The organism is uncultured Nostoc sp., assembly GCF_964245575.1.
Taxonomy (GTDB): Bacteria; Cyanobacteriota; Cyanobacteriia; order Cyanobacteriales; family Nostocaceae; genus Nostoc.
In genome coordinates, this window is record NZ_CAXTNP010000010.1 from 1 (window position 1) to 57671 (window position 57671).

The following is a 57671-nucleotide window of genomic DNA, read 5'->3' on the forward strand; positions in this document are numbered from 1 at the left end:
GGCTTAGTTATGTACGGGCTGATTACCGTGATTTACTAAGCAACGAATCGCACCTAAGTGCCAGCCTTGAGAGTGGCGAACTTCTACAAGTTTTTCCCATGCTGCAAAATTCTCCTCTTCCAAACCAACACTGAGAATTCCCTGGCGATTAAAAGGGATTTTGCGACCTGTTAAAGCTTCTAGTTCAGGAATCAAAGTCTCATAGCGTTGGATGCTAGTTTGTCGCATCTGCCAAGCTTTGCCCTTGATTTTTTGGCTGATTACGCCCATCAAAACGCCAAGTGCAGCGCCCGTAGAAGCTTGTGCTGGTGGTTGCCGATCGCAAACTGTGATTTTCAGCCCTTTTACTTGACTGAGTTCATAGGCGATCGCAGCCCCAACTACACCGCAACCGATAATAACTACATTCATAACTTGTGCTTTAAATGAGAAGTTAGAAGTGAGGAGTTAAAAATTTAAAATTCTTAACTCCTGTACAAACGCGATTAATCGCGTCTCTAACTCCTAACTCTTGTACAGACGCGATTAATCGCGTCTCTAACTTTTAACTCTCTTCTTTCTTAGGAAGCAGATCGAGGAATTTGTCAATGTCTGCGAAAGCAGCTTGGGAGTTACTTAGGGCAACTTGAGGATTGCCAGCACTAGTAGCTTTATCAAGTTTAACTAGGTCGTTAAACAAATCTCGCGTTATTTGACGTGCTGGGGGTTGGTCTTTGGGCAGAAGATTGGGAGTGACATAAGTCAGATTCAGCCTTGCTTCTGTTATGGGGCCATGTATAAAGTTACGCACATTAATCCAATCACCTCTTTGGATCAGGGTTTTCAACTCTTGTGAGCGATCGCGCACAGCCTGAATTTCAGGAACATAAGCCTGAATTCTTTCAAGTTGTGTTGCTGTATAAGTCGGAGGTGCTACCGCAACACCAGGGCCACCACAACTAATTAGGAATGTGGCCAATAATACTAGGAAAAATGAAAAAATCGAGCGTTGACGCACCATACATTGAACTTGATTACTGTTTTTTTGCTGATTAACAGTGTCATTTTAGATCGCCAGCGTAATTTATCGTTCTTATCAGCCAAGGATTTTGCAGAAAATCTCGATATTTTTTACAAACGGCAGAGTTTCATCTGCTTTTTAAGAATTTTTAAGTACAATTACTTAATAGGTGTTAGGCAGTCCCAACAAGAAGGAATTTTTGGCTTCTGTTAGTAACTAAAATTATTAGGGAAGTATGATTTAGAGTTGCTAAATCTCAAAGGTCTTGATAAGCTGAAACACCAATAATATAAGCCTTCTGGCGGTTTTTCTGTCTTCACATCCCGGAAGATGCCGACGCAATATAGGAGTTTTTTTTAGTGAACGCAGCTGAACAGGCAACGAACCTTGAACTCGCCAGCAACATTGCTACGGTGGTTAATTTGTTCAAATTCGAGTTTCCTGATGCCAAATCTGATCTCAAACCCTGGAAGAATGATCCGGAAACTAGGGAGTTAGTCGATCCAGACTCTATAGATATTGGCTTTCACTTTCCTGGTATCAGCAAATCTTGGCGAAGTCGCAGTATTTTAATTCAAATCCGATTTTATCAAGATCCCATCAATAATTCCCGCCGTGCGATCGGCGTGGAGGTAGCTGGATTTGATCATCGCGGCGAAGCGTGGCGACTTTCTACGGTAGAAAACTGGAGTATTGTCGGCGCGTCTTCGCCTTCTGGTGAAATCGAGGATAAGCTCAAACAGATTTGCCGACAGATTTTAGAAGTTTTTAATAAATCAACCGTACAGTGACTTTTTATTTGTCGCTGTGTCTTGCTTTGTGTGATCAAAAGTGTGAATTCTGGACTTTCCAGCGTTCAGCCTAGAATTAGCACGGGAAATTTACAGGTAGCATCAACACAAATTGTTGCAAGCCTAAAGTGAGTAAGGTTCAGCTTGATGACACGAATTTGTCTCAACGCCATTTAATTTGTCACTGTACAGAGATAGAGACGCGATATATCACGTCTCTACTACCAATTTTGATTTCAGGTATTTAAATGTTTGAGAATCAACGAGCAAATATCTGTCGCCTCAATTTGATTTTTATCAACTAGGTGAGTTTGATGAGTGATAAATAGAGGCCCTTCGGCAAAAGAAGTGGTAATGTGACCGTGAGAGCCACTTATAAGGGAAGCATCCAGAGGAATCACGTCCATTAAATAGCGAAAACCCAGTTGTTTTTTAAGTAGCTTCAAAGCAATTTTTCCTTGAGGAAATTTTATCTGCGGATCAAGGAAAAGCTCTACAGGATCGTAACCAGGTTTACGGTGGATATCTACAGTTCTAGCAAAATCAGGCGCTTTTGCATCATCGAGCCAATAATAATAGGTAAACCAAGCGTCAGACCCGGCGATCGCCACCAACTCTCCCGATCTAGGATGAGCAATATGGTAGGTTTGCTTACCCTCTTCATCCAATACCTGGGCTACGCCTTCAGTCGCTTCTAAAAGCGATCGCACTTTCGGGATATATGCTGGATCATTCACATAAACATGAGCAATTTGATGATCGGCAACAGCAAAGGCAATGCTAGCACCAAAATCGAGCAGTTCTCGCCCCAATTCTTCCCGCACAGCTATTAAACCATTTTCCCGTAGTACCCGGTTGATATCCACAGCTTTAGAGACTGGGGTAATACCATACTCAGAAAGAATAATTACTTGAGTATTACGTGCTTGATAATATTTAATTAAATCGCCACAAACAGCATCAATTTCTCGCAAATCAGCTTGGATGTGTGTTTCATCATGACCAAATCGTTGCAGACAGTAATCTAAATGTGGTAGATAAACCAGTGATAATGTAGGGCTGTAACGTTCCTCAATCCATTTTGCCGAATTGGCAATCCATTGACTAGAACTAATAGAAGTTTTTGGCCCCCAGAAATCGAACAAAGGGAAGTTTCCTAAATCAGATTGAATTTGCGATCGCACATCATTAGGATGGGTATAAATATCAGGTAATTTTCTCCCATCTGCGGGATACATCGGGCGCGGCGTAATGGCATAATCTACTGAAGAATACATATTGTACCACCAAAAAAGGTTGGCACAAGTGAAATTCGGGTCAATTGATTTAGCTATTTCCCAAACTTTGGGAGCCTGTACTAGTTTATTAGATTGTCGCCAAAACTTCACTTCGCATTCATCGCGGAAGTACCAACCATTAGCGACAATTCCATGTTCATCTGGCAATTTTCCTGTCAAATAAGTAGCCTGAACAGAACAAGTTACAGCAGGTAAAACTGTTGCGATCGGGACTACTTGCCCTTTTGCAGCCCAAGAAGATAAAAACGGCGTGTTTTCTCCTAGTAAGCTAGGCGTTAATCCGACAACATTTAGAACAACCGTTTTCTGCATAAACTTAATCCTCTCTTAATACAAAATTGAAAAATTAAGTAGAAACGCACCATAAGGCATCTCTACAGATTTAAACTATAAAATTCAGTTTAAATCTTAATTTATTAATTACGAATTACGAACTTTTACTGAGCGTATCCGAAGGATTAGAAATTACAAACTATTTTTTAATACCCACTCATATTCCCGTTGAATAGAAGTTAGCAAATCTATTTTCATTTCTGCTGGTAATACATCCCAAGTGTAAGTCTCAATTTCTAAATGTGAGCAAGCATTGTTTGTTTTAAGCAGATGTAAAACAGTAGCAATGTCATCTTGGGTAGACTGCAAAATTTGATAATCATGAATAAAAATTGGCACATGAAAGTGGATACGCCATTCTTCAGCTATAGATTGTTCTAAATGCGGTAATGCAGTTATTAAGTCAGGATAGTGATGGAGTCTACCATCACTGCGACGTTCTATTACCTGATGAAGATAAGTAGATTCAGCAAAAGGACGTAAGCGTTCAACTATCAAACTACGCTTCTCAACATCAGCAGGTATTTTTACTTTAATTGCGGCGCTGATTTGAATTTTGCCAATTTTAATTCCTGCCGATTGAAAACGCGCAAATACAGATTTTGGTTCCTCATATTCAACTGAAAAATGGCACGTGTCATAGCAAATACGAACGTGTTCTAGCAATTTACTTTCTGCTATATTCTGTTCAATATTTAATTTCTCTGATAAGTAATTCCCGCCAATTGGTAATAACCAATTTTGATAGAAATCAATTACTTCTGAGGTATTTTCAATTAACCCATCAGGCTCAGGTTCTAAATCAATATGGAGTATCTTTCCTGTTTCTTCGCAGATGCGAATCATTTCTAAAACTACTGATGCTATATTCAAACAACTCTTTTTCAGAACTGTCTCGAAAGTTCCTTGGTCTTTTTCCCACCAAGGTTTATAGGATAATGGCAGCGTAGAAATTCCGCCATCCAGTCCTTCTGGCAACAGAGTAGCTAAAATTTGTGCCAAGTTTAATGTATAATTTACCCGTTCTTGTGTAGACCAATCGGGTGCATAAACTTGGTCTTTCACTACCTGTCGATGGAATCCGCCATAAGGAAATCCATTTAAGGTGAAAACGTATAAATCTTCTTGACTAAGCCACGCTTGGAATTGAGCCAAGTTATTATTTTGTAACAGTTCTTTGGCCGCTGCATCTGCTAATCTTAAACCAATACCAAAAGGTGCTGTTGGTGATAAACGTGACTTGAGATTGAGAACATATTTATCTAAATTTGTGAAAACCTCTAGCCAACTTTCACCAGGGTGAATATTGCTGCAATAAGTTAAGTGATTATTGTTTTTTGTAATTTTCATTTTCTAGTTTAATCCCTTGTATATGTAATCTATTTTTTGGGCTTATACTATTTCACAAAATACCTGTCACATATTCATTGTTATGGGCGCACATCTATACGCCCATACAGCTGATTCATGATATTACTGGGTGTATACATTCAAATTTAAGTAACGGCAAATACTTTTGCTAACTTTATCGAAAATGGTAGCAAAATTAGAACGAATAAACCGTAATATAAACCAGCAAAACCAGATGCAACAGTTGCATCTAAAACTATTAGAGATAAGACGCCTATTTTCACGGCATTTCGGATATTTTCGGCTACTGGTTCACGGGCAGCTTTGATAAAATTAGGCAAGACTCTGATAGCTAATAAAACAGCAAATGGTAGTGCTGCGATCGCTGTATACTCTCCTAATAATCCTAAAGCTAAAACTGCCGTCAAAACTATTGTAATCAGCAGTAATGCTAGTACTCCTGTAATCTTCTTACCTCCGTGAACTTCACCCTGACTAATTGCGGTAATAGCAGCAATGTAAAAAACAGGAATCAGCGCTAAATACCAACGTTCTCCTATCATTGCGGGTACAGCACTTACACCTAATAATAAATTACTGCCACGACACAAACCCATATTTAAAGGGCCAAAAAAAGGATGATGTTTGGCGAGTGAGTTATACAGTAGGCATGAAAGAGTGATAAATATAGCGATCGCAGCACTCAACAACGATACTTGGAAAGCAGCTATAATCCCGATCGCAAACAGTATACTCCCCAATAAAGTAGCATTTTGACGAGATACACGACCACTGGGAATTGCTCTATTTGGTCGCTCTTTTGCATCTAATTCAGCATCAAAAACATCATTAAAAACTATACCACCGCCGTATAAACCAGTTGTAGCTAACAACAACCAAGCTAATGGAATTAGTATGGCAAAACTTGCTTCTCCATTGATTAATTGAGCAAAAATAATCCCAGCGCCAGAAGCAGCAAAGCCAACAAGAATATCCGCCCAAGCAGTAACAATATTAGCAGGACGCATCAATTCCAGATAACCCCGCCAGCCTTGAAAATTTAAGCTTGCAACATTCACTTATCTACCTCCTCGCCTAGTAATTTCTCAAAAAAACGCATATTAAAATTGAATCAGATATTTATGTAATAAACACCCATTAACTATCATTCACAACTCATACCGATTACATCTGAGGTTGCTCCCTAACAATTTGCTCAAGCCCAAAGTCTCACCAAGCTTGATTTTGTGCAGTTTCATAAAGAATTGGTATCAGGATGAAAATTTATCTTCCCCAGTCCCCACTCCCCACTCCCAACTCTCAATTTTCTACTCAATCAACACATAATCTGAAACTGATTTGATTCCTGGTTCTTGTCCCCGCAACACAGAATTACCATTGAACATCTGACGTTGATCAACAGATTGAGGATTAAGCCAGTCTGATGCTTTCATCTGCCCAGTTTGACTGTAAGCAGTTAGGGCGTTTTCATAACAAACTGCTCGCACATGTTCTTCAGGAATACCCCTATCTAACATTAACTGAGCCGTTTTTGGGACTGCCAAAGGATCGCTGATACCCCAATCAGCGCTACTATCTACAATGATGCGATCGCGTCCATACTTACGGACAACTTCTACCATCCTGGCGTTACCCATCTTCGTCTGTGGATAAATTGTAAAAGCTGCCCAAAAACCCCGTCCTAATACTTCCTCAACGGTTTCCTCGTTGTTATGGTCAATAATTACTTGTGAGGGATCTAAGCCATATTCAATACAGCGATCCATACTCCTACTAGCACCCGTCTTTTTATTGCGATGAGGCGTATGAATTAGCACCAACATATCGAGTTCTTTGGCTAATGCTAACTGTTGACAAAAGTACTTATCTTCAGCTTCTGTCATATCGTCGTAGCCAATTTCACCAATGGCAACAACTCCCTCTTTACAGGCATAAAGTGGTATCAGTTCTATAACTTCTGCTGCTAGTGCCTCGTTGTTAGCTTCTTTCGGATTTAGGCCAATTGTGCAGTAATGTTGGATGCCAAATTGACTAGCACGAAACCGTTCCCAGCCCACAAGACTGCTGAAGTAGTCTTTGAATGTGCCAGCGTTCGTTCGCGGTTGTCCTAACCAAAAGGCTGGTTCAATAACGGCGACAATGCCATATTCCCGCATTACTAAGTAATCGTAAGTAGTACGCGAACACATGTGAATGTGAGGATCGATAAACATCATAGTGTGGTTTAATGAGCAATAAATTTTATTAGGGATTAGGTACTTGGAAAACTTAGTCCCTTTTATTTGTAAACAAAGAGGCGTTAGCGCAGCTCGCCGCAGGCATCGCGGCTAAAACTGCTCCAAGTCAGATTACCTTGTTGAATGGATGACTGTAAATCTGGGTAACGGCAAAGTAATGCTTGTGCTTGGGGTAAAGGAGACTCAGCACAAGCTAACGCTGCTGCTTCTTGCTCGTGTATATCCCCATTAGCCAGTACTTTTTCCAAATCTGTGATGATTGCACTATCTGCAAACCGCCCTAGCGGTCGCCAAAGTTCTGGCGTAACTGAGCGTTTAGCTGCCCAACGTTCATGGGCATAGTCTGCTAACATTCTCGCCAATTCTGGGTTAGCACGCCGATCGAGTCCCCAAATTAGATGTAACGGACTGCCGACAAACACAGCCTTCAGCACCATCTGATTCCAAGCAGCATTATCTAAATAATCTGCTGGATAAGGGTTTCGTAGTGCTATGGCTTGGAATACATTACTCATATTGCTGCGAATTCCCTCAGCAGCGCGATGGCGATGTAACTCTGGATGTGGTAATAACGGCAAACTTTGATAAAGGACAACTAACTCCCCCATATCAGCAGTGGAGAAGAATTTATCAAGCGATCGCACATAGCCCTCAGCATCATCATCGGACAAAGCTAAAAGCAAGAGTGTACGACCTGCCTGATCTACACTCCAATGACCAGGATACCAACCGGGAATCACATCCTCTGCTGCTTCCAAGTCCTGGAATGTTAGCTGCAAATCCTGTTTACCTAGATAACGCGGCACAGCACTAAAAGCCGTAAAAAACACTCTTTCAGCAGCGCCGCTAGCAATCTGTGCCTGTTTGTGTTCTAGCCAAGCAAAAGCTTTCTCTGAAACAGACTTTAACAGCCAGTGATGCAGTAACTTGTTTACTTTACTCATGATGAATTTCAGGAGAAATTGCCCAACTTTTTTGTGACAACTAAGTATAAAATCTAGCACTAAACTTGATACTTTTGGATTCAAGTAGCTAGATAATATACTACTGAAATCAGAACTTCACTGAATCTATAAAAATATCCTGACTTTCAATAAGATACTGTAAAGATACCATTTCGATTAGGTAAAGGCTCAAATTTTCTTACGGAATAAAATTAGAATTTAATGTAAGAATGAGATTCATAGGCAATCTTAAATCATCAACTCTAGGCATCAATAAAGTTTTTAATAAATGTAATTTTAAAATTTCTATATTGAAAGTAAAAATTTTCAAAATTACGATAAACTTATTAGCTCACTTTTGATAGATAATCAATCATTTTAAATTTGAGCTTTTCAAGAAGTTTATTTTCTAATGTACTATCAATTTTAATTGTAGCACTGCATATATTGACACTTACTTAATAAGTAATAATATTCCGATGGCTATTCAACAAAAAACCGTTTTTAATCTTCAACCAATTAACCAATGTGTTCGCGTGACCTTTAATTATGATGTTCACTTTACTAGAGGTCTGTTTGAGTTAGATAATCCTTTACTCGCACAAGCGATCGCCGCAGATGGGGAGACAGCCCCAAAACAAGTGCTAGTAGTGGTAGATGCAGGATTTTTACAGTATCAGGATGGGTTGCTAAAAAAATTATCAGTTTACGCTCAGTATTATGAAGATGTACTAACACTGACTGGTGAGCCGATAGTAGTTCCGGGTGGAGAAGCAGTCAAAAACGATTCTAGATTTATAGAGCGAATTCATCAGCAGATCAATGCAGCTGGATTGTGCCGTCACTCCTACGTCTTAGCAATTGGAGGTGGAGCTGTCCTAGACATGGCAGGATACGCAGCAACAACGGCTCACCGAGGAATTCGGCTGCTCCGAGTACCGACAACAGTATTAGGGCAAAACGATTCGGGGGTAGGGGTAAAGAACGGAATCAATGCCTTCGGCAAGAAAAACTTTTTGGGTACATTCATGCCACCTTATGCTGTCTTGAATGACTTTGATTTTCTTACTAGCCTTAACGATCGAGATTGGCGATCGGGTATTGCAGAAGCGGTGAAAGTAGCGCTGATTAAAGATGGAGATTTCTTCAATTTCATTATGACTAATGCCGATAAATTGGCTAATCGAGACATGGACATAATGGAAAGGCTGATCTATCGCTGTTCTCAGTTGCACTTAGAGCATATTGCTGGTAGCGGCGACCCCTTTGAAATGGGTTCATCGCGTCCTTTGGATTTTGGACACTGGGCTGCTCACAAACTAGAGCATTTAACTAATTACAGCCTACGTCATGGTGAATCTGTAGCGATCGGAATTGCTTTAGATACGACCTATTCATATTTAACAGGTCAACTCTTACAATCTGAGTGGCAAAGGGTTCTAAGTACACTCAAGAAACTAGGCTTTACCTTGTACGTATCGGCACTGACAGAACAATTAGATCAACTTGATCATCCGCATTGTCTATTTAGGGGGCTTACCGAGTTCCGTGAACACTTAGGAGGAAATTTAACAATCACCCTTCTACAAGGAATCGGGCAGGGAATAGAAGTTCATCAGGTGGATTTGTCTTTATATAAAGATGCTATTTTGATGCTGCAAGATTGGGAATTTTTGCATTAATTTTCTCTTGGATAGGATCAGCAGAACGCCTGGAAATCGACGAAACTAGTCGCATGAGACATACATTAAAAAATTAGTAAGGTGCTTGTAAAGTTAAAGGCGATAGGTATTACGGGTATTACGGCAATCGCGTCATCTACAAGCACCATTTTTTTTGCACAATGTTCTCTAATAAGAAGAAAGAAGCTTAATAACTAATCAATAAAATAATTTATAACGAATAAAAAATTTCTAGCGTTTTCTATATCTGAATCTATATCATTATAAAGGTTACGATATTCAAAATAACTGTATTCATTTATTGCTCTATATTCATCAATACCCAGTACGAGTGCTAGTTCATAAGCAGCTTCTTGTCCCATAAACTCAATATCTCCATTTTTATTAGATATTAAGATATGAGAGATTGATTGTAAGGTAGTACTTGGTAGACAGTATTCTAATAATTTATCTGGATCGCCTTTAATATCGACCACGTTGCAGAGCAGGGTAAACCTGTAATCATTCGAGGCGATCGCAGTAATGCGATTCTGCTTGCCCAAAAAGATTGGTCTGCAATTCAGGAGACTCTTTACTTATTATCTATCCCTGGAATGCGAGAATCTATAAAAGAAGGACTAGCAACCCCGATCTAAGAATGTGATGGGGAGTTGGATTGGTGAGTCAGCGAGCATCTGAGGAGCCACTTCTAAACCCCGAAGGAGCGAGTTAGAGGTTGATATGAGGTCATCGAATCTGAGCAAATAGTCAAGATGATTCGCATGTGGACGCATTACGAGTAAGTTATCTCTTCAACCCCCCTTGGTGTTCACAATGAAAACCTTGATTCTCCCAAGCTTGCATATCTACTTCGGCAAGCCTTGTTACATTTGAGCATTGCGGTTGAATAATTTGACTTAAAATTGCCCAAAATAAGCTGCGTGTTACATCTAATCCAGTTTTGACCCAAGATTCACGATTACCAGGAACACCCAACTCCTCAACAATCTCTGTCTCTACCCAAATACCATGAGCGCCTAAGAGAATCTGTGCCATCCATTTGGCTCTGGGTAAGTGGCTTGGTGAGGAAATCAACATGACTTTATGCACTCCCCAACGTCGCAAAATTGGAATACCATAATAAAAATTTTCAAAGGTAGAATTGGCGCAGTTTTCTAACCAAACGTTTTGTAAACTTGCTAATTCCGCTTGAAAAATTAACCATATACAGGGATCTGGGGAACCATGAGAAATTAAAATTGGGGTTTGCGGGTATTGTTTTGCTTGTTGGGCAACATAAGTTTCTCGACGAATACTGCCACCAAGCACCAAGAAGGCATCTACTGGCTGCGAAGAAGCAAAAACTAAGGTTATAGTGGTAAAAATCAGCCAAGTGCCCAAAACAAAGTACAATCCACCAGTTAGTTTTTGTAACGATTGCCACAGATTAGCAAAAAGCTTTTTAATAGAAATTAACGATTTGATGGTAAATTTACGTTTCATGACTTAGGTAAGAAAAGCTGATTTAATGGCAGTATAACAGTACTGCAATTGGGCGCTCAAAGTGCTATCTTATAAAAGTAATGAATAAGTACAAAAATGACGCTGATTAAAGTGTCACATGTTCAGTAGAGCCTTCCGGAGAAGGCTAACAAACTGAGAAATGGTTGTTAATAATGCAATATTTTCAGCATCATTCAACGATAAAAATGATGAAGGGAGCAGAGCTTAATTTGGGGTATAAAAACTTAAAAATTTCTCGAAAGCCTGATTGCTAAACTGTCAATAACACAATTATTCCAGCTAATATACATGAACCAATCTGCGAAAAGTTACTCGCCGCTCCAAGTAGCCTTGATTGGTGGAGCGATCGCCACTACTGCTACTATGTCTTTATTCGGCACCGCTTGGACTCGTGGTGTCCGTGCCGCTCTAGCCCTACAAGACAGCCCGAAAGTGATAGTTGACCAAGTATGGCAACTGGTGAATCATGAATATGTTGATGGCAAATTTAATCAACAAGATTGGCAAGCAACCAGGCAAAGCCTGTTGAGCAAAGACTATTCTTCTCGGGAAGAAGCTTATGCTGCCATCCGCGAAGCTTTACAAAAGTTGGGAGATCCTTACACTCGATTCATGGATCCCAAACAGTTTGAAGCCCTGACTAGCCAAACATCTGGGGAAGTCTCTGGTATTGGCATTCGGATGGAAGTGAACGAAAAAACTCAGCGCCTCACTGTTGTCGAAGCCATAGAAAATTCTCCGGCGCTGAAAGCTGGGATTAAAGCAGGCGATGAAATTTTGGCCATTGACGGCAAACCCACTCTCAAAATGAAGGTGGATGATGCTTCTAAGCTAATTCGTGGCAAAGCGGGTACTCCCATCAAGTTAAAGCTGGGACGGGCGGGGCAAAATGCTTTTGATTTGAAGCTGACAAGAGCAAGTATTGAAGTGCCAACGGTACGTTATACCCTCAAGCAAGAAGGGAATCGCCGCGTTGGCTATATCCGTTTGCGGGAATTTAGCGCTCACGCCGCAGACCAAATGCAACGAGCCATCCGCGATTTGAACACTAAGAAAGTTGATTCTTATGTCTTGGATTTGCGGGGAAATCCTGGCGGGTTGTTACAGGCGAGCATTGAAATTGCCCGGATGTGGTATAATGACGGCGGAATTGTCAAGACAGTAGACCGTGTGGGCGGCACTGAGGAAACTAAAGCCAATCGCACTGCTCTAACAAATCGTCCTTTGGCGGTCTTAGTGGATGGTAATTCAGCTAGTGCTAGCGAAATCCTCACAGGGGCACTCAAGGATAATAAGCGGGCGGTAGTCGTAGGTGGTCAAACCTTTGGTAAAGCCTTAGTGCAGTCAGTTCATGAACTCGCAGATGGTTCCGGCTTGGCAGTTACCATTGCCCATTACTACACCCCGGCGGGAACAGATATTAACCATAAAGGGATTGCCCCAGATATCAAGCTAGACTTGACAGAGGCACAAGAGCGGCAGTTGGCTTCTAATCCAGATTTAATCGGAACTAAGAGCGATCCACAATATGCCCGTGCGATCGCAATTTTATCAAATCACAACTTTGCCCAACCGCCAGCAAATCAGCCCACTCGACCCATGAGCCGCGCCGATAACCTAAAATTTTAGGTGAGTGATTTGTTTCCAGGTGTTTATATAGTAGTATTCCCAAATCCAGATTTTTGGAGTTATGAAAACTGCTTGATATACCGTTCCAGGATTTTGGATTGGGAATACTAGTTAGTAATCCCATCTCTAAAATCTCAGATTTATGAATCATCAGCCAGTTGATGCAACCACCGCCACCAGTTTTTTACCAATGGTGTCGGTGGTTGTTCCTATTTATAACGGTGAGGCCGATTTACCAGAGTTAATCAATTGTCTGTTGTCTCAAACTTACCCGAAAGACCGGGTAGAGTACTTGTTGGTGGACAATAATAGTAGCGATCGCACTCTCACCATCCTTAAAACATCTGCCGAAAATTGCCCAATTACAATCCGCCCATTGAGCGAAAACCAAATTCAAAGCTCTTATGCTGCTCGTAATACTGCGATTCGCGCCGCTACGGGTGAAATTATCGTTTTTACCGATGCTGATTGCCGTCCACAACCGCAATGGTTAAATACATTAATTCAGCCTTTTGTCAACAAAGAAGTGGTAATTGTCGCTGGTGAAATTTTGGCACTACCAGGCACAACTCTGCTAGAACAGCACGCAGATCGTCAAGAAACTTTGTCGCAAAAGCATACCCTTAACCATTCCTTTCGTCCCTATGGTCAAACCGCTAATTTAGCGATTCGACGCATTGCCTTAGAAAAAGCGGGTTTATTTCGTCCCTATCTTACCAGTGGTGGCGATGCCGATATTTGCTGGCGGATTTTGGCCCAAAACATCGGGCGTTTGAAATTTGCCCCGAATGCGATCGTTCAGCACCGCCACCGCACCACACTTAAAGAACTGCAAAGTCAATGGCGGCGCTATGGACGCTCAAATCGCTATCTGCACGAACTGCACGGTGTAGATTTGATGCGAGAAATTACACTTAAAGAATGCGGTTATCGTTTGGCACGTTGGTTAGTGAAGGAAATACCAAGAGATATGAAAAAGGCGTTAGCGCAGCCCGCCGCAGGCATCGCGGGTCAAGCCACCCTTGTAGATTTATTAAGTACTCCCATTGGTTTGTTCACAGCCAGGGCGCGTACTGCTGGGCAAAGAGACGCCAAGTTGCCAGAAAATGCCAAGATAATTGATCGGTTCTAGACAATACTAGGGGGCTGGAATATGAGCAGTCAGTTCTGTAGAGAGTGCAAAATGCCCCTCATTCTATAAGTCGCTGGCTCACAAACTCACCTTTACCTAACCTTCTAGTCCTTCGCATTTATTTTTTTGCATTGGAATGCTCCAGTTCTGTATGGCATTCTATAGTATCTCATGCCACTAGGCAGCTAAATAATAAAAAAGGCTCTTGTCCGCCTAAAAGCATCACCTGAAAGCCATATTCTTTTGTTAACATCACAAAATTGAATATATCTTAAGAACTATTTAAAAAACAGAGGCATAGCAAATACACTATTATTTGTATAATTTTAATTTTAATAAGTTGTATTTAATAAAATAAAAATTTCAGAAGGTGGGACTTTTTCCAACTTAGTACTTTAGTCATTAATAGACAAGTTTGTGGCACTGAATAGTGCGAAGAATTGATTTGAGCGTGGACAAATTTTATTGCTCTGCGATCATTGATAGACAAGTTAGTAAATCAAGAAAACAAGTTATGCGATATTTATTTATAACGTATCCGCTCTTTCAAGTAATCCGATCCTCCCGTGCTTAATAAAGTCTAAAGTTTTCAGGAAGACATGGGGTTAGTTACTTTACAACTACGCTTGATAGTTTTGTGAGTTGAGCAATATGAATGTGGATGGATTTAGCCAACAGATAGAAAAATTGCGCTTACAGATACAGAAACTATTACAATGCAATGGAACTAAGGCAAACTCACAAGAAGAGATAATAACAGAGGCTTTCGAGGAACTCCACACCGCAATGGAAGAACTATTGACAGCCTCCCAGGAGTTAGAGGTAACACGAGCAGCAGTAGAAAAAGAGCGTCAGCATTACCAAGATTTGTTTGAGTTCGCTCCAGATGGTTATTTGGTAACTAATGCCGTAGGGACAATCCAAGAGGCTAACCATGCAGCAGCAACCTTGCTCAGTGTCCATCAAAAGTATCTAGTAGGTAAACCATTAATTCTTTTTATTGCTCAACAAGACCGCCAGTCCTTTAGCCTTCAGATGAACAATTTCCAGGAGCTACTGAACTGGGAAATTAACCTACAACCACGGCGAGGAGAGCCTTTCCCTGCTATGATTAAGGCGTCTGCGGTGTACGACTTACAGAGGAAGCAGGTTGGCTGGCGTTGGCTGCTGTGCAAAATCAGTGAACGCAAACAAGCTGAAGAAATGTTGCACCAAGATTACGATGACTTAGAAATACGAGTAGCAGAACGGACAGCGGAACTTGTAAAAGTAAATCAGAAATTGCTAACTGAAATTACAGAGCGTAAACGAGTCGAATCACAATTGCTGCACCTTGCGTTTCACGATGCACTGACGGGTTTGCCGAACCGCGTTGCATTTATGAACCGCCTAAGACGTGCAATCGATTATTCAAAACGGCATTCAGATTATCTATTTGCTGTACTATTTATCGATCTAGATCGATTTAAGCTGATCAATGACAGTCTGGGACACATAAAAGCAGACCAATTTCTGCTTGCTATTGCAAGTAAGCTAGAACTATGTGTACGCTCCATAGATACAGCTGCACGGCTTGGGGGAGACGAATTTACAATCCTGCTTGAAGGAATCCAAGATGTGTCAGACGCCATCAAAGCGGTTGAGCGGATTCAACAGGAACTAGCGTTACCCTTTGAGCTTGACGGACAAGAAATGTTCACAACGGCAAGTATTGGTATTGCGTTGAGTTCGACAGTAGACTATGAACAGCCAGAAGACCTGTTGAGGGATGCTGATACAGCAATGTACCGAGCCAAGATGTTGGGCAGAGCGCGTTATGAGCTATTCAACTCAGATATGTATGCTAATGTTCTGGCGAAATTGCAGTTAGAGGCCCAGTTGCGCCGAGGAATTGAACGCCTTGAGTTTCGAGTTTATTACCAACCGATTGTTTCGCTCACCAAAGGCTCTATTTTAGGTTTTGAGGCTCTGTTGCGCTGGCAGCATCCAGAGCGTGGTTTGCTTAATCCAGCAGATTTTATTCCCCTGGCAGAAGAAACTGGAATAATTTTCTCTATTGGCAACTGGGCGTTGCATGAAGCCTGCCGCCAAATGCAAGCTTGGCGGATGTGTCATCATTCCAACTTACTAGAGAAAATCAGTGTCAATCTCTCCCTAAAGCAATTTTCCCAGCCGGATTTGATTGATCAGATTGGGCAAATTTTGCGTTCAACTGGTCTTGATGCTGGCACTCTAGTGCTAGAGATTACTGAAAGCGTAATTGTGGAAAATGGCGATAAGGCAACTGCGGTACTTTTACAACTTCGAGAAATGAGCATTGAGTTATCAATTGATGACTTTGGTACGGGCTACTCCTCATTAGGTCGTCTTTATAACTTTCCGATTAGTGTATTGAAGATTGACCGTTCTTTCATCAGCCCGATGTCCACTAACAGTAAAAATTTAGAAATTATTGAGATAATTATCACATTGGCACACAAACTAGGTGTGGATGTGCTAGCCGAAGGAGTAGAGACAAAAGAGCAATTAGCACTTCTAAGAAAGTTGAACTGTGAATATGCCCAGGGAAATTTTTTCTCTGTTCCATTAAATAGTTCAGCAGCAGAAGCATTAATTATGGAAAATCCTCAGTGGTAAGGGGTATTTAACTAATTTGTAATTGATAATGATGCTTATTGTATTATCAGAGCAATCCTGAATCATTGCTGAGAAACAAGATCCCCGACAACTTTTACAAAGTCGGGGATCTGCGGGTTGCAATTTTCACGTTACAGCATCAATTGCCGCTACAGCAACATCCCAACTAGCTCCCTCATCTCGCAATAGTTTAGCTAATTTTCCTGTATTAAACCCGTGTCCACTATTCCAAATACCGTCGGCGACATCTCTGTAGCTGAAGGTTGCACCATCATCCAACGCATCTGCTATTACCTCCAATGAAGAACCAAGCTGATAGTGAAGTACCTGAGCTGTGTCAACTGCATTGGCTCCAAGATTTTGGAGTTCTCTGGTGATATCTTGTGTATTAGCTAAACCACTATCCCATAGACCATTAGCGATATCATAGTAGTTGAAATTCCCATTGCTCAGAGTAACCCCATACTTCATGTCACTTGCAATCTGTATTTACCCAAGTTGCGGTTTATGAAATTTTAGATTTTTTTGCTTCCGTCGATTCATGCGATCGCCATCACAAGTTGACGGTTGCGCTACACGCAACCATCAATTTTGAGTTAATCAAAAATCCAAGTACTGGATTTTTTAAGGTAATATCTTTAACTTATTCAATGAAGGCTTGTTGTAGGGGAAATGAAAAAGCGATCGCGGGACTTGTGAGAAATGCGGGTTAGGCGATGAGAATTTTATGAGTTCTGTAGAGGTCACTTTGTCAGCTCAAATGGAAAAATTGTACGTCTTTACCTTTAAGCATTTATGTATAAGAATTCTAGGGTGCTATGGGGTGTAGTCAAAAGTAGTTGGTAGATGAGCGATCGCTATAATACTGAAGTGTTAGCAAATTAAGTATTCAGCGAATGGGAGTTAATTCTTTTTGTTCGCTTGGGACACAGATGCCAGTACGAATCTGACAACCATCTAATTCTACTAAAATTCGGTTCCAACCATCTCTTTTAGACGGTGGAATCAAGTTTTTGAAATTATCACTAGATAGCTTTCCTCACCATAGCAATTGCTCATCTACCAACTACTTTTGACCACACCCATTGTAGCTCGGCTAACTTTGACACCTATTCGCTCCTCTAATCGTTCGCACAACTCAACTAAAATTGCATCATTATCTTCTTCCACCAAAGTCACTATCAATCCTATCTGTTCGCTGTTGAGTTTAGCCGTATTACCGCCACCATGTGCCTTCGGCTCAACTGTCTTACTAACTCGATATCGCTTTATTAGCTTCTGGATAAACGTTAAACTTACACTAAATCTTTTTGCCAGGTGTCTTTGAGAACCTTCTTGATTTTTATACGCATCAATCACTTTTGGCGAAGATCAGTGGAGTATGCTTTCATCCCAGATACACATTGCGTATGTACATCCTGAGAGGATGTTTTAAAAGTGGGGGGCAATTGTAAGAAAGCTCACAAGGCTTAAGCTGAGATTGTAAGCATCAGCACCTTGGTGCGATTCGTTGAGTATAAATACTTAGAAAGAGGTAGGGATTATCCGCAAGGGAAACCAACCTCCTGTATTGGTTGGAACCGAACCTTGACAACTGAATGACCATGAGGGTGTGAATCCCTCCCCTGTAGAGGTCAGGTGAAAGCACTTCCCCCAGGTTTGAGACTAGCCATCAAAGCCTGAAGCGGGGATGAAAGCCCCTCCACACTCCTAATCCAAGGTAGTGCGGGGCAAGCAAAGAACCCATGAATAAGGTATTACACCTAAACCACGACTGAACCATCGTGAGATGCAACCAGCGAAAAGGATTGAAAACGCTGGAGCCAAAAGGCAAAGGATAAAAGGTAGGCAATTCGAGGTTTTGACCTACAACCTCTCTAAAACAAACCCGGTGGAAAGTGGAATTCTAAAGGTTCATAGCATGGTCATTCGGAACGAAGTAACCCGCCGTCTGCTCTTTTGGGGGTCGATACCAGAAGTAGGTGCTAACCGGATGCTACGGCTGGGCGGGATTGAGTCAGAAGCGAAGGACGTGGTTGTAATGACCCGTATATGCTGACGGACTCACGGTAGTAAGGAAGGAATAGTCTCAAGTAGCAGTAAATATGTCTAAAACGAGTGTCAAAACTACGGTGGAATGGAACAAGGTGAACTGGCGTAAGCTGGAACGCCGAGTTTATAAGCTGCAAAAACGAATATTCCAAGCCTCTAGTCGTGGTGATACTAAAGCAGTTCGCAGACTCCAGAAAATGTTGATGAGGTCTTGGTCTGGAAGAATGCTGGCTGTACGTCGCGTGACTCAAGATAACCAGGGTAAAAAGACAGCCGGGATAGACGGGGTAAAAGCGTTAACGCCCATACAAAGGCTAGCCCTGGTAGGAAATCTTGAACTAAAAAAGAAGTCCAAACCCACAAGACGGGTATGGATACCAAAGCCAGGAACGGAAGAAAAACGTCCACTAGGCATTCCCACGATGTACGACAGAGCTACTCAGGCGTTAGTCAAATTAGCGCTTGAGCCGGAATGGGAAGCACGATTTGAACCCAACTCCTATGGCTTCCGACCAGGACGTTCCTGCCATGATGCTATCGATGCAATATTCAAGGCAATCAAGTGTAAAGACAAATATGTGCTAGATGCTGACATTGCTAAATGCTTCGACAAAATCAACCACAAGGAACTTCTTAGAAAGCTAAACACATTCCCTACCCTAAAACGCCAGATAAAAGCTTGGCTCAAATCAGGAGTGATGGATGGCAAAGAGTTGTTCCCCACATCTGAGGGTACTCCACAGGGGGGTGTTATTTCACCACTCCTAGCAAATATTGCCCTTCACGGGATGGAGGAACGGATAAAACAGGTAGCAGAAACGTTACCAGGCAAAAAACGAGAAAATCGCAATGCCTTAAGTTTGATCCGTTACGCCGATGACTTCGTGATACTGCACGAAAACATAACCGTTGTCCAAAGATGTAAAGCAATCATCGCCGAGTGGTTAAATGGCATGGGACTTGAACTTAAACCAAGTAAAACGCGCCTAGTCCATACTCTGAATAAATACGAAGGGCAAGAAGCGGGGTTTAATTTCCTGGGGTTTAACGTCAGGCAGTACCCAGTAAGCAAATACAACACAGGTTGTAATACAAATGGGAAATCCCTTGGTTTTAAGACGCTGATCACCCCCAGCAAAGAAAAGGTCAAGGTGCATTACGAACAAATTGCCGGAATAATAGAACAGCATAAATCCGCCCCTCAAGCGGCACTGATAGCCCACTTGAATCCAGTCATCACTGGATGGGCTAATTATTTCAGCACAGTAGTCAGCAAGGAAACGTATTCCGAGCTAGACATGAAAGTGTACCGGAAGATAAAAAGCTGGGGCAAAAGAAGACATCCGAATAAGTCAGGTAAATGGGTAGCCAATAAATACTGGCAAACCATTGACGGGGATAACTGGGTATTTGCAACTCCGCAGGAGGGTAAAAACCCAATGCAACTTCTAAAACATAGCGCCACAGAAATCAGGCGATATGTGAAGGTTAAAGGCGAAGCCAGTCCTTTTTCGCTAAATTGGAAAAAGGTAAACTTAAGGGAATTTTAAATGTCAGCACAATTGTTACTGGTAGATGATGAACCAGGGATACGGGAAGCCGTGAAAGACTATTTGCAAGAGAGCGGTTTCAGCGTTCAAGTCGCCAGTAACGCCCTTGAAGGTTGGGAATGGATGCAGATGAATACACCTGACTTAGTGATTTCTGATGTCATGATGCCTCAGGTGGATGGCTATCAGTTCCTGAAGCAACTGCGAGAAGACCCCCGCTTCCAAGCGCTACCGGTAGTATTTTTAACTGCTAAAGGCATGACAGGCGATCGCATCCAAGGGTATCATGCTGGTGTCGATGCCTATCTACCCAAACCCTTCGATCCAGATGAGTTAGTGGCTATAGTCGAAAATTTGCTAGCCCGCCGTGCTGCTAAGGCTGCAACTACAGGAGATGACGTTGAAACCCCTGATCTTGCTGAACTAGCCAATCAGATTGCCCAAATTAAGGCATTGTTAACTCAAAGAAATGCCATTTCCCAATCGCCAGCCCCTTTCAAAATTGATTTGACTCCTAGAGAACAAAGTGTTTTGAACTTGGTCGCTGAAGGGTTAATGAACAAAGAAATCGCCCGTCGCTTAGAAACCAGCGTCCGCAATGTAGAAAAATACGTCAGCCGTTTGTTTAGTAAAACTGGCACCAATAGCCGTACAGAGTTAGTTCGTTTCGCCCTAGAACACGGTCTTGCAAAATAGACAGTTTTTGAATTGGGAATTGGGAAAGAGGAGGCAGTTCTTGCAGTTCTTGCAGAAGGCAGAAGTTCTAAAATGTTTGAATTTTGAATTTTGAATTGATTTCTCCCCCTGCCCTCTTCTTGTGGGTAATTGGCAATAGGTAACTGGCTGCTAAACCATGACCTATTACCAGTAATAGATAAAACAAAAGTATTTCAGCAAATCAGGCACTTAGTTAAAGTAAAAAGCTAAAAGGAAGGTTATTTATTTTAACTTTGGCCTTTTAGGTTTTCATTGAATTCGCGCCTTTTGTCCAATTCCCCATCTGTAAAGACACAGAATTTTCTTGTTCCTGCAATGTTTTTATAAAAACTCGGTAAAATGCACCCGGCTGAATTTACTATTATATTCTACCAGTATCCTTTGCTACAAAGTTTTTAATAGAGGAAACTGTTCCTGGGACTCTGTGCTGCTAAATAAGACTTTCACAAAGGAGAAATCACAATATTTTATGAATTCTACTTGCGACTTAGTTTTTATTGCAACGGGGCCATGCGATCAACATTTGATTTGATGCCCAATTCATGTTTTTTGGCTACTTAAATTACACCTTTAAGGCTGGGGATTTTCAGCAGCATTACGCAAGCGCATCAGTTGGCGTCGCATTTGAGGTGAGGCTTTGAACTCGGACACTTCCTGCGCTTTAACGGACGCTTGCAGCGTCTCTAGAAAGTCATCAGAACCCTCGGTCAAGGCATCAAGTAATACCTGTAACAGTTGTTCGCGATCGCCCAATAGACTCTTTTCCTCAATCAACCGGAATTTGAGATGGATTTCGCACTCATAAACACCTACTTCGAGATTATTTATCTGGCGTGGTAATGCTTTGGAGTTCATAGCTATTGAGATTCCTTTACTTGGTGGTCATGAGGGTAAGGAGGTAGATGCCCAGCAAAATTCTTTATATCTTCTTTGAATCTAAAGTGCTTGAATTAAGAATTTTTCTTCATCAATCACCTTTGTATTCCATTTCAGTCTCCTGTGTTTTATTTTCAAGCTAGATTTTGATGTGACTGTGCCAGATGTAGCTTATGGTAAGCCATAACTATTATTCAGTTTTTAAGATTCTACACAATAAAGTTTCTGTAAGAAGTTGTCCGGTCTTTTTAAAGCTTTTTACATCAACTTTATGTTAACGTCAATAACAGTTTGACTTGTTACTTGAATTTTGGTGTTTATACGTAAGTAAAATCGCTTAATTTTTTGGAACTTATTAAAGCCAGAGGTCGATGTAGCGCTATTCAGTAAAATTACTTGATGTACGTTTTTTGCAATAGAAAATTCCGAAGAAATTGATCGGCATAATTATTAAGGTAAAAACTTTTGTTCTCCAGAAAAAAATGTACACAGATCAAATTATTCCTGGTGAGTGCTTCACCCTACTGGCTTTTAGGCTTCATGAGTACGAAAATATTAGCAGTAGGTAAGATTAGCACACCGCTTTGACTTGTTTGCATACGTCAAAAAAAACATTCTCCACAGTAATTTTTACAGGAAAATAATTGGACTACTGTCAGTACTAGCTACTAATTGTGTCTTCAACTCCTAACAGAAGTAGTAAGTTAATCAGTACAGGTGATATTTTTACTTATGCCCATTCAATATACCCTTTTGAAACTGCGTTCAAAGCTTGTAAATTGAGAGCATTTAAGCTTGAATATAGCGTTTACAATAATTTCAGTGTAATCCACCCAAATCTTACACCCTTTTATGGATAACCCGATGCTGCTCAAGTCCACAACCCGGCATGTCCGCATTTTTGCAGGCGAAATTGACCGGGATGGCGATCTGGTTCCCAGTGAACAGGTCTTAACGTTAGATATTGACCCAGATAACGAATTTAACTGGAATGAAGATGTGCTGCAAAAAGTTTATCGAAAATTTGATGAACTAGTAGAAGCATCTAGCGGCGCAGACCTCACAGACTATAACTTGCGCCGTGTTGGGTCAGACTTAGAGCATTATCTGCGATCGCTCCTGCAACTTGGCGAAATCAGCTACAATCTCTCTGCCCGCGTTACCAACTACAGCATGGGAGTCCCCCAAGTTGCAATTGACGACAAAAAATAAGCGAATGAGTTGGTAGCGATCTGGCTGAACCTTTCTGACTTTTCAGATCCATCTGGAAAAGTTCACGAAAAACCTAACCCCCTTCCCGACGCGGGAAGGGGGAAAATTAAAAGTCTATCTCCTTGTAGGAGAGAGTTAGAGAGAGGTTTTCCAGATACCGTGAAAAGTCAGCTTAACCTTTCTGTGCCAACTTACAGCTATTTTGCCCTCTGTCAGGCTTTGCCGTCTCCCCAAAGAGCATTTCCTTCTGAGAAACTGGAAACGAGATTACGAGATTTTTAAAGCCACTTCATTCGCCAGGTAAGTAGAGCGGCGTAAATAATTAAAGGTTTGTAGTGAGCGGCTCCAGCCCTCTCTACAAGACGCTACGCGAACATTTGAGGACTTTAGTCCTCTCTCCCAGACACTACGCCCAGCAAGATCCCCAAAGGGATACAATACAAACTAATTTAAAGATTTTTTAGATTACTTAACCCAGTTTGATTGATTCTTACTGACTGACTTTCGCCAAAAGTATATTAAGTTATCTTAATTCTTAATTAAAGTTAATTGTTGCTATCCTACTTATAAACTAAATAAATACCAAGATTATCTGCCTCTTGATGATGGGGTAATTCAGCAAAAGCAAATAGCGCAGTTATGCTTGGGTTATGCTTTGCTAACAGGGTTGGAGTTCGTTGCTTTGGCGATGGAGAGTCACTGAGCAATAGAAGCTATGATGAGGCTGTAGGGTTGACTTAGGAGCATATTCTTTGGATAAGTAAGTATTAGCACCTGCCTATATCCCTCAGCTAAAATCATCATCTAAAGTCTGGCTATGTCAAGTTTAAGAAAGATGAGCGGTCTAGATTGTCCCTAATAATGCTGTTAAAGAAATTGCCAATCGCTTCCCGGTGCGAAAACTATGGAAAATGACGCGGCAACGCTCTACTGTACAAATGAAAATTGTCAGGCTGCCAACCCCCTGACCCACAAGTTTTGCCTACGATGTTCCACGCCCCTAACCAAAAATTATCTCTGGGCTGTGGTAGATGGCCCGAGTGTGGGTAGCCCTGGAGAAATATTAGCCGATCGCTATTTAGTCCTTGATAAATTTGTTCTTTTAGATACGAAGCCTGGTTTATTAACGCTAACGCCTGAGTTAGATCACTTACAGCCTCTCAAAGCTTACCTGAGATTAATTCCCTACCGGTTACACGTACCGCAGGTATATGGAGTGCTTTTTCTCGGTGACGGTCCCTCCCATCGAGAAATATTACTTTTAGAAAAACCTCCATTATTATTAGATGACAAAATCCAACAAGTGCAGTTGGGCAGCGAGTTAACCATCGCTTGGCGTGATGCAACATCAATGCGCCAACTCAATTGGTTATGGCAAATAGCTCATCTGTGGCAACCTCTTGCAAGTGAAGGTGTCGTCTCTAGCTTGCTTGACTCATCTGTATTACGGGTAGAAGGATCATTAGTCCGTTTGTTAGAATTGCGTTTCGATGCCGCAACATCACCAGAATTGCCCCAATTAGGTGAATTTTGGCAGCAGTTGGTTAGTGAGGCTAAACCAGTCATAACTGAATTTGTTAATGAGGTTAGCCTTTCCTTAATTCAGGGAAAAATTAATTCAACCGATCAATTAATCGGAGTTTTAGATGGGGGACTGGCTGGGTTAGGGCGATCGCAAACACCCACAATCAAAATTATCACCAAAACCGACACTGGCCCGAGTCGCCAACGTAACGAAGATGCCTGTAGCCCACCCAGTGGAACTTTGGTGAGTAAGCCACCCCAGTCAACCGCTTTGGCAATTGTCTGTGATGGCATCGGTGGGCACGAGGGTGGCAATGTCGCCTCAAATTTAGCCATTGAAACGATCCAGCAGCAGGTACACCAACTAACAAAAGTTCCCTACGACCACATAGACCCCTCACTGCTACTTAATGACCTAGAAAAGGCAGTGGCAATTGCTAATGACAAAATTAGTCAGCGCAATGACAGTGAAAATCGCCAAGGGCGTCAGAGGATGGGCACGACTTTAGTCATGGCATTGCCTGTTGCTCATGAAATGTACATTACCCACGTCGGTGATAGTCGTGCTTACTGGATTACCCGCCACGGCTGTTATCAAGTTACCGTGGACGATGATGTTGCCTCCCGCGAGGTGCGGCTAGGCTATGCCATTTACCGCGAGGCTGTACAACAAAGTTCTGCTGGCTCTCTCGTCCAGGCTTTAGGCATGGGGCCTAGCACTTCATTGCATCCCACCTCTGGGCGGTTTATGCTCGACGAAGATGCTGTTTTTCTGCTCACATCCGATGGTTTGAGTGATTTTGATCGGGTGGAGGAGTACTGGGAAACAGAACTCTTGCCGATTCTAGTTGGGGAAGTCCCTATAACAAATGTTGCGGATAGATTAGTTGAAATCGCTAACACTAAGAATGGACACGATAATGTCACCATCGCTTTAGTCCATTATCAAGTCCAATACTGGGAACCAGAAATTACGATCAAAGCCTTCATTCCAGAGAGTTATTCTGCCAAAACTATTGATTTTGCATCTAGGGCGACAGATGCGACACTTTTAGGTAGCCCAAACCACAAAACTCAGGTGATTCCAGACACTGAGCCTGCTAAAAGTTCCGGTTTACTGCTACAGTGGATTGTTCCATTAATATTTGTGGTAGCAGCAGGTGCTTTAGGATTGTTCGTGAAGCAACTGCGATCGCCATCAGTCCCCCTTGTTTCACCCAATCCGGTATCAACTTCAAATCCTGCCATCGAAGCGACACCCACAGCGCGATCGCTAGCCAACCTTTCTCCTGGCTGGGTAATTAAAACTAACAATCAAATCGCCTTGGGAAACAACCAATCACTTCCCCCTGGAGCTTTTTTAGAAGTTATCAACACAAAACCAAATCCCAAACCTGCTTCTCTTAATTTTTCAGTGTCTATGCGCGTTTGTGCTAATAAAAGCACACAAACCCCAGCTAATACTAATAATCCAGCAGTAACTTCCTCAGTGCCATCAAATTCAAAACCTTTGCCAGCAACAGTATTGCTGGACTTCTCCCAACTCAAACGCTTTGGTGTCTCTGTTTTACCAGAAGATGCACCAAGTCCATGTACACCTGTCACCCAACCACCAGTTACTCAACCACCTGACGACAGCAGTCCAACTTAGTCAAATAATCGATAAAGTGGTAGAAACCTGGAATAATAACAGGTAATATCAGAGTAAAAACTTACAAGGTAAAAAAGTAGAAAGTTTTCACCTTGGAGAATTCTGATTTGAAATTATTTATTTTAGTTTTTATTTTAATGAATCCATGCCATCCCTGAATTTGGCGATCGCCCGTCTCCTAAACACTGGCACTGACAACTTCGCCATTTGGGTGGTCAAAGCTCCCTATCCCAGTGGCTACGTTTTACGTGACTGTGTATGGCCTGATGAACTCAATCAAGTCTGGCAAGAATGGCAGCAAATGTTTGCTGGTCATAGTCACTTAGATATTTCCCCAAACTCAACATCTCAAAAGGCTAACCCATTCCCCATAGATTGGATTTCTCCCCCTTCAGGTCAAACCACTGGCCCCTACAGCAGTCGTCTGATGCAAAACTTGGGAATGAATTTATGGCGCTGGATATTTGACGGGCAAATTCTTGGTAGTCTAGAACGCAGTCGCGGTATTGCTATGGGTCAGCATACACGTTTGCGCTTCCGCCTGGAAATCCGCGACCCGGATCTGATCGCTCTCCCTTGGGAAATTATGCAGCGTGAACCTGGTCAATCAGCTATGTCTCTCTCCCAAGATTTGCTATTTAGTCGCACCAGCAGTGAAGTTGATCCCTTACCGCATTTGCGAACTGACCAGGCTTTAAGTATCCTGCTGGTTTTAGGTCATGATGACAAGCTGCAACTAGAACAAGAAGCTGCTATTTTACAGCAAACTCTTGTAGATACGTCTGTGGGTGGTAATTCCCAAAGATATGCACCTTGCATAGTGAATCAGCTCCTACAACCAACTCCACAGGAGTTGATTCAAGAATTAGAAACCAGAGCATACAATGTTTTCTTTTATGCTGGACATGGTTTGCCAGGCCCAGACGGGGGGTTACTGTTTTTGCGATCAGATATGCCCCTAAATGGGATAGAATTAGCGCAAGTATTGACCCATACAGGTGTGAAATTAGCAGTTTTTAACGCCTGTTGGGGCGCACAACCAGCTGCTATCAATCATCAAGCTATCCCTGCCAGCAGTTTAGCAGAAGTGCTGATTCGTCATGGTGTGCCTGCGGTTTTAGGGATGCGCGATGAAATCGCAGATCAAGAAAGCCACAGCTTTATTCAAGCCTTTACCGAAGCTTTGCGATCGCACAAGTCAATTGATGAAGCCGTAGCCCAGGCTAGGCAAGAGTTGTTAACACTGTATAAATTTAATCAACCTGCTTGGACTTTGCCTGTTCTCTACTTACATCCAGATTTTAATGGCGAACTGATTAAGAATCTAGATGAAGGTATTACCGAACTACCAGACACAGCCATTCCTGATATAGGTTCCCCGCTTCCGGCTGCTTCGTTGCGATCGCTCGCCCCAAAAGGTAAAACCTGGTTACTGCGTTATGGAGTCACCCGCATCGGCCGCACGAGAGACAATGATATTGTCATCCCCGAACCATCTGTATCCAAACGCCACGCCGAAATCTTTTGCCGCAATACTCTTACTGATGCTACATTGGTGCGAAGTTATTACTTGCAAGATTTTTCCACCTACGGGACAACCTGGTTTTTAGGCCCTAATGGTTGGCAACAAATCCTCCGAGAGGAAGTCCCATTGAAATCGGGAATGCAGTTAAAGTTTGGAAGTGCTAGAGCTGAAACCTGGGAGTTTATTATTGAAGACTCCTAGCATAACTGTTGCAGAAATAAATTTGAGTCTTTTGCATCAACCTTTAAAATCTGTTTTTACTATAGAAAAATTCAACTGTTTTTACGGAAATCTCTTCTTAGGAATTGTAGTTGTCAATACCACCAAATAATTGTGAGGCAATGAAAAATGGCTAATAAAATTAACGGCTCAGACACTTCCTCTTCTTTGCCATATAAAGCAGATTTAGAATTATTAGAAGCGTTACTAGAACCAGACGATGCTACCTATCCCTGGAATCTGGCTGATGAAGAATCACAAGCTTATTTTGACGAATTAGAACAACACTTCGGAATGCAAGATTTGCTTGAGGAAGAACTGACAACGCGATCAGAAGATTTTTATAACCATCTAGACACACTTTGGTCTGGCATCTCCCCGTCGTCAGACTCTAATCCCAATCCCCAACAAGCACTAGTGCTGAATCTTCAAGAGACATTATCTAGTACTTTTGCCGCCTGTGTTCCCCAAGTATTGCTCAATACCATCGCCACCAAAGCTGCTGAAATTCTTGCTGCCCAACAATCAATCGGGGAACAACTGGTTGAGTGTGTTCAGACAGTACTACCAAATTGGGGAACAGAGGATCTTTTAGTTTTGGCTCGTCCTTTTGCTTACGCTATGCGAAGTAGCGAATCGGAAAAAGCGGCATCTGCACTCAGTAATCTTCAAAATAGCGAGTGGACAGTTTTATCAGAAGTAGAAAAAGCAAAGGTTAGTTTAGCGATCGCTTCTTATGCTTTCAATGAACTCAATAAGTCTGAGTATGAAGCATAATTTAAATGAATTTTCTCTGTTTTCTAGATTAATTTCCGGTGCAGGCAGATTTCTTTGCTGATAAAGCTTGTGTTGCGATTTTAAGCATCCACTAATTCTTAGTATTTTTGCATAGTGGCTCTAAAGTAACCTTACAATAAACTGATTCTATTCATTAGGTCATCTATCCCAAGATATAAATATTCAAAAGTAATTGGGCATTGGTAGTTCTCCCTGATCTCCCCCTGCTCCCGCTACCCCATCTCTTATTTTGGGCCAAGAAATCGGGTAGCAAAATTTTGCGATCGCGTCGGTGATAGCGCCCGTGCCTTGAGAATTGCTGCCATCAAAAAGGCGTAAGATAACACCCCAACAACTACCAACAGCAAGGCATTGATTGATCCTGTAGCATTCCACAAAGCATGGAGTGCAGCAGCACTAAGATAACCAATAGAGAGAATTTGCCAACTTCTACTGGGTTTGAGGACAGCCAACCCAATAAAATAACCCAGGTAGCCACTATAAGCCATGTGTCCGGCTACGGAGCCTAAAATTCGCGGAATTAGCAGTTGCAAACCCGCCAGTTGACCAGCAGCGCCTATACCCACCTGTTGCGTGACATTTTGAGTAATATCTGGCACATATTGTCCGAGAGTTTCCAAGAGAGTGAAGCCCACAGCAGAAGCTGTTCCCAGGAGAATACCATCTAGAGGTTCCCAGACGCCTATGCGTTCCCGCCAAGGTGAAGACAATATTCTCCCGATGGCAAAGGCCCCTAGTACAGGCAATGCTTTGAGTAATTCCTCCATCAAGCCAGCGCCAAAAAACATCCGCACCAGTAACTCTGTGAAGGTGGTAGATTCTTGCGATGAGGGCAAGTTTCCAGGCAGAACGGTGCGAAACACGAAGATAAATAAATCCAACAGAGGACTAAGCAAAATCAGCATTGTACTTAGTGTTGCAGCCATTAGCACCCACCAAGGCTTCTGTTTACCGCAAAGTTGGTAAACAAAATAGTAGGCAGCGAAGGCGATGTAAGTTGCGACGATAACTTGATTAGCTTGGGGGTGACCGACTGTAGCAAACATTAACACTACAAAAATTACGGTCAGTATTCCCGGTACGAGGTAAGCTTTACGGGTTAAATCTTTACCAGTGGAAATAATGGGAAAAAGCTGGGTGAAGCTAACAGAATCTGGCTGCTTTAATTGGGTGTGGCTGTGGTAATTTGTCGCCGAAGGTAATGGTGTAACTTGGTTAACTGTCGTGGCTGGGGTGAGTGAGGTATACTCGTACTCAAAAATGTATTGCGGCCCATCAGCACCTAGAGAAATGCGATCGCCTGGATGCAATTCCTGACATTCATACAAGCGTTGTCCATTTAAATAAGTGCCATTAGCACTATTCAAATCACAAAGCACCCAACTGAATTTGCTATCTGGGGATAGAGATAGGGGGCGAACCACTGCATGACGACGAGATACCATTCGGTAGCTCATAGCATCCAAGACAACTTGGCAGCTGGGGTCGCGTCCAATTACCATCTCTTTACTGGGGGGCAGGGAGTAGCGAGATTCCGATCCAAAAGCTGCCCCATTACCAGACACTAGCCGCAGAAATGCATTATGTCTTGCGTGTTTGCCTGTCATCGAGTTAGAGTGCTTTTCTAAACTAATTCTTCATATAATTTGGCAGCAGGACTAACCTTAGCCACATTAACAGCAGCATTGCTAAATCCACTATAGCTTCACTTCCCGCTAAGAAATTTAAATTTATAGATGCAAAATTTCAAATTGTTTTACTTAACGTAAATAAGTATTCCATTTGCTCTTGAGTTTATCCTAAAACTAGCTTGTTAGTCCGATAAATCAGATTGTATCGGTCGTGTACTCAAGACATCCTAACTGCAAATTAAACCCACGGCAATTTATCAAAAAATAGTATTTTTTACTGCATTTAGTTCTATTCCAAAAATATATAATTTTCAGGGGTCTGTTGTGAGCCAGTATGGTCTTCTGACAAAGGGAAAGGCTAGCGGCTTCTCTGCTAGAGGCTTTTGCCAACACAAAGCGTCTCCAAGAGTTGGGGGTTTCCACGCCACTTGCTTTATGCCTCTTAACCTGCCTCGAAGATCGAACCAAAAGATTTCCGGTATCTTGCCTTAAACTACTGTAGCCAGTTCTGGGTGTTCAATCTTAGTTCCAAGTACTGTGAGGAATTCTGCCAACCAATGGGGGTGAGCAGGCCAAGCTGGTGCTGTCACCAAGTTACCATCAACTATTGCTTCATCAACAGGGATATCGACATAAATCCCTCCAGCACTCTTGACATCTGGGCTACAAGCAGGGTAACCAGTACATCTTTTGCCTTGTAGTACATCAGCAGCCGCCAATAACTGCAAGCCGTGGCAGATGGCAGCAATCGGTTTATTCGTTTGAGCAAAGTGACGGGTGATTTCTAGTACCTGCTGATTCAGACGGATATATTCTGGTGCCCGTCCTCCGGGAATGACTAAGGCATCGTATGTTACGGCTTCTACTTCTGCAAAGGTGGCATTTAAAGTGAAGTTGTGACCGGGTTTTTCACTGTAAGTCTGATCTCCCTCAAAGTCGTGAACTGCTGTCCGCACCTTGTCGCCAGCTTTTTTGTCTGGGCAAACTGCATGGACTGTGTGTCCCACCATTTGCAACGCCTGGAAAGGAACCATCACTTCATAGTCTTCTACATAGTCTCCAACCAGCATCAAAAGCTTCTTTGTAGCCATATTTTTGTTACCCTCACCTATTAGTCAATAGTCTAAAGTGAATAGTTAATAGTTGTTTATAAAGGAAATATTAATTTAGAGTCAGCTAGGTTGGGCTTTAGCCTATGTGCAAATTTCTGATACAGAACAGCACTAACTGTGCCGTCATATATCATTTAAGGGCGGCAAGTTAACAAAGTGTAATGCACTTTACAGATGTATTCTGTTAATGACTATTGACTAATTAAAGCAGATGAAATTCTGCGATCGCTCTGTTAAAGTTTTGGTTTTCGTGTCCTGGCTGGCTGAGTTTAATCAAGGCAAAACGCTGTAAGGGCGTTAAATCTGTCCAATGTTGCTGTGTCAGGGTTACACCTATTTCTTGAGCTTTTTCCTGAAGGCTAGGTGGTACAGTCGCAGAGTCTAACCATGCAGGATGAGGCTCGATGGGCAATTTTTTAGCTGGTGTACCTGTGCGTTGTATGATTAATTGCTCGATATACTCGCGGTAAGACTGAATTTCCGTTTCTGTAGTGCAAGGTAATTCGACTAAAGCTTGACGCTCGGCTGTAGTCATTTGATTCCAATCAGACAATTTTAGCTTGATGCCACAGGTATCTAATTTGCAGCGTACCTGCATAGGGATGCAACGCAGGGAATCAACAAAGTCTGCTTCAAATTGAAAGAAATCTGTCACGTCGCTTCGCTCCGAATTCAAAATTTAAAACTTGTACTGAGCTTGTCGAAGTATTCAAAATTCAAAATTAATAATTTATACTGTTGTTCGACAAACCCAAAATTGTTGTGCCCCTAAGAGTGGTCTGTATTCCATGCAATTGAGAACCGCTATAGTTTGTTTACCATTTTATTTAACTTGCATCTTTGGAATTACTGAGACGAATTATTAAATAACTAATTGATAAAGCAAGAATAGCTATACCTAGACCAATTATATCAATACCTGGAACTTTTTCTAAGTCAAGAATAATAATTTTTCTAGCAACAGCTATTAAAGAAGTGACAATAACTAATTCAACCTGAAAAACGTGTCGTCGGAGATAGGCGGTAATATTTTCTAAGATTTCTAAAGCAATTAAAATATTTAAAAATAAACCAAAAATTTTATATAATGTTGTGTTAAATTTTCCATAAGGGACTGTAAATAACTCTTTAAAAATAAATATTCCTAAATCTCCGATCGCTACCAAAATTACAATCACCATAAAAATAGATAGAGCTTTAGAAACTAGCACTTCTATGTTTTCAATGATGTGCATGAAGTTCTCATCTTTGGTCGTTGTTAAAATTCGCCTCATTAGCTTTTTCATCTGCTGCACCCAATTTTAAAATAAAACAAAATCCTCTAGATTCATCTAGAGGATTAAAAAAAGATGACTTGCCAATACTTGGTAAGTTTTCTGTCTATTTTTTATTCTTTATCCATCGCTAAAATAGACGTTAGTAAAACCTCTAGTAACTAGAGATTTAGCCTCTTTAGATATGGTAATTGGTAACAGTCAAAATTAGAGAGTTAGAAAAAATGATAATAACTATTGACTATTGATTATTGACGAAATTACATATTGCTGGTTATAAATTACTACTTTGCAGCTTACGATTGTAAGGACTGGAGTTGATGATTTTTGGTTGTAACTTCCACAGAAATTGGGATTAACTGCACTGCACAGGCTTTTAATTCTGGTTGGAGCGAATCGGGGCAAGATTCTGGATGAGTTAGGGCGTTGGCTTCAGCATTATCTGCCCACAGTGAACCCCAGTGCATAGGGACAAAAACTGTACCAGGCGCGATCGCCTTTGTCACCTTCGCCGGAAACTTCGCTTTACCCCGACGCGATCGCACTTCCACATCCATACAATCGACAATACCTAACCGAGCAGCATCACGGGGATGAATTTCGATAAACGGTTCGGGATGCATTTTGCAAATTTTTTCAATTCGACCGGTGCGTGTCTGCGTATGCCAATGTCCGTAAAGTCTTCCATTAGTTAGCACAAACGGATAATCTGGGTCTGGTGGTTCTGCTAGTCCTTTAGAGTAATATGCCCCAAATCGAGCGCGTCCATCAGGGGTGTGGAAGTGGAGATTGGTGTAAAGTCTTTTGGAGTTAGGAGTAGAGACGCGATTAATCGCGTCTGTACAGTTAGGAGTTGAAGATTCTAATTCATAACTCCTCACTTTTAACTCATAACTTTTTTCTGGATGAGGCCATTGAGTCGGGCCTTCTGTCTGTAATTGTGCGTGACTCATACCTGTCATATCGCAGGGGCGAGTTTTAGTTAGTTTGACAAACTCAGCATAAACTTCAGCAGAGTTAGCAAAGGCAAATTCTTTCTCAAAACCTAATCTACGTCCAACTTCGGCAAAAATTTCCCAATCTGCTTTCGCTTCTCTTGGTGGTTGGCGAAATGCTTGACACAGAGTTACCACTCGTTCGGAGTTTGTCATCACACCAGTTTTTTCACCCCATTGGGCTGCTGGTAGTAGAACATGAGCGTAAGCAGAGGTTTCTGTGGGATAATAAGCGTCTTGGTAAATAGTAAAAGGCGATCGCAACAACGCCTTTTTAGTCCGCTCCAAATCTGGCATACTCACAGCTGGGTTAGTAGCTGCAATCCACAGTAACTCTACAGCGCCATTTTCCAAGCCAGTAATCATATCCCAAGCAGTTAAACCAGGATTTGGCGAAATTTGTCCTGGCTTGAGTCCCCAAAACTCCTCAACATCTGCACGGTGCTGGGGATTTTTCACTGTCCGATAACCGGGTAATAAATGCGCTAAACCTCCGGCTTCCCGTCCTCCCATCGCGTTTGGCTGACCAGTGAGGGAAAAAGGGCCAGTTCCAGGTTTGCCAATCTGTCCAGTCATCAGGTGCAGGTTAATGATAGTTCTTACCTTAGCCGTCCCTTCTGAGGATTGATTCACACCCATTGACCACAAAGAAAGTACTCGCTCAGATTGACCCCAGTAGCGAGCTGCTGTTTCTAAATCTTCAATGCTGATTCCACATTGACGAGCTACTATTTCAGGCGGATAGTGCCGAATCACTTCAGCATAAGCCGGAAAGTTGCTAGTGCAGTCGTCCATGAACATCGTATCAATGTAATTCCAGCGCATTAATAAATGTGCGATACCGTTCAACAAATCGATATCTGTACCGGGACGAATTGCTAAATGCAAGTCAGCAGCTTCTGCGGTTGCTGTGCGACGGGGATCAACCACAATCATTTTGACTTTGCGGTTCTTTTTGTGATATTTTTCCAGTCGGTTAAAAACGATGGGGTGACATTCGGCTGTATTAGTACCAATTAAAAATGCACAGTCGGTTAATTCCAGGTCATCATAACAGCATGGAGGCCCATCTGAGCCAAAGCTTTGAATGTAACCAGCCACCGCACTAGACATACATAAGCGAGAGTTAGCATCAAAATTATTACTACCCAGACAGCCTTTCATTAATTTCTGGGCTATGTAATAATCCTCAGTTTGAAACTGACCGGAACCATACATACATAAAGCTTCTGGCCCTTGGTTGAAGCGCACGGTTTGAATGCGCTGCGTGATAATATTAAAAGCTTCATCCCAACTAACCTGGCGAAACTCTTGATCTAAGGAGTCTCGCACCATTGGGTAATGTAATCTATTTTTATCTAAAGATTCTGCGATCGTTGCACCTTTGACGCAAACCATTCCTTGACTAGATGGATGGGCTTTATCACCGCGCACCCGCCAAGTTGGATTTCCTTGGCTATCTCGATTAGTTGCTTTGCCAAGTTGGGCTGGGGGTGAAACTTCTAATCCACAGCCAACACCACAGTAGGGGCAGAGGGTTTTGGTAAATTCACTCATGGTTATTTTGATTTTGCAATCTTAAATGTAGTGAGAGTTTGATAAATTTGTGTATTAGGCAAAAACTCTTTGAAACTCTCATTCCTTTGTGTCCTTCTCTACGAGACGCTGCGCGAATGCGTCCTTTGCGGTTCGTTTTTTCATAAATTTACGTAATTTTTATCGATGTGGTTTAGAGAAATTATTTTTTTTACGAACCGCAGAGAGAGCATTACAAATTTTTAAATTTACTATTCTTCTGCCTGAAGAGAGGAATAAGAGAATGAGGAAACGAACCGCAAAGAGCGCATTCGCGCAGCGTCTCCTAGAGAAGAGCGCAAAGATAAGAGAGTTATAAAGGGTTTTTGTATCAGTGTTGTGAATTTTCAAAAAATCTCAACATATAGAGAAAAAAACGGAGTTTCATGAATTAAGACTGTTATGGAAGGATGAAGTGTAAGGTTTCCTGATTCAAATTTGATAGTGAATTTTACTACTTCATCCTTCAGTTGATTATTCTTCAGTTAAGAAAATAGAGTTTGTAGTTGCGGATTCTGGTAATTCACCTTCGTAGGTGGCCGCAAAGGAACCTTTTGGTTCTTTGAGGAAGAAGGCGCACATAAAAGCGCAGACTAAAGCAGCTATACCCATTGTGGAAAACAGTGTTGGAGCGTCGGTTAAGCTAAAAATTGTCAGGTAAACCACGCCGCCAAAATTACCGTAAGCTCCTACATTACCGGCAATTTGTCCAGTGGCTTCCTTCTTAATTAGGGGGACGATGCTGTAAGTTGCACCGCAGCCAGCTTGGGCAAAGTAAGCGGCAAACATTGTAACTGCGATCGCTAGCGGAATCGGCCAGTTACTACTAATAAAATGTGCCATCAAATAGGCAACACCAATACCTGCACTGATAATTGTCATTGTCCATTTACGTGAGCGAAATTTATCAGAAATTAAGCCACCACTAGGACGAGAAATCAAATTTAAAAAAGGATAGGTAGCGGCAATCATCCCAGCTATAACATGCTCTAAAGCAAAAGTTTTTTCAAAGAATGCCGGCAGCATGGAAACAACTGCCAATTCGCTGCCAAAGCTAGTTATGTAAGTGAATTCGAGTAACGCTACTTGACCAAATTGAAAGCGTTCAGATGCAGCGTAAGTTTTTTTGCCAATTAAAAGTTCTCGATTTACCTGCCAAGCTTTGTAACTTTGATAAGCAAATAATCCTGCTAATAGTAACCAAGTCAGGTACATTTGGCTCAAAGTTAGGAAGTGAATGTTCTTTTGTTCTAAGCGCCAAGCTAATAAACCCAAAGCAAAAATCAAACCAAAATTCGAGATAATCATTGCCCAGAAGCTTTTGACACTAGTCACTTCCAGAGAACCATTCTTTTTAGGTTTCTTGTAGACTTTCCCTGTAGGCGTATCTTGAACACTGTTGTAATAAATTACGCCGTAAATAGCTGCAATGATCCCTGTAAGTGCGATCGCAAATCGCCAGTTAGAAGCACCACCAGCGAAAAAGCTCGTAGAAACTGCAATCATCGGTAAGGCAAACTCTGCACCAAAAGCCCCAAAGTTACCCCAACCGCCATAAATCCCTTGGGCAATTCCCATCTCCTTCGGCTGGAACCATTCCGCCACCATGCGGATACCCACAACAAACCCAGATCCGACAATTCCCATCAGCAAACGACTGATAACTAGTTGATTAAAATCTTGCGCTAGCGCCGTCGCCAAACAAGGAACAGCCGCAAACATCAGCAAGATTGAGTAGGTAATTCTGGGGCCAAAACGATCCAGAAGCATCCCAATAATTAGCCGTGCGGGAATTGTGAGAGCAAGGTTACAGATGCCTAAAGTTTTAATTTGCTCTGGTGCTAGATGTAGTTCTCTGCCAATGGTTGTAGCGAAGGGTGCAAAATTAAACCAACAAACAAAGGTGAGAAAGAAGGCAAACCAAGTCTGATGTAAGATGCGGTAGCGATCGCTAAATGAAAATAAGTTTTTAAGCATTCCAATCTTTCTAATTGAATAAAATACGGTGAAGAGGTAGGGGAAGATGAGCCTTTAAGGTCGAAGCTTAAGCCTTTAAGTTCAAAGGTTAAGCCTTGAAGTTTGAAGTATGAGTTTTACCCAATGCTGAATACCCCCGATAAGTACTAGCAGTTACCAACTGAGTAAGGCTTCTTGCTTGAGTTTCGCCCCAAAGTTTTTGATCAGTAAATCTTGCAATACTGGCTGCAAGTCTTCGCATGGTATGCCTTTGGTGACGCAAGTTCCTAAATGAGCATCTTTGCCGACTTTGCCACCCATATATATGTCAACGCCTTCCAAAGTTTTGCCATTTTTGCGAGTTTTAGTTCCCATCAAGCCGATGTCTGCAACTTGGGGTTGTCCGCATGAGTTAGGGCAACCTGTCCAGTGAATTCGGACTGGATTGGTGAAGGTTAAGTCTTCTTCTAAGGCTTTAATCATTGCCAGGGCGCGGTTTTTGGTTTCGATCAGGGCAAAGTTACAAAATTGTGCGCCTGTGCAGGATACTAGCGATCGCGTTAGCAAACCTGGATCAATAGAAAACCTTTCTAGCAAAGACTCTGTTAAAAATGTTGCTAAACGCGAGTCATAAATGTTAGGGATAACGATGTTTTGCTCAACTGTAAACCGGATTTCGCTACTGCCGTAAACTTCCGCTAAACGGGCAATTTCAAACATATCTTCAGCATACAGTCGCCCAACGGGAATGTGCAAACCTGCGTAATTTAATCCTGGTTGCTTTTGTTTATATACTCCGATGTGGTCGCGTTTTTCCCAGTCGATTTCGTCTTTTGCTGCTGCGGGTAATAATGATTTACCTAAACGGCTTTCTACTTCTGCTCGAAACTTTTCTACACCCCATTCATCAATTAGCCACATCAAGCGCGATTTTTGCCGATTAGCACGCGGCCCATGATCACGAAAGACTTCCAAAACCGCTCTACATACAGCTACCACATCTTCTGGAGCCACCCAAGCATTTAGAGGAATCGCCGCTTCACAACGTTTAGCTGAGAAAAAGCCACCGACTAAGACGTTAAAACCGAATATTGGGGACTGGGAATTAGGGATTGGGGATTGGGAAAAGTCTTGCCCAGTACCCAGTACCCAGTCCCCAGTCCCTTCCTTAAATGCTGGAACAAAAGCTAAATCGTTAATTTCAGCATGAACTGAATTGTCTCTTCCGCCAGCGATCGCAATATTAAACTTCCGTGGTAAGTTGCTAAACTCTGGGTTCCCTTCTCCTTTGTTGGTGAGCATATCTTGAATTTGCTGTACCAACTCTCGTGTGTCGTACAACTCATCTGCATCTAACCCCGCCACAGGATCGCCTGTGATATTGCGGACGTTATCCATCCCTGACTGGATAGTGGTTAAACCAACTGCGTGAAATCTATTAAAGATATCTGGTAAATCTTCAATTCTGATTCCCCGTAATTGGATATTCTGTCTCGTAGTAATATCAGCGCAACCATCATCACCGTAACGCTGCACGACTTGGGCTAAAACACGCATCTGATTGCTGCTGAGAATACCGTTAGGCATCCGCAACCGCATCATAAACTTACCTGGGGTGACTGGGCGGAAAAACACACCCACCCACTTAAGTCGATGATCGCGATCGATTTCGTCCATTGCTTCCCACCCCAAGGCGGCAAATTTTTCTATCTCATCTCTGATTGCGAGTCCATCTTTTTGAGCTTTGAATTTCTCGAACTTGTTGAGGTTGGTAGCGGTAGTTGCTGTGTCTGTCATGAGCCTGACTCTCGTTTTAATTACTGAATATGGTGATAATTGCCCAATATCAATCAACCCGTAGTTCCATCAGCTGTTGTATCTACAAGGATTAGGAAATAAAAACTTAATATGAAGCTTAGGGTGGATTATTTTTACTTCAAAGCATTCAAAGCGAAACTCCAAATCCGTGATTAGTTAAGGAAAACTTGTCGCCATTTACAACTTGGAAATTTGTCAAGCAGATTTAGATAATGTTCATGTAACAATTTCGATACTTATAAGTTAAAGGCAGATTTCTGTTAAAATCGTATAAATGGCTACGATTTTTTAGTAATATTGCTTAAAATGGATAAAAAATATGCATTTTTTGCATCAGAGGCAGCCAATGTCTTACGCAAACCCTTTAATGATGAGTATGTAAAGGGGACTGGGGACTGGGGATTAGGGATTGGAGATTGGGTGTCAAGTCGAAAATTATCATGGGGGTTTTTACCCACCACCAAATTTTCAAAAACTTTTTCCCAGTACCCAGTATCCAGTCCCAGAGCGGCGTTCCTGAAGCAGTTCGGTCTTGGGGTCTCCCCAAGTAAAGCAACTGCTCTCCCCCACTAACTTTTTATGTATGGTGGGGTACTTCTGGCCGCAACCTGTTGAAACGAGCGAAGGGATTTTGGATTGCCATAAATCAATTCTGAATCCAAAATTGAGTGGCAGATGTTAGCTAAAATTTAGATATTATTTCAGCAGTTATGAAACGTCGTGATTTTATTAATTGGGTAGGTTTGGGTGGGATAGCGAGTTCTCTACCTATAGCGATCGCAGCCTGTTCTTCTCAAACAACTCCAGTATCTAAGAATTGGGAAACAGTAGGTACATCAGCAGAATTAGATAAGACTGGGCAATTGCTGGCGAAAAATTCACCTGCTGGGCCTGTGTTGGTAGTCGGTACATCTAAAACTCCAAATCTGACAGGTGTTAACCCTACCTGTACTCACGCAGGTTGCACCGTAGGGTGGAAAGCTCAGGCAAAAAAATTCGTCTGTCCCTGTCATGGATCAGAATTTGGGGTTGATGGTAAAGTGCAAAAAGGCCCAGCGACAGAAGCGCTTAAAACTTACGCCGTCAAAATTGAGGGTAATTCAGTCGTAGTCAAGCCAAGTTAAACAATACAATTCAGGATATCGTGAGTAATATCAACCAGCTTTTGGTGCAAGCCCAGACAGCATACGATGCAGCTGATTGGTCATCACTAATTCAATATTTACAACAATTAATTTTAGGGACAGATTCTAAACATCCAGAGATAGTTAAAAATCGAGAATATCTGCTGAAATTAACACTTTCAATGTTAGAGAGGGGAGATTTTCAGCAACGCTGGGAAATCACCAAGGTGTTGACTCACTTGGGAAATATTGCCATCCCACCACTCATTGACATATTAAAAGATGAAGATGTAGAGGAAGAATTACGCTGGTATGCAGCACGGACTTTAGGCGAATTTCAGCACCCAGAAGCGATCGCACCCTTAGTTGAATTATTGAAAACCGATGAGGATGATGAACTCAAAGCGATCGCAGCTACAGCACTGGGGCAAATGGGTAGTGTTGCGATTACTTCATTAACTGAACTTCTATTAGATAAAGATACACGGCTTTTAGCAGTGCGATCGCTTTCCTGTATTGGACAACCAGAAACCATCACACCACTATTGAGTGTAGTGCAAGATCCACAAGCAGCAATCCGCACGGCTGCAATTGAAGCCCTCAGCAACTTTCATGACGAACGTGTACCACCAGTTTTGTTAAATGCTTTAAATGATATAGCCGCCACAGTTAGGCGTGCAGCAGTGCTTGGTTTAGGTTTTCGCCCCGACTTACGCGAAGCATTAGATTTGGTAACCAGACTGCAACCCAAGCTTTACGACTTTAATCTTGATGTTTGTTGTGCAGCCGCAGTTTCCCTTTCTCGCATGGGTTGCGATGAGGCTACGCAGCAATTATTTAAGCTGCTAATATCACCCCATACACCACTACCACTGCAATTAGAAACCATCCGCGCTTTGGTTTGGGTGGGAACACCATCCAGTTTAGAATATTTGCAAACGGCATTTAATCAAAGCACTTCAGAGACACTTTGGCAAGAAATTGTTACAGTTTTGGGGCGAGTGCAAAAGCGGCAAACTACACCAGCCGTAGAAATATTATTGCAAATACTGCGATCGCAGCATCCAGCCATAGAGATTGCCAGCATCAATTGTGCGATCGCGCTATCTTTAGGACAGTTAGGCGAAATGCAAGCTATTGAACCATTGATTTCGCTGCTAGCTGTCAAGAATGCATCGGTGAGACTACATGCGATCGCTGCACTGAAAAACTTGGATGGGGAAGCCACATATCAACAATTGCAGCAGTTAGCAAATAATGCTGCACTCACACCAGATTTGCAACAAGGAATAGCGATCGCTTTAACGGAATGGTAAATTTTTTCAAAGAGTATGCGCTACCTGTGTGCGTTCAGTATTAACTAACTAAATAGTTCTTGGTGATACACTTATTTTAGTCTTTTGACAGCGATCAGGTTAAGCTGGTATCAAAAAAGTTATTCGGTCAACTTGAGCGACATTTACATCTATAGTTTCTGCCTAAACACACATAAACATAAGAGTTATGTCAATTAATCAGAGCAAGCTAGAACGAATTAAGCAAATAGCTGAAGCACTTGGTTGCAAGCATAATAAAGAACATTTAATCCACCGCCATGAGCAAGTGTCTGCACCTTACTTAGTATTCCTACAATCTATGGCTAGGAATGCATTGCTTGTAACATCATTTGCAAGTAATCTATCTCATCGCTTAACTAACCTCCAAACATTTGAAACTAACTTGGTACAGAGTGGTTATAAATTAATTGGAAATTCATCTGGAGATAATTTATTAAATCTTGAACTGGATGACTGTAAAGCATTAAGTGAGATTATTAATTATCATGTAGAAATGGAAAAGGATGCACAGAAAGCGCTTAATAATATGTTTTTAACCTCAATTGTGAGTTGTTTTGAAGTATATATTCAAGATTTGTTATATGAAATTTTTATACACTACCCTAATACTTTACGTTGTAATAAAACGCTCACATCTGATGAGATTATTAAGTATTCTAGTATGGATGAACTTATCTCACAAATGGCACAGATAGAAGCATCTAAGAGTACTGATGGGTCTGCTGTAGAGTATCTTACACGCATGGCAAAAAAGTTTGGCTTTAATAAAATTGAAGAACTTATTAATCAAGGAATTATTCAAGGAGGTATTGAAAAAATTAGTGGAATTCGCAATGTTATTGTTCACAGTGGTGGAGTAGTAGATGCTGCTTACCTTCGACGCTACCCCCAAAGTAGTTTTCAAGAAGGTGACAGCATAAAGGTTAACTTACAGGATATGGCTAGCATCTCAGAAAATATTAGATTGACAGTTGGTATCATCGAAAGTTTAGTTACTCAGAAGTTTGGAGATATTGCTGTTACTGAATGGTCAACACAGTCTGATATGCATCTTGAATACATATTGGACTTGGAAAATTATGCGGTATGACACGGATTGGAGCAGACAGAGAAATAGAGAAGTAGCCTAGAGAAAGTAAGATAATTTATGCGATCAAAGGTAATGAGGAGCAAGAATTATTCCTACATCAGAACAAAAGACGCAGTGCTTTATACTGTGCTGCTGGTTTACTAAGTTTTACTTGCCCATAAATGTGGTTCGTGTAGACGAACGAACACGGAATGTGTTCTTCTTGGCAGGCGAGGAGAATATTATTGAGATATATCCCAATGGCAGATGGAGGTACGTGCAATGAGCAAACCTAACTTTCAAGCAATGAGTCAGAAAGAGTTGCAAGCCTACGTTTTAGCCCATCGGGATGATCAAGAAGCATTTTATGCATATCTTGATAAGCTACACGCAGAAGCTAACTGGGTTGAAATGCCGCCGTTACAGTCTCTAGAGGACTTGGAAAATTATCCTGAATTTCTTGAACGGGTTCGCAACGGATTGTAGCCATAAGATAGCGATTATAAGGGAACTCCAAAAAATAAATTATCCAATTTATAGACTTCACTACGACTTTCCCTCCCCCTGCTAGAAAGCTCCCTGCTCCCCTGCCAAGAGAGCGATGGGATATTTTTTTATTTGGAAGTCCCTAAGCTTGTAACAAACCCTACCAAATTGCGGATAAAAATCCGTTAACTTAATGAAACCGATAAATGTAATTCAGGCTACATAAAAATGCGCCTAGAGCAGTTGCAAGCCTTTCTGGCGATCGCCCAAACCGGCAGCTTTCAACAAGCAGCGCGAAAATGTGGCGTTACCCAATCGACGATTAGTCGCCAAATCCAGGCATTAGAAGCAGATTTAGGAGTAGAACTGTTTCACAGAACAACTCATGCAAAATTGACGCTCTTAGGTGAATGTTTACTACCCCGTGCCCGCAAAATTTGCCAAGAGTGGCAGACAGCTACAGAAGAATTAGCTGATTTAATCGCCGGAAAGCAACCAGAACTTTGCATTGCTGCGATTCATTCCCTGTGCGGATCTTACTTACCCCCAGTGTTGCAAAAATTTTGTCATGATTATCCAGATGTGCAATTGCGGGTGACTTCATTAGGAAGCGATCGCGCCCTGAAAGTCCTCAAAGATGGATTGGTGGATTTAGCAATTGTAATGAATAATCGCTTTTTAACCACTGGTAGAGAAATGGTGGTAGAAGTACTTTATGATGAACCGATAGAAGTTCTAACCGCAGCCAATCATCCACTAGCCCAATATGAATGCGTTCCTTGGTCGGAACTAATTCGTTATCCCCAAGTGGTTTTTAAAGATGGTTATGGGATGCAACGCTTAATACAAGATAGATTTGAGCGAATGGAAGCTACACTCCAAGCGGCTTTAGAGGTAAATACCCTAGATGCCTTCCGGGGAGTGGTACGCCAAGGAGAACTGATAGCTATGCTACCTCAATCGGCATTAGTGGAAGCTCGTCTTGACCCTACCCTGGCGATTCGCTCCTTAGCTAGCAATAATACTAGTGGTTTAGCAGATAGTTCCAGTTTGACTCGTCGGGTAGTTATGGTAACAACTCAAGATCGGCTGCAAATTCCCCCCATCAAGCACTTTTGGCAACTCGTGCGCGAAAATATCCCATTACAAATTGACCAGCAGCGATCGGCTTCTTAAGTCAGTAAACCAAAAAGTTTTTTTCTTTTATATAGAAAAACTCAAAACCCTGATGATTGTGAAGAGTAGTTATTAAACATTGCCTAAAATGAGGCAATTTAGGCAATGTCCAATTGCTTTATAACGCAAGAAAAGGATTGTAGCTGATTCAGAAAGTACTGCCTAAGTTCTGTTTTAGGCAAAGTTTGTCAAGTGCGTAACTTTCTGCATGAATGCTACTAAAACCCCGACTACGACTGTGGAACCCACACAGAAACAGAACCAGCATTGCATCGAAAATCAGCCCAGCCCTGATCATTCGTTGTGACAGGTTCGCTGATATGTTCAGTGATGTCAATGTAAGTGCTGTTAGGTTGCCCAACTTCCATCCACTTAGTCCCCTCTTCCCCATTACTCAGAACAACCGCCATACCGCCAGGATGTTCTTCATCTCCTAAGCGTGTCCAGCCGATTGTATTAGCGTGATCAAAGTAATCGTATTGGTCGCCATAGGCATAGGTTTGACGAGCGTGCAAAAATTTATCAATTATCCATTGATGACTATCGAGCCAAATCTCGTACTCATTGCCATCTGGGGCTTTATCCTTGTAATTAGCACCATAGTAATCCGCATAGAAGATACAGGGATAACCCTCACTTCGCAGTAGGATCAACGCATAAGCCAACGGTTTGAACCAGCTTTCTACTACAGACTCCAACGACTGCAAAGGTTGAGAATCATGATTATCTACTAAGGTGACGGCTAAAGCAGGTTGTTGTTGCACCAAAGTGTTATCAAATATCTGCCGCATGTCGTAGTCATTGCCTTGTGTGCTGGCAGCGCTAAAGTTATAGTGCAATGGCGCATCAAACAACATCACATTGCCATCGGTGATGTTAAGAAAATGGTGGAGCGCTTCAACTTCATAAGACCAATATTCACCAACGGCAAACAGATCGCGACCTGCCTTTTGGCGACAGTGAATCAGCCACTCTGGGAAAAAACCAGCTCTAACGTGTTTAACGGCATCAAAACGAAAGCCATCTATATCAGTGATTTCTACAAACCACTCACCCCAGCGATTCAACTCCTCACGCACTTCTGGACTCTCCATATCCAGATCGCATCCCATGAGATAGTCGAAAGCGCCTTTTTCTAGATCAACGTTGTCGTCAAAATGTTTATCTTTAAACAGATAAACTGCGTTCTCACCTTCGTTGTAAACGTTGTAATCAACTGCGTCGAAGTGCCACCAGTGCCATTCCATATCGGAGTATTTGCCCTGGCGACCTGGAAAGGTAAAGTGAGTCCATACTTTAATCTTTTGCATCTCACCGATCGCGTGGTTGCGATCGTCTGGATTATAAGGCGTTGCTTCCACCTCTTCTTCTTTGTCTGCACCTAACTTGTGGTTGAGGACAACATCAGCATACACTCGAATGCCAGCTGCTTTTGCCGCCTTGACAGCAGCGATATACTCGTCTTTTGTGCCGTACTTTGTCCGAACTGAGCCTTTCTGGTCAAACTCGCCTAGATCGTACATATCATAGACCGCGTAGCCGACCTCGTGGCTACCCCCTATTCCTTTATAAGCTGGGGGTAGCCAAACAGATGTAACACCTGCATCAGCTAAGTCTTTGACTTTATTTTTTAACTCATTCCAAAGATTACCATCTGGAGGGATATACCAATGGAAGTACTGCATCATTACACCATTCAGTTGAGCCATCTGTATCCCCGTAGTAAAATTTCCGATAAATTGTGATTTTCAACACAAAGACTGTACATGAAATTTTATTTTTTGTCTCTAAATAGAAACAAAAGTCTATTAAAAATTGAGATCAACTCATATTGTTTTCTTCTGTGAATGCTAGCTCTTCAGCTAGGTTTTTCTGGAGTGCTTCCAATACCGCGATCGGGTCAGCAGCTTCCTGCATCAATTCAGCTTCAGAATCATGCCGATTTATCACATTAGGCAAATCGGTACGGAGTTCTTCTAATAAAGCAATAATCTTGGCAATTTTTTGCTCGGAGAGCAGATTAAGCTGTAGCATTAATTGCGCCCGTTGTTCGGCAAAGTTTTCTTGGCGAGTTTGTCGCACTAGCACTCCGGTTGAAATCACCAATGCAGCTGCGTCTAAGCCTTGATCTGACCAGCTAAACGAGGGGAGGTCGAATGGCAAAAAGGGATCAAAAAAACTGCTAAAAATCCACAGAGCCAGTATGACTAGCAAACTATACATAAATGTCGCTCGCCCAAAGAATGTAGCGATCACTTCTAGTATCCGCTGGTGGGCGGGAATATCTCGAACTTCCTGGGTATGAAGTGAACTAATCGCTTCAATATTTTTTGCAATCGGGTCTGGTAATGGAGCCGTGAGAACTTGATTTCGAGAAGCTTTCAGGTTGAGTTTGTTAGCAGCAGTAAAATTTTTGTTGGCTGTGTCGTTTGTTTTTTGTGTCATGCAGCAACTCCTGAATCTGGATGTTACTCGATTATTGCTTATCTTCTAATACTGTCAGTAAATGGATCTTAAGAGGCTGAATATCTGATTACACCGTGATTTAATTATAATGTATAATCTGGTACATATTAATATCATCAGTTGATTTTTTGAAATTTTTCATAATTATAATTTAGGTAATATATAAAACTATTAAGCAAGTAAATTTAATTAGAAAAACTCCAAAAAATAAATTATCCAATTTCACGCCCATCAAAACGACTCTCTTCTCCCCCTGCTAGAAAGCTCCTTGCTCCCCTTCCCTAAAAGCGATGGGAATTTATTTATTTTATTTGGAAGTCCCTAGTGTAGGCGTGGCTCACCGCAAGCATCGCTCTTTGGGAAAAACTTTTTGGTTTACTTTAAGTCTCATTAGTTATTTTCTACAAAGGACAATGGAGAAATGACAGTGGACAAATAGAGAAGTCGAAGCGCCGGCTTTTGGCGATCTGAACTTCTCCTAAGGGAGACGCTACACGAATGGAGACAAAGGACAAATGAGCAATATATTTAGGGAATTCCTGCAAAAAGTAGGTAGCGGAAACCACACAGGGGAGAATTTAACTCGCGCCCAAGCAGCCACCGCTACTAAAATGATGCTGCTAGGTGAAGCTACACCAGCCCAGATCGGAGCGTTTTTGATTGCTCATCGAATCAAGCGTCCTACGGGGGAAGAGTTAGCGGGAATGTTGGATGCTTATGAGGAACTGGGGCCAAAATTGCAACCAATCGTCTCTGAACGACCAGCGATCGCTCTTGGCATCCCTTATGATGGCAGAACACGCACAGCACCAATTAGTCCCGTAACAGCTTTACTACTCGCCGCAGTTGGACAACCAGTGGTGATGCACGGTGGCGATCGCCTACCAACTAAGTACGGCTTACCCTTAATAGATATTTGGCAGGGTTTAGGAGTCGATTGGACTACCCTACCACTAGCAAAAACCCAGCAAGTGTTTGAGCAAACGGGAATTGGCTTTATTTATCTACCTCAACATTTTCCCTTAACTAATAGTATTTGGGAGTACCGCGATCAACTTGGTAAACGTCCGCCATTGGCGACAATGGAGCTAATCTGGTGTCCTTATGCTGGGGATGCTCACGTAATTGCTGGGTTTGTGCATCCGCCGACAGAAGGGATGTTTCAGATAGCTTTGGGGCTGCGGGGAGTAACAAAATTTACATTAGTGAAAGGATTGGAAGGGAGTTGCGACTTACCGCGCGATCGCAGTGCAATTATTAGCTTATCTTCATCCGTAGCATCCCAAGAGGTAGAACGATTGCACCTCGTACCGCGTGATTACGGCTTTACTACCAAGAACGTACCCCTTGGAACTACTGAAGAATTAGTGGCGGATATTCAAAAGGTTTTGGCAGGTGAACCAGGCGAACTAATGCAAACAGCCTTGTGGAATGGCGGATTTTACCTATGGCGGAGTGGTATTTGTCCAGACATGCCAGAGGGTTTAGCTAAGGCAGAAGAATTATTAACCAATGGTGCAGTAGCAGCTAAACTCCAAGAACTCAGCCAGTTAGTAAATTCACTCTCAGCAGCATTTGTGCCAGCGTAATTAATTACGAATTACGAACTTGTACTGAGCTTGTCCTGGCTTGTACTGAGCGAAGCCGTTGGCGTTCGCGTTAGCGTCTCTGAAAGAGAAGCCTCTCTAAGAGTTGGGCGTAGTCGAAGTAAGTCGAAGGAAGCCGAAGTATTACGAATTACAAATTATTTCGTCAGCTAGTTCTCCAAAATAGATTTTTGTTGTAACCAATCCTGACCCACTTGAATACTAATATCTGATCCAAGGTTGCCAGTACTTTCCACACGCACTTCGCCAAACCCCAAAGTGTTGCGAATTGATTCAGCACTGTCACCATCTCCTTGCTGGGCGACAATATGAGTCACCTCTAGAGGTTCACCCCATGCCTTGGCTACATAGATATTGCGATATCCAGATTTTTCCAAGGCTCTAATCAATGGTCGGAGGTTAGAGCGATCGCCACCTGTACTATCTTGAATTGCTATACGTAAAGAGCGTGGATCAGTCGCACTCCCCAGTTCTTCCTGTTCTGACTCCAAACCAAAGTGTTGAGCCATCAGTTTAGCAATACCATTTTTGTTAGGCAACCAATAGCTAGCATCAAACTCGCCTTTCTCGCTAAAGCGACCTGGTAGCATTAACATTTGCATATTAGAGCGGTTTGTTCGCACCCCAAAACCCATTAGCGCCACTAACTCTTCAACCGTCAAGTTGGTATCAATGTGGTCTTTAACTACATCCAGAACTTTAGGTAATTGAGTTACAGTAGCTGGGTTGAGTGTTTGATCCATCAAGGCACGAATCACCATTTGCTGCCGTTGAATCCGACCAATATCTCCGAGTTCGTCATGGCGAAACCGCAGCAATTGCAGTGCCTGATCGCCATTGAGATGCTGCTTACCTGCCTTTAAATTGATGTATAAATGCTGAGAATCATCTTGATACTTCATATCTTTGGGGACGTAGACTGTTACACCCCCTAAAGCATCGATCAGCTTGGCGACTCCCAGAACGTTAATTCGGATATAGCGATCAATTCCCGCGCCACCTAAGAGATTACTGACGGTTCTGGCAGTTAAAGCTGGCCCACCTTCAACATTGGCGGAATTAATTTTTTTCACCCCATACCCCTCTATTTCTGTGCGGGTATCTCTGGGAATGGAGAGCATAATTATTTTTTTCGTCTCTGGATCAAATTTGAGCAAGAGCATGACATCGGAAAGACCATCAAAGGAGTTTACCTGGGGCAGGTATTTGAGGTTTTTGCTTTCTTCAGGAGGGTTTTGGATATCCGGGGGAAGTACGCTCATCCCCATAACCAAGAGATTCACCGGGCGAGTTAATTCTGAAAATCGCAGTACACCTCCAGAAATGCGATCGCTATCAAAGACCGCCTCATCCTGTGGACTTAGCTGGGCTTGTTGCAAAGGCGTACTGGTCAAAGACACCGCCAAAAGCGCCCCTGCTGTTGCTGACACCATTGCAATCCCACTCATACCTACCCAAAACCATAGCCAACGCCCGGATTTCGAGTTATGGGGAAGGGGAATTCTTTTACTGGACTTTGAGGCTTTTCCCGACTGGTTTTCTTCCGCCGAACTTCTTTGAATGGTCACAGACTTCCTCACACTTACTCAATAATCAAATTCGGTAAATTTGCAAACTAAAAACATCCAAACAAATCAACCCATAATAACTAACTCTTAATTATCAGTGCTAATTTTTTTAATGCAGTGTCAACCACAACACTTATAGCAGCATTTTTCCTTCTTTTGGGCCAACCTAGAGATGTTTTACTGAAGTATGGCAATAATAAACTGGATTTGACTACATATATAGATAAATCAACAGTAATTTTTTAGTAAATAGGTAAAACTACTGAAAACTTCTCACCTGAAAAAATTAAGATAAGTACTTTCCTAGTACTCGTTCGGCTAAGGTAGTAAACCCTGGTAAACGCCCAGATTTGCCCTGTATTAGGCGCCAAATCAACCAGACACTTACTAAAAAGTAACCCGATGTGAGAAAGCTATTCAGGATAAAAAGACGTAGCCCAAAAAAATCTGAAGTTGCTGCTCCGGTAGCTAATAATAGATATCCCAACAGCCAAGTAAGCGCCAAAGTAATAGACATACGACTAATAGCAAGTTGTTCCCGACTCCCTTGGCCCCGATAGAGAGTCCACAAAGACGGAAAAAAGCCGATGATTGGAATCAAATGTAAAAGCAACTGTGTTTTGGGGATTAGGTATTGGGCATTGGGTACTGGGGATTGGGTACACTTCGACAAGCTCAGTGCATCGCTGGGGATTGGGTACTGGGGATTGGAAGCAGACAAAGGAGAGACTTCTTGAATAATTCTTCCTTGTCCCCCTTGTCCCCCTTGTCCCTCTTCTTCCCCCAGTAAAGAGTCCCCAGTCCCTAGTAAAGAGTCCCCATTCTCTTTCGGTTCAAAATTTTCCATTTGGGTTAGTCTAACTCCTAAACTAGAAGGATGAATAAGACTTATATAGTTAGAGATAATAATCTGTAAAGAAAGATTTTATTTAGTTCTATCCAGCAATCAGCTTAAAATGCAGACACGCAAGCTACTCGACTGGTGGCAAAAATTTACACCAATAGCGCGAATCGGGGCGATCGCGTTATTCCTGCCGCTACTAGTTCTAAATGGTTGGGCACTTTCGGTATTTTTTAATTATTTCCATTCTCTCATAGTCATTTTAGTTGGAGCCTCAGTGCTAGCATTTCTGCTCAACTACCCCGTGAGCTGGATGGAGCATCATGGTGCTAGGCGAGAGCAAGTCGCTATTTTAGTATTTCTCTTGGCTTTATCGATTTTATTAGCCTTGGGTGTGACACTTTTTCCGTTAGCCCTTACCCAAGCTCAACAACTGGTGGCTCGTTTACCAGAGTTAATCGACTCTGGGCGCTCTCAGTTAATGATATTAAACGAAAAAGCTGAGACTTATAGTTTACCGATTAACCTCGATGCTCTGGTAGTGCAAATCAACGATCGCGTCAAGGGACAACTGCAAGCGATCGCTGGACAAGTTTTAAATCTGGCAGTAGTTACAGTCACTAGCCTGCTAGATATTCTCTTGACGATGGTTTTGACTTTCTACCTTTTACAGCATGGAGGTGAACTGTGGCAAAGTTTAGTCGAATGGCTACCTAATAAATTTCGCGATCCTTTTTCCAAAACAGTCCGCCTAAGCTTCCAAAATTTCTTCATCACCCAGTTGATTTTATCTACCTGTATGGCATCAGCCCTGATTCCTACCTTTTTGTGGCTGAAAGTGCCATTTGGTCTACTATTTGGCCTAACTATTGGTTTGATGGCTCTCGTCCCCTTTGGCGGTTCTGTAGGTATCGCCCTAACTACACTACTGGTAGCGCTGCAAGATTTTTCAATGGGTGTGAGAGTCTTGATAGCAGCAGTAATTGTGCAGCAAATTCTCGAAAACTTAATTGCCCCCCGAATTTTAGGCAGCTTTACTGGTTTAAATCCAGTTTGGATTTTAATTTCAGTCTTGACAGGGGCAAGAATTGGCGGACTGTTGGGTGTAATAGTGGCAGTACCCACAGCTGTTGTGATTAAGACCGCTTTAAGCGCCTTGCGTCCTGGGAGCCTAAGCAGCGAGACAGACGACAGCACCACTGGGGAAATAACTGTACCCATTGCAGCAAACGATTCTCCGAAAGCTGACGCTAAAAACACTCTGAGTATTTCTGAAGCAACATTACCTTAAGGAGGCAGAAGGCAGGAGGAAACCTCTTCCCTTCATGGGAGAGGTTTGAGCAATAACATATCTTTATCTCGTGCTGTGCATCTCGAAAAGAATGTTTCTAACTTTTTGCCCACAATTGGGCTTGGTTTGTACCTTTCTTCCTTCTGCCTGCTCATTGTGGGTCAATGATAGAACCCATAAACAAAACCCTTCCCGTCTGATTATCCCTAATGGCACAGAAGAAGGGACGGTCAACAATCATTTGGAATGGTTCTGGTTCCTGTCTCAAAGATGTTAATGCTATTCCTACTGAAGTAGCCGCAGCCGCTTCAGTGCCTTCTTCGTTCACTTCAACAAAAGTTTTATGCTTAACTTCGCTGATGCTAAGATTTTTACCCATGCCGGAAAAATTGGCTTTGCTGCTGAAAGCCTCTTCCATGCCTAAAGTTTTTAAGGCATCATTGAGAGTAACATCATACTCACTTTTAAAGCGGGGTAAGCGAATAAACCCTTTTTGTTTGCTGAACTGAGTTATCCATTTATCCCAGTTCTCAACACTCAAGTTTTGATAGAAGGCTTTCAGGTTAGAGTTCTGTTTCGGCAGGAAAATATAAAAGCTAAATTTACCATCTTTGCCGTAAGGTAAACTAACTGCCTGAAACTGTTTGCTTTCATAGTATCTATAGTCACCACTTTGTGACATCATCGGGTGTTGTTTTGGCTTGCCAGATGTAGTATAAAAAGGGTATTGAGCAGTTTGACTTTTATCAAATTCTTTGCTCCATTTTCCTTTGAAATATATGGCATTAATTAAAAACAACACCTGACTGGGTTCAATTTTTTCAATTATCTGATCGATTTTGCCATTAGTATTCTCTTTTACCCAGTTATTGATAATACTAGGCGCTTTGGAATCTTGAAAATTTAAATTGCTGACTTTAGCTTTATAAAAATACTGTATTCTTTGGATAAAGTCTGGCTGAAAGCTAAAATTTTGCTTTGCCCAAAGTGAGTTAGCAATCTTCAGTTGTACTTTCGGATCAGAATTGTCTAAAAGCTGCTTTAATGCCGCCGCGTAAGAAGAGTTGATTTCTGATAGATTCAGCCCCTGTAATTCCAGAGTTTTTGCGATCGCTAGTTGAGTCGTGCCACTAGCGCCGTTGTAGGTCATAGCTAAAGCGATCGCAACACTCGAAGGTGAGATAAAAACATTCTTCTGATCCCGATCCTTTTTCAAAACTTCTGAAAACAGTTTGAAGCCAAACTTATTGCTAGACTCAACAATTTTTGTATCAGTCTTGAGTGTTTTTTTTTGCAATGGAGTTTCTGGCTGAGGTAAACCAGATTGGGCAAGGGCACTTTTATTACTATCAACTTGAGAATACCCTAATACACTGCATAAAACAACACTTGCGGCTGCCATAGCATAGCGTCTGCCTAGACTAACACCGTAACGTCTTTGCATGAAATTTTCTCTCATACTACTATATTTCTGCGGATTCATCTTACCACCTCACTTGCCAAAGATTCCCAATCTGTGATTATGGTTGACGCAGACACTGTGTCAATGATTAACTATTGCATTTGCTCCAATAGAAAAATGGGACTGTTACAGAAACTGTAACAGCAAGTTAGTAGCTGAGAGGAATTAAACACAACTTATTAGAGTTGCTAATGACTAATTGAGGCGGCTATACAGACGAATCATGGAAAATATCGAGTTTTCGGAGTTTTTTATTTATCTATAAAAAGTATTTTAGACTACCTAATCACAAAATAACCAGCGCTCTTGGTTTTTAAAGATAAAATCACGCTTTTCAGTTCACGAAATAACAAGCTTTTTTAGTGACACACGGCTGTGCTACCTTACAGGAGAGTGTGGTAATGAAAAACGCTGTAAGGTTGACACAGATAACAGTTGTACTGTTTTGTTTCAATTAATAGGTACACTCCACCAAGCTAAACTATAGGGTTGAGTCACTTCATTTAATTTTTGACGAAACTGGACGCGGATTTTGTAATCGCCAGTAGCAGCAACGGGGCAGAAAATATGTTCTACACTATCGATTTGGCTGATTGAGGAGCAAACAGCACTAGCATCTGAATTTTGAGCATTAGCTTTTACTAAGTATAGGTCGAGATTATTCAAACCGCGATCGCGGAAATTTTCGTCTACGTCATATCGCTGGTTTTTATTTTTATCGTTGAGTTCTACCAATCGATCCCAACTTAAAGTAATAGCAACAAAACTCCCTTGCTTTAACGGTTTTGCTAATATATAGTCAACAGACGTTCCAGCATTGACTGTGCGATAATCCCAACCAATGGCAGGTACAGCCGTTGATGGCTGCCATTGACCACTACTAAATTGCTGATAAGCGCGAAATACATTTAAATGACCCGCTCCCATTTGGGCATCCAAGGGAATTTTTGGATCTTTATAAGCATCAGAATCTAGCCAGTTTTTATTTTGTTTATCAATTAGCGTCCGGCTCATTCCCAACAGCAAGCCATCACCGCTATCTTGGATTTTGTCTGCTGAATTCAGCAATACAGCTTTCATTACTTGATGATGGCGAGCATCAATGCTCCAGTGTGGTTGTTTTGTCCGTATCTGTCGGTCAGCAAATTCTTGCAACAGAGCAACACTAGCCGTAACTTGAGGCGCTGCAAAACTGGTACCTGTAACCTTGTTCGCTTTGCCATCTGGATTGAGTAAAGGAATATTATTCCCAGGAGCAACTAAACCGATAGCACGACGGTCACCAATATTAAATTCCTTTCCAGCTAGCCTTCCGCTCACTCCTTGGTTAGCACCCGCCAGATTAGCCACATCTACTTTATTAAAAACCCCCCCTCGGCGAGATGAAAAAGCCACATTTATTCCGTTAAAATTATCTGTAGGAATAGGAATACCTCCCTTACCTTGATTGCCTGCGATCGAATACAAAACATCATGAACGCGACTAGACCAATCAACACATAAAGTTAGTAAAGCATTGCCGTCTAAAGTAGCCTCTGGTCTAGGATCGCGGGTCAGAGGTTCACCGAAGCTAAAGTTAATGGCCCGGACATCGCCACCATTTTGTAGAGCTATGTGCTGGGCTGATAAGCACTCTTCTGGCTGACCCATATTTTTAGTGGAACCTACCGCAGACGAATACAGTCGCGCTCCCGGAGCAACTCCCGGCAAAGCTTTGTCTTGACTCACCATCATCCCAGCGACATTGTAAGCGTGGGGGTCAACACCACTATTTGATTTAGCTGGCCCATTGCGTAAGAACACCGCGGCTATTGATATAGCACGATTTTTAGACACCGCCTTATCCCACCCAAACATTCCAGGCCGGCCAATTTCCACTTGACCAATAGCAATCTTGCGACCGATTAAATTATAAGGAGCTTGGTGTAGCCTCAGAGCATCAATGCCATTAGTTCCTAGAGCAGATTCTAAAGCCGAAGCAATTACCGGGGCACTCAGACAAGAAGCACTTAATCCCAAAATTATCCAGGTTAGTTTTTTAGTCATTTGTTATTAGTCATTAGTTCATTAGTCATTGGTCAAGAGTTAGAAGTTATTATTCTCCCCCATTCCCCACTTCCAAAAAATCCGGGGTCAAAATTATGAGTCTTGCTCAATGTTTTGTTACAATGCTTACAGACGAGGACGCTTAAAACCCACTAGCCATGACCCAAAACCGATCTCAAAAGCCCATTGTAATTGCTCCATCTATCCTATCAGCCGATTTTAGTCGTCTGGGTGACGAAATTCGCGCCATAGACGAGGCTGGAGCAGATTGGATTCATGTTGATGTAATGGACGGTCGTTTTGTACCCAATATTACGATAGGTCCTCTGATTGTGGAGGCGATTCGTCCGATTACAACCAAGCCACTAGATGTCCACTTGATGATTGTGGAGCCAGAAAAGTATGTAGAGGATTTTGCCAAGGCAGGTGCTGATCATATCACCGTACACTGCGAGCATAATGCTTCCCCACACCTGCACCGCACCTTGGGGCAAATTAAAGAGCTTGGTAAGAAAGCTGGAGTTGTACTTAATCCTGGTAGCCCTCTAGAGCTAATTGAATATGTTCTAGATTTGTGCGATTTAGTACTGATTATGAGCGTCAACCCTGGTTTTGGTGGTCAAAGCTTTATCCCTGGTGTATTACCCAAAATCCGCAAGCTGCGTCAAATGTGTGATGAACGCGGTCTTGACCCTTGGATTGAAGTGGATGGAGGACTCAAGGCAAATAATACCTGGCAAGTTTTGGAAGCGGGAGCTAATGCAGTTGTCGCCGGTTCAGCTGTCTTTAACGCTAAGGATTATGCTGAGGCTATTACATCAATTCGCAACAGCAAGCGTCCTACCCCAGAATTAGCTAAGGTTTAATTGATTTTTGGATTAATTATTCTCTAGAAAAAGTAGGGTGGGCAGATTGCTCACCCTATTTTTATTTACACATAAAAAACTGGAAGCTATTCAAATTTTGAACTTCCAGTTGTTTCTATATAAATTGAAAATTTAGAAAGCAGGATAATCCAGGTTGGGAGGACTAGGATTACAATAGTCGAAAGAGAAGCGTATGACCTAATAGTTCTACCAGCTACGACAACGATTTTACCGTAACTTTTCTGTTTCCGTTCCTGTTATTGGTGTTAAGCGTTTGCAATATTTAATTAAAGCAACACCAACCACAGGATAGAAAGTTTTATTAGCATTACTCCCATCGTCTGCAGTCGATGAAAGCTGGGTAAAATTTGGATTGGGGAAATCCACCTCTCCAAATTCTCTTTGCTGAGACTTCCTCAGAAAAAGAACCACCAGTAGCAACGGTTGTATTGTTGGTCTTGGTATAGGAGTTATTTACTCCATGAAATGCTGACTACTTTTGTAATCAGTTTGATTGATTTCATAGTCAGAACTAATCATTGATTTTATTTATTAAAATTAAATTGTTTGCCGCCAATCACCTCTATTTTGGTTGAAGTTGTAGTTGTTATTAGTTTACCAATCTCGTCAGTATATATTTGCTATTTTGGCAGATTTTTGCAAAAAAATATCAAATTAATCACTGCTATATAAAACCTACCATGCTATAAATTTTAAATTAGCATAGTAGGCTCTCAGACACTCAATCAACTTTAGGGCAGAATCTGTGGATTCCAAATTGTTTTTAATTCACTCCACAGCGTTTCAAGGAAATATCTTGGCTACCTTCTGGTTTTAATGGCGATTTTTTTGATTGATGTTCGTTAATTGGCTGTCCCAATCTCTGGTCTAAACTACCACCACGGATTTCTGTTTTTTGCTTTCCAACCACTTCAAGATAAGCAGGTCTTGAATCTTTCAGCATTTTTATATTTTCACTTTGCTGTTGTTTTGTTCTGTTGGTTTGAGAGTTTTCTTTGAGCAATCGATTGTAAGTACGGTACGGAATGTAATGGAGAGGATTATAACCAGCAAAACGTAGCATTAAAACACATGCCCAGGAGTACTTTCCAGCAATAATTGCTTCAACTACTTTGTCAAATTGTTGAGCCTTGACTGTTGTATCTAAGTTACTACTAATACCAGCAATGTCTTGATTCATCATAGTGTTTAGTTATCTTGGATGAAGTAAACTAGTTAAATTTCTGCGATTGTTGATGTTTCAATTGAGGGTTACAAACTGCACTAACC

General features: G+C 41.9%; 46 protein-coding genes and 2 pseudogenes. 22 read left to right on the plus strand and 26 right to left on the minus strand.

Annotated elements, in window-relative coordinates:
- Window positions 1-54: 54 nt before the first annotated feature.
- Together ACFFAP_RS02655 and psbQ are read right to left on the minus strand one after the other, a co-directional pair.
- Window positions 55-411 (minus strand): annotated as a pseudogene (locus tag ACFFAP_RS02655) (NAD(P)/FAD-dependent oxidoreductase); the annotation flags it as partial.
- A gap of 133 nt (window positions 412-544) precedes the next feature.
- Window positions 545-1021: pseudogene (gene psbQ / locus ACFFAP_RS02660) on the minus strand (photosystem II protein PsbQ); the annotation flags it as partial.
- 338 nt (window positions 1022-1359) lie between these two features.
- Between psbQ and ACFFAP_RS02665 the strand changes: the two are divergent.
- A complete protein-coding gene (locus ACFFAP_RS02665) occupies window positions 1360-1791 on the plus strand; it encodes a hypothetical protein (RefSeq protein ID WP_375509768.1) in 432 nt (143 codons plus the stop codon).
- Between the two features lie 236 nt (window positions 1792-2027).
- Here ACFFAP_RS02665 and ACFFAP_RS02670 read toward each other — a convergent pair whose 3' ends face one another.
- The 5 genes from ACFFAP_RS02670 to ACFFAP_RS02690 form a co-directional block, all read right to left on the minus strand.
- Window positions 2028-3401: an alkaline phosphatase family protein gene (locus ACFFAP_RS02670; RefSeq protein ID WP_375509769.1), complete on the minus strand. Its 1374-nt coding sequence runs from the start codon at window positions 3399-3401 to the stop codon at window positions 2028-2030.
- A gap of 153 nt (window positions 3402-3554) precedes the next feature.
- Window positions 3555-4772 (minus strand): metabolite traffic protein EboE, encoded by a 1218-nt coding sequence (eboE, locus tag ACFFAP_RS02675; RefSeq protein ID WP_375509770.1) that lies wholly within the window; start codon window positions 4770-4772, stop codon window positions 3555-3557.
- Between the two features lie 146 nt (window positions 4773-4918).
- Window positions 4919-5851: a UbiA-like protein EboC gene (gene eboC / locus ACFFAP_RS02680; RefSeq protein ID WP_375509771.1), complete on the minus strand. Its 933-nt coding sequence runs from the start codon at window positions 5849-5851 to the stop codon at window positions 4919-4921.
- Window positions 5852-6100: 249 nt separating this feature from the next.
- Window positions 6101-7009 (minus strand): TatD family hydrolase, encoded by a 909-nt coding sequence (locus ACFFAP_RS02685; RefSeq protein WP_375509772.1) that lies wholly within the window; start codon window positions 7007-7009, stop codon window positions 6101-6103.
- An 83-nt stretch (window positions 7010-7092) separates the two neighbouring features.
- Window positions 7093-7974, minus strand: coding sequence for an EboA family metabolite traffic protein (locus tag ACFFAP_RS02690; RefSeq protein ID WP_375509773.1), 882 nt, complete (start codon window positions 7972-7974; stop codon window positions 7093-7095).
- Window positions 7975-8453: 479 nt separating this feature from the next.
- Here ACFFAP_RS02690 and ACFFAP_RS02695 point away from each other — a divergent pair, with 479 nt between their 5' ends.
- Window positions 8454-9656, plus strand: a complete 1203-nt coding sequence (locus ACFFAP_RS02695) for a 3-dehydroquinate synthase (RefSeq protein ID WP_375509774.1) — start codon at window positions 8454-8456, stop codon at window positions 9654-9656.
- A 194-nt stretch (window positions 9657-9850) separates the two neighbouring features.
- On the opposite strand, the gene ACFFAP_RS02700 is transcribed toward ACFFAP_RS02695, so the two are convergent.
- Window positions 9851-10198: a hypothetical protein gene (locus ACFFAP_RS02700; protein WP_375509775.1), complete on the minus strand. Its 348-nt coding sequence runs from the start codon at window positions 10196-10198 to the stop codon at window positions 9851-9853.
- Here ACFFAP_RS02700 and ACFFAP_RS02705 point away from each other — a divergent pair.
- On the plus strand, window positions 10112-10291 hold the full coding sequence (locus ACFFAP_RS02705; RefSeq protein ID WP_375509808.1) for a type II toxin-antitoxin system Phd/YefM family antitoxin: 180 nt from the start codon (window positions 10112-10114) through the stop codon (window positions 10289-10291). The two genes, ACFFAP_RS02700 and ACFFAP_RS02705, sit on opposite strands and share 87 nt — an antisense overlap.
- A 148-nt stretch (window positions 10292-10439) precedes the next feature.
- Here ACFFAP_RS02705 and ACFFAP_RS02710 read toward each other — a convergent pair whose 3' ends face one another.
- Window positions 10440-11138 carry a YdcF family protein gene (locus ACFFAP_RS02710; RefSeq protein WP_375509776.1) on the minus strand — a complete coding sequence of 233 codons (699 nt, stop codon included), beginning with the start codon at window positions 11136-11138 and terminating at the stop codon, window positions 10440-10442.
- Window positions 11139-11447: 309 nt separating this feature from the next.
- On the opposite strand from ACFFAP_RS02710, the gene ctpB reads away from it, so the two are divergent.
- The 3 genes from ctpB to ACFFAP_RS02725 all read left to right on the plus strand — a co-directional run bounded on the left by ctpB (window position 11448) and on the right by ACFFAP_RS02725 (window position 16557).
- Window positions 11448-12788: a carboxyl-terminal processing protease CtpB gene (gene ctpB / locus ACFFAP_RS02715; RefSeq protein ID WP_375509777.1), complete on the plus strand. Its 1341-nt coding sequence runs from the start codon at window positions 11448-11450 to the stop codon at window positions 12786-12788.
- 142 nt (window positions 12789-12930) lie between these two features.
- Window positions 12931-13920 carry a glycosyltransferase gene (locus ACFFAP_RS02720; RefSeq protein ID WP_375509778.1) on the plus strand — a complete coding sequence of 330 codons (990 nt, stop codon included), beginning with the start codon at window positions 12931-12933 and terminating at the stop codon, window positions 13918-13920.
- Window positions 13921-14571: 651 nt separating this feature from the next.
- Complete coding sequence (locus ACFFAP_RS02725) at window positions 14572-16557, plus strand: putative bifunctional diguanylate cyclase/phosphodiesterase (protein WP_375509779.1); 1986 nt, start codon at window positions 14572-14574, stop codon at window positions 16555-16557.
- Between the two features lie 126 nt (window positions 16558-16683).
- Here the strand turns inward: ACFFAP_RS02725 and ACFFAP_RS02730 are convergent, their stop codons facing one another.
- Together ACFFAP_RS02730 and ACFFAP_RS02735 are read right to left on the minus strand one after the other, a co-directional pair.
- Complete coding sequence (locus tag ACFFAP_RS02730; protein ID WP_375509780.1) at window positions 16684-17028, minus strand: hypothetical protein; 345 nt, start codon at window positions 17026-17028, stop codon at window positions 16684-16686.
- 588 nt (window positions 17029-17616) lie between these two features.
- Window positions 17617-17916 (minus strand): transposase, encoded by a 300-nt coding sequence (locus tag ACFFAP_RS02735; RefSeq protein WP_375509781.1) that lies wholly within the window; start codon window positions 17914-17916, stop codon window positions 17617-17619.
- Between the two features lie 562 nt (window positions 17917-18478).
- On the opposite strand from ACFFAP_RS02735, the gene ACFFAP_RS02740 reads away from it, so the two are divergent.
- The 3 genes from ACFFAP_RS02740 to ACFFAP_RS02750 are packed head-to-tail and all read left to right on the plus strand — an operon-like array spanning window position 18479 to window position 20855.
- Window positions 18479-18616, plus strand: coding sequence for a hypothetical protein (locus ACFFAP_RS02740; RefSeq protein ID WP_375509782.1), 138 nt, complete (start codon window positions 18479-18481; stop codon window positions 18614-18616).
- Window positions 18617-18662: 46 nt separating this feature from the next.
- Window positions 18663-20159, plus strand: a complete 1497-nt coding sequence (ltrA, locus tag ACFFAP_RS02745) for a group II intron reverse transcriptase/maturase (RefSeq protein WP_375509783.1) — start codon at window positions 18663-18665, stop codon at window positions 20157-20159.
- Window positions 20160-20855, plus strand: a complete 696-nt coding sequence (locus ACFFAP_RS02750; protein ID WP_118166491.1) for a response regulator transcription factor — start codon at window positions 20160-20162, stop codon at window positions 20853-20855.
- A gap of 591 nt (window positions 20856-21446) precedes the next feature.
- Here ACFFAP_RS02750 and ACFFAP_RS02755 read toward each other — a convergent pair.
- Window positions 21447-21731 (minus strand): Npun_R1517 family heterocyst differentiation transcriptional regulator, encoded by a 285-nt coding sequence (locus tag ACFFAP_RS02755; protein ID WP_118166493.1) that lies wholly within the window; start codon window positions 21729-21731, stop codon window positions 21447-21449.
- Between the two features lie 873 nt (window positions 21732-22604).
- Here ACFFAP_RS02755 and ACFFAP_RS02760 point away from each other — a divergent pair.
- From ACFFAP_RS02760 to ACFFAP_RS02775, 4 genes are all read left to right on the plus strand, one after another.
- On the plus strand, window positions 22605-22964 hold the full coding sequence (locus tag ACFFAP_RS02760; protein WP_375509784.1) for an NAD(P)H-quinone oxidoreductase subunit M: 360 nt from the start codon (window positions 22605-22607) through the stop codon (window positions 22962-22964).
- 904 nt (window positions 22965-23868) lie between these two features.
- Window positions 23869-26139: a PP2C family protein-serine/threonine phosphatase gene (locus tag ACFFAP_RS02765; protein ID WP_375509785.1), complete on the plus strand. Its 2271-nt coding sequence runs from the start codon at window positions 23869-23871 to the stop codon at window positions 26137-26139.
- Between the two features lie 145 nt (window positions 26140-26284).
- Window positions 26285-27865: a CHAT domain-containing protein gene (locus ACFFAP_RS02770; RefSeq protein WP_375509786.1), complete on the plus strand. Its 1581-nt coding sequence runs from the start codon at window positions 26285-26287 to the stop codon at window positions 27863-27865.
- A gap of 147 nt (window positions 27866-28012) precedes the next feature.
- The gene (locus ACFFAP_RS02775) at window positions 28013-28660 is read left to right on the plus strand and encodes a hypothetical protein (RefSeq protein WP_375509787.1); all 648 of its coding nucleotides are present in this window, start codon (window positions 28013-28015) and stop codon (window positions 28658-28660) included.
- Window positions 28661-28905: 245 nt separating this feature from the next.
- Here ACFFAP_RS02775 and ACFFAP_RS02780 read toward each other — a convergent pair whose 3' ends face one another.
- The 7 genes from ACFFAP_RS02780 to ACFFAP_RS02810 all read right to left on the minus strand — a co-directional run bounded on the left by ACFFAP_RS02780 (window position 28906) and on the right by ACFFAP_RS02810 (window position 39021).
- A complete protein-coding gene (locus ACFFAP_RS02780; RefSeq protein ID WP_375509788.1) occupies window positions 28906-30288 on the minus strand; it encodes a PrsW family glutamic-type intramembrane protease in 1383 nt (460 codons plus the stop codon).
- 512 nt (window positions 30289-30800) lie between these two features.
- Window positions 30801-31403, minus strand: a complete 603-nt coding sequence (locus tag ACFFAP_RS02785) for a DJ-1/PfpI family protein (protein ID WP_375509789.1) — start codon at window positions 31401-31403, stop codon at window positions 30801-30803.
- Between the two features lie 223 nt (window positions 31404-31626).
- On the minus strand, window positions 31627-32079 hold the full coding sequence (locus tag ACFFAP_RS02790) for a nitrate reductase associated protein (RefSeq protein ID WP_375509790.1): 453 nt from the start codon (window positions 32077-32079) through the stop codon (window positions 31627-31629).
- Window positions 32080-32251: 172 nt separating this feature from the next.
- Window positions 32252-32710, minus strand: a complete 459-nt coding sequence (locus tag ACFFAP_RS02795; RefSeq protein ID WP_375509791.1) for a phosphate-starvation-inducible PsiE family protein — start codon at window positions 32708-32710, stop codon at window positions 32252-32254.
- A 284-nt stretch (window positions 32711-32994) separates the two neighbouring features.
- The gene (locus tag ACFFAP_RS02800; protein ID WP_375509792.1) at window positions 32995-35250 is read right to left on the minus strand and encodes a molybdopterin oxidoreductase family protein; all 2256 of its coding nucleotides are present in this window, start codon (window positions 35248-35250) and stop codon (window positions 32995-32997) included.
- A 492-nt stretch (window positions 35251-35742) separates the two neighbouring features.
- Complete coding sequence (locus ACFFAP_RS02805) at window positions 35743-37245, minus strand: NarK family nitrate/nitrite MFS transporter (protein WP_375509793.1); 1503 nt, start codon at window positions 37243-37245, stop codon at window positions 35743-35745.
- Between the two features lie 153 nt (window positions 37246-37398).
- On the minus strand, window positions 37399-39021 hold the full coding sequence (locus ACFFAP_RS02810) for a ferredoxin--nitrite reductase (protein ID WP_375509794.1): 1623 nt from the start codon (window positions 39019-39021) through the stop codon (window positions 37399-37401).
- A gap of 731 nt (window positions 39022-39752) precedes the next feature.
- Between ACFFAP_RS02810 and ACFFAP_RS02815 the strand changes: the two genes are divergently transcribed.
- From ACFFAP_RS02815 to ACFFAP_RS02840, 6 genes are all read left to right on the plus strand, one after another.
- Window positions 39753-40166: a ubiquinol-cytochrome c reductase iron-sulfur subunit gene (locus tag ACFFAP_RS02815; RefSeq protein ID WP_375509795.1), complete on the plus strand. Its 414-nt coding sequence runs from the start codon at window positions 39753-39755 to the stop codon at window positions 40164-40166.
- Window positions 40167-40183: 17 nt separating this feature from the next.
- Window positions 40184-41482 (plus strand): HEAT repeat domain-containing protein, encoded by a 1299-nt coding sequence (locus tag ACFFAP_RS02820; protein ID WP_375509809.1) that lies wholly within the window; start codon window positions 40184-40186, stop codon window positions 41480-41482.
- Window positions 41483-41669: 187 nt separating this feature from the next.
- Window positions 41670-42593 carry a hypothetical protein gene (locus ACFFAP_RS02825; protein ID WP_375509796.1) on the plus strand — a complete coding sequence of 308 codons (924 nt, stop codon included), beginning with the start codon at window positions 41670-41672 and terminating at the stop codon, window positions 42591-42593.
- An 88-nt stretch (window positions 42594-42681) separates the two neighbouring features.
- Window positions 42682-42858: a DUF6888 family protein gene (locus ACFFAP_RS02830; protein WP_375509810.1), complete on the plus strand. Its 177-nt coding sequence runs from the start codon at window positions 42682-42684 to the stop codon at window positions 42856-42858.
- The gene (locus tag ACFFAP_RS02835) at window positions 42855-43058 is read left to right on the plus strand and encodes a DUF6887 family protein (RefSeq protein ID WP_375509797.1); all 204 of its coding nucleotides are present in this window, start codon (window positions 42855-42857) and stop codon (window positions 43056-43058) included. The genes ACFFAP_RS02830 and ACFFAP_RS02835 overlap by 4 nt, the downstream gene beginning before the upstream one ends.
- Window positions 43059-43286: 228 nt before the next feature.
- On the plus strand, window positions 43287-44234 hold the full coding sequence (locus ACFFAP_RS02840; RefSeq protein WP_375509798.1) for a LysR family transcriptional regulator: 948 nt from the start codon (window positions 43287-43289) through the stop codon (window positions 44232-44234).
- Window positions 44235-44464: 230 nt separating this feature from the next.
- On the opposite strand, the gene ACFFAP_RS02845 is transcribed toward ACFFAP_RS02840, so the two are convergent.
- Both ACFFAP_RS02845 and ACFFAP_RS02850 read right to left on the minus strand, forming a co-directional pair.
- A complete protein-coding gene (locus ACFFAP_RS02845) occupies window positions 44465-45943 on the minus strand; it encodes an alpha-amylase (RefSeq protein ID WP_375509799.1) in 1479 nt (492 codons plus the stop codon).
- 112 nt (window positions 45944-46055) lie between these two features.
- Window positions 46056-46679: a DUF1003 domain-containing protein gene (locus tag ACFFAP_RS02850; RefSeq protein ID WP_375509800.1), complete on the minus strand. Its 624-nt coding sequence runs from the start codon at window positions 46677-46679 to the stop codon at window positions 46056-46058.
- Window positions 46680-47215: 536 nt separating this feature from the next.
- On the opposite strand from ACFFAP_RS02850, the gene ACFFAP_RS02855 reads away from it, so the two are divergent.
- Complete coding sequence (locus ACFFAP_RS02855; protein ID WP_375509801.1) at window positions 47216-48289, plus strand: anthranilate phosphoribosyltransferase family protein; 1074 nt, start codon at window positions 47216-47218, stop codon at window positions 48287-48289.
- A gap of 167 nt (window positions 48290-48456) precedes the next feature.
- Here ACFFAP_RS02855 and ACFFAP_RS02860 read toward each other — a convergent pair whose 3' ends face one another.
- Window positions 48457-49875 (minus strand): LCP family protein, encoded by a 1419-nt coding sequence (locus ACFFAP_RS02860; protein WP_375509802.1) that lies wholly within the window; start codon window positions 49873-49875, stop codon window positions 48457-48459.
- 286 nt (window positions 49876-50161) lie between these two features.
- Window positions 50162-50548: a hypothetical protein gene (locus ACFFAP_RS02865; RefSeq protein WP_375509811.1), complete on the minus strand. Its 387-nt coding sequence runs from the start codon at window positions 50546-50548 to the stop codon at window positions 50162-50164.
- A 283-nt stretch (window positions 50549-50831) separates the two neighbouring features.
- On the opposite strand from ACFFAP_RS02865, the gene ACFFAP_RS02870 reads away from it, so the two are divergent.
- Complete coding sequence (locus ACFFAP_RS02870) at window positions 50832-52007, plus strand: AI-2E family transporter (RefSeq protein ID WP_375509803.1); 1176 nt, start codon at window positions 50832-50834, stop codon at window positions 52005-52007.
- A gap of 151 nt (window positions 52008-52158) precedes the next feature.
- Here the strand turns inward: ACFFAP_RS02870 and ACFFAP_RS02875 are convergent, their stop codons facing one another.
- Together ACFFAP_RS02875 and ACFFAP_RS02880 are read right to left on the minus strand one after the other, a co-directional pair.
- A complete protein-coding gene (locus ACFFAP_RS02875) occupies window positions 52159-53490 on the minus strand; it encodes a serpin family protein (RefSeq protein WP_375509804.1) in 1332 nt (443 codons plus the stop codon).
- A 429-nt stretch (window positions 53491-53919) separates the two neighbouring features.
- Window positions 53920-55515: a S8 family serine peptidase gene (locus ACFFAP_RS02880; RefSeq protein WP_375509805.1), complete on the minus strand. Its 1596-nt coding sequence runs from the start codon at window positions 55513-55515 to the stop codon at window positions 53920-53922.
- A gap of 158 nt (window positions 55516-55673) precedes the next feature.
- Between ACFFAP_RS02880 and rpe the strand changes: the two genes are divergently transcribed.
- Window positions 55674-56381 (plus strand): ribulose-phosphate 3-epimerase, encoded by a 708-nt coding sequence (gene rpe, locus ACFFAP_RS02885; RefSeq protein WP_375509806.1) that lies wholly within the window; start codon window positions 55674-55676, stop codon window positions 56379-56381.
- Window positions 56382-57165: 784 nt separating this feature from the next.
- On the opposite strand, the gene ACFFAP_RS02890 is transcribed toward rpe, so the two are convergent.
- Window positions 57166-57582 carry a HetP family heterocyst commitment protein gene (locus tag ACFFAP_RS02890; protein ID WP_375509812.1) on the minus strand — a complete coding sequence of 139 codons (417 nt, stop codon included), beginning with the start codon at window positions 57580-57582 and terminating at the stop codon, window positions 57166-57168.
- Between the last annotated feature and the right edge of the window lie 89 nt (window positions 57583-57671).

Excerpts from the sequence above, each read along its gene's own strand:
- ACFFAP_RS02670 (WP_375509769.1), bottom strand. The coding sequence starts at position 3,401 with ATGCAGAAAACGGTTGTTCTAAATGTTGTCGGATTAACGCCTAGCTTA.
- eboE (WP_375509770.1), bottom strand. The coding sequence starts at position 4,772 with ATGAAAATTACAAAAAACAATAATCACTTAACTTATTGCAGCAATATT.
- ACFFAP_RS02685 (WP_375509772.1), bottom strand. The coding sequence starts at position 7,009 with ATGATGTTTATCGATCCTCACATTCACATGTGTTCGCGTACTACTTAC.
- ACFFAP_RS02690 (WP_375509773.1), bottom strand. The coding sequence starts at position 7,974 with ATGAGTAAAGTAAACAAGTTACTGCATCACTGGCTGTTAAAGTCTGTT.
- ACFFAP_RS02695 (WP_375509774.1), top strand. The coding sequence starts at position 8,454 with ATGGCTATTCAACAAAAAACCGTTTTTAATCTTCAACCAATTAACCAA.
- ACFFAP_RS02710 (WP_375509776.1), bottom strand. The coding sequence starts at position 11,138 with ATGAAACGTAAATTTACCATCAAATCGTTAATTTCTATTAAAAAGCTT.
- ctpB (WP_375509777.1), top strand. The coding sequence starts at position 11,448 with ATGAACCAATCTGCGAAAAGTTACTCGCCGCTCCAAGTAGCCTTGATT.
- ACFFAP_RS02720 (WP_375509778.1), top strand. The coding sequence starts at position 12,931 with ATGAATCATCAGCCAGTTGATGCAACCACCGCCACCAGTTTTTTACCA.
- ACFFAP_RS02725 (WP_375509779.1), top strand. The coding sequence starts at position 14,572 with ATGAATGTGGATGGATTTAGCCAACAGATAGAAAAATTGCGCTTACAG.
- ACFFAP_RS02730 (WP_375509780.1), bottom strand. The coding sequence starts at position 17,028 with ATGAAGTATGGGGTTACTCTGAGCAATGGGAATTTCAACTACTATGAT.
- ACFFAP_RS02740 (WP_375509782.1), top strand. The coding sequence starts at position 18,479 with ATGGTCATTCGGAACGAAGTAACCCGCCGTCTGCTCTTTTGGGGGTCG.
- ltrA (WP_375509783.1), top strand. The coding sequence starts at position 18,663 with ATGTCTAAAACGAGTGTCAAAACTACGGTGGAATGGAACAAGGTGAAC.
- ACFFAP_RS02750 (WP_118166491.1), top strand. The coding sequence starts at position 20,160 with ATGTCAGCACAATTGTTACTGGTAGATGATGAACCAGGGATACGGGAA.
- ACFFAP_RS02755 (WP_118166493.1), bottom strand. The coding sequence starts at position 21,731 with ATGAACTCCAAAGCATTACCACGCCAGATAAATAATCTCGAAGTAGGT.
- ACFFAP_RS02760 (WP_375509784.1), top strand. The coding sequence starts at position 22,605 with ATGGATAACCCGATGCTGCTCAAGTCCACAACCCGGCATGTCCGCATT.
- ACFFAP_RS02765 (WP_375509785.1), top strand. The coding sequence starts at position 23,869 with ATGGAAAATGACGCGGCAACGCTCTACTGTACAAATGAAAATTGTCAG.
- ACFFAP_RS02770 (WP_375509786.1), top strand. The coding sequence starts at position 26,285 with ATGCCATCCCTGAATTTGGCGATCGCCCGTCTCCTAAACACTGGCACT.
- ACFFAP_RS02775 (WP_375509787.1), top strand. The coding sequence starts at position 28,013 with ATGGCTAATAAAATTAACGGCTCAGACACTTCCTCTTCTTTGCCATAT.
- ACFFAP_RS02780 (WP_375509788.1), bottom strand. The coding sequence starts at position 30,288 with ATGACAGGCAAACACGCAAGACATAATGCATTTCTGCGGCTAGTGTCT.
- ACFFAP_RS02785 (WP_375509789.1), bottom strand. The coding sequence starts at position 31,403 with ATGGCTACAAAGAAGCTTTTGATGCTGGTTGGAGACTATGTAGAAGAC.
- ACFFAP_RS02795 (WP_375509791.1), bottom strand. The coding sequence starts at position 32,710 with ATGAAAAAGCTAATGAGGCGAATTTTAACAACGACCAAAGATGAGAAC.
- ACFFAP_RS02800 (WP_375509792.1), bottom strand. The coding sequence starts at position 35,250 with ATGAGTGAATTTACCAAAACCCTCTGCCCCTACTGTGGTGTTGGCTGT.
- ACFFAP_RS02805 (WP_375509793.1), bottom strand. The coding sequence starts at position 37,245 with ATGCTTAAAAACTTATTTTCATTTAGCGATCGCTACCGCATCTTACAT.
- ACFFAP_RS02810 (WP_375509794.1), bottom strand. The coding sequence starts at position 39,021 with ATGACAGACACAGCAACTACCGCTACCAACCTCAACAAGTTCGAGAAA.
- ACFFAP_RS02815 (WP_375509795.1), top strand. The coding sequence starts at position 39,753 with ATGAAACGTCGTGATTTTATTAATTGGGTAGGTTTGGGTGGGATAGCG.
- ACFFAP_RS02825 (WP_375509796.1), top strand. The coding sequence starts at position 41,670 with ATGTCAATTAATCAGAGCAAGCTAGAACGAATTAAGCAAATAGCTGAA.
- ACFFAP_RS02835 (WP_375509797.1), top strand. The coding sequence starts at position 42,855 with ATGAGCAAACCTAACTTTCAAGCAATGAGTCAGAAAGAGTTGCAAGCC.
- ACFFAP_RS02840 (WP_375509798.1), top strand. The coding sequence starts at position 43,287 with ATGCGCCTAGAGCAGTTGCAAGCCTTTCTGGCGATCGCCCAAACCGGC.
- ACFFAP_RS02845 (WP_375509799.1), bottom strand. The coding sequence starts at position 45,943 with ATGGCTCAACTGAATGGTGTAATGATGCAGTACTTCCATTGGTATATC.
- ACFFAP_RS02850 (WP_375509800.1), bottom strand. The coding sequence starts at position 46,679 with ATGACACAAAAAACAAACGACACAGCCAACAAAAATTTTACTGCTGCT.
- ACFFAP_RS02855 (WP_375509801.1), top strand. The coding sequence starts at position 47,216 with ATGAGCAATATATTTAGGGAATTCCTGCAAAAAGTAGGTAGCGGAAAC.
- ACFFAP_RS02870 (WP_375509803.1), top strand. The coding sequence starts at position 50,832 with ATGCAGACACGCAAGCTACTCGACTGGTGGCAAAAATTTACACCAATA.
- ACFFAP_RS02875 (WP_375509804.1), bottom strand. The coding sequence starts at position 53,490 with ATGAATCCGCAGAAATATAGTAGTATGAGAGAAAATTTCATGCAAAGA.
- ACFFAP_RS02880 (WP_375509805.1), bottom strand. The coding sequence starts at position 55,515 with ATGACTAAAAAACTAACCTGGATAATTTTGGGATTAAGTGCTTCTTGT.
- rpe (WP_375509806.1), top strand. The coding sequence starts at position 55,674 with ATGACCCAAAACCGATCTCAAAAGCCCATTGTAATTGCTCCATCTATC.
- ACFFAP_RS02890 (WP_375509812.1), bottom strand. The coding sequence starts at position 57,582 with ATGAATCAAGACATTGCTGGTATTAGTAGTAACTTAGATACAACAGTC.